This window comes from Paenibacillus glufosinatiresistens (assembly GCF_031470375.1).
Taxonomy (GTDB): domain Bacteria; phylum Bacillota; class Bacilli; order Paenibacillales; family Paenibacillaceae; genus Paenibacillus_AQ; species Paenibacillus_AQ glufosinatiresistens.
This window is the reverse complement of record NZ_JAVFHT010000016.1, coordinates 1-57,671: the sequence shown is the minus strand read 5'-3', so window position 1 is coordinate 57,671 and position 57,671 is coordinate 1. Positions and strand designations below refer to the sequence as shown.

Genomic DNA, 57,671 nt, shown 5'->3' with positions numbered 1-57,671 from the left:
ATCTTCCCGCCGGGGGATCGACAACTACAGCAAAAAGCCGCCCCTCGGGCGGCTTTTTGCTGTTCCCAAATTTAATATTCGCCCTTAATGACAAAGAACGATCCCCGGATTGTTCCGGCGAGCTTGGATTTCTGCCTGGCGAACTTGAACCGGCCTTCCAGCTCGGCAGGCACTTCCATGCCTTCGGACAGCTTGAAGCCGACCGCCCGTTTCTTGGGATCATCCAGCGTATACATTACGTTAAGGGCTAGACCGTCTTCATAGAAGACGTAGGCAAACCGGATATTCTCCACCTGAAAAGACGACGTCTCCAGCGGTCTGGCGGCGAACTCGAGCTGCCGCTCTTCTCGGAGAATCCGGTTCACATACTCCAGCGTCTCCCGGCTCTCCTGCGCGGGCACGACCGTGAAGGCGTGCTTGTACTTGTTCATGAAGTAGCGCGCTTCGTTGGCGCGCAGTCCGGCCAGCGCTTCGGCCACCGGGGAGGACTCCAATCCGGCAGCGGATACATTTTTGAAATCGACAAGATGAGCCATTGCGCACTCCTCGCTCTCCTTAAATGAGATGCTCCTTCACCGTCTCTCCTTCAATCAGCACCGGCTGGTAATACGTGCGGTTCCGCAAATCCTTCTTGCCCTGAAGCTTTCGAATAATCCAGTCGGCCGCGTCTCGGCCCATCTGCTCCTGCGGATGGGTGAGGGTCGTCAGCTTAATGCCCGCATTCTTGGCCATATAGGAGTTGTCCTGCCCGATGACCGACAGATCGCCGGGAACGGCAAGGCCCAGCCGCTTGCAGGCATGGATCACTTCAAGGCCGACCTCGTCGTTGTAGCAGACCAGCGCGGTCAGGCTGTCCCGGTTCACGGTCAGGAACTCCGTCAGTCTGGCGGCGAGATCGGGCTTCGTCTCGGTATCGAACGACAGCACCTGCTCCGGCTGGAAGTTCAGCCTGGCTTCGGCGAGCGCCTTGATATAGCCCTTCATCCGGTATTTGCCCTGAAGGTCGTCCATCTTGGCGACAATTCCGATCCGGGTATGTCCCTTCGCGATCAGCTCCCGGGTCGCCAGATAGCTGGACTGCACATCGTCGAGGCAGAGAAAAGGAACTTCCAGCTCCTCATAGTAAGCATTGATCATGATGAGGGGCACCTCCTGCTCCTTAAACGACAGGTAGTAGGCGATATTGGGATTATACAAGTTGCTCTTCGTCGGTTCAATAATCAGGCCGTCCACGCCGTAGGAGAGCATCATCTCCAGCGCCTTCTTCTCCTGGGCGACATCGTTGTTCGTACTGGCCAGTAGCAGAGAATAATTGTCCTCGTTCAGACGGCTCTCGATTCCGCGGATGATGGAGGGGAAAATATAATCCGAGATATACGTTGTTATCACGCCGATGGTCCGGGTCCCGGCACTGCCGGCGGCTTTGGTCCGGTATTGATGGCTGACATAGGTGCCGGACCCTTTCTCGCTTCGCAGGAAGCCGTCGTTCGCCAGCTCCAGAATGGCCTTGCGGACCGTCTGCCGGCTGACGCCGTACTTCTCCTGCAGCGCGGATTCCGTCGGAATCTGCTGGCCTGAGGCATAGACCCCCGACAGAATGTCGCTCTTAATTTCTTCCAGAATGACCTGGTATTTTGGCTTCATGGAATACCCACTCTTTCGCAAAAGTTCACTCATAAAGAGAATCACGAGTCAAAGTTGTATGTACATATTTCAGGAAAAGCGAACCTATCGCTATAACGGCAGCATGCGCTCTGTATACCGATTATACCTGAAGCCTTGCGGAAGGCAAGAACCAGGCTCAATTCCGCAGCTGCGGGGAGCGGATATGCCGTGCGAACCAAGTGAGGCTATTAATTGTATGTATATATTTATTTAATTATTGACAAATGTACGTACAAAAAATATACTGGGGCTGTCATTGAGGAAAGCGCCTTCTTAAGTGGGGGCGCGAACACGGCAAGGCACAGAGGGGAGCGGCATGAATATGGATCAGGACATCAGGCAGGCGATTGCCGGAGGCGAGACGGCGCTGGGAATCGAGCTCGGGTCCACGCGGATCAAGGCGGTGCTGATTGACCGTCACTTCCGGACGATCGCGTCGGGCAGCTATGAATGGGAGAATCTTCTGGAGGACGGGTACTGGACGTACCATTTGACGGACATTATGACAGGCCTGCAGGAGGCCTACGCGGAACTGAAGCGGGAAGCGGAACAGAAATACGGAACGGTTCTCCGGACTGTCGGTTCGATCGGTTTCTCGGCCATGATGCACGGCTATATGGCGTTTGACGCCGCGGGCGGGCTGCTGGTGCCGTTCCGGACCTGGCGCAACTCCACGACGGGCCAGGCGGCGAAGGCGCTGACCGGAGAGTTCGGATTCAACATCCCGGAGCGCTGGAGCATTGCGCATCTGTATCAGGCGATTCTGAACGAAGAACCGCATGTGCCGCAGATCTCGTATGTGACGACTCTGGCGGGCTACATCCACTGGCAGCTGACCGGAAGCAAGACGCTCGGCGTCGGCGATGCCTCGGGCATGTTCCCGATCGACGAAGCGTCGCGGGACTACGATGCCGCGATGGCTGCGCGGTTCGACGAGCTGACGGCCGGCAGAGGCTATGCCTGGAAGCTGAAGGAGGTGCTGCCGAAGGTGTGCGGCGCAGGCGAGCAGGCGGGCGTTCTCAGCGAAGCGGGAGCGAAGCTGCTGGACCCGGCGGGCGACCTGCAGCCGGGAATTCCGCTCTGTCCGCCGGAGGGCGACGCCGGAACCGGTATGGTCGCTACGAACAGCGTGCGGAAGCGGACGGGGAATATCTCCGTCGGCACCTCGGTTTTTGCCATGATTGTACTGGATCGGAAGCTGACGGACGTCTACCCCGAGATCGACATCGTCACGACCCCGGTCGGCAGCCCGGTCGGGATGGTGCATGCCAACAACTGCTCCAGCGACATCAATGCCTGGGTGGGCCTGTTCCGCGAGTTCTATGAAGCGATGGGGCAGCGAGCCGACGCCGGCGAATTGTTCTCTGTCCTGTTCAACAAGGCGCTAGAAGGAGACGCCGACGGGGGCGGGCTGCTGAGCTACGGGTATTTGTCGGGCGAGAACATCACCGGCATTGAGCAGGGCCGGCCGCTGTTCATCCGTTCGCCGGAGAGCCGGTTCAATCTGGCCAACTTCATGCGGGTCCATCTGTTCACCGCCTTCGGAGCGCTGAAGATCGGCATGGATATTCTGACGCAGCGGGAGAAGGTTGCGATCGACAGCATCCTGGCCCACGGCGGATTGTTCAAGACGCCGGTAGTGGGACAGCGGATCGTGGCGGCCGCGCTGAACGTGCCGGTCTCCGTGATGGCGAACGCCGGCGAGGGCGGCGCCTGGGGCATGGCGGTCCTGGCCGCTTATCAGAAGGATCGCGAAGAGGGCGAAGAACTGGCCGACTTCCTGGAACGCAAGGTGTTCAAGGACGCCCAGGCGCAGGAGGTCGCTCCTGTAGAGTCGGATGTGCAGGGCTTTGAAGCCTTTATGGAGCGCTACCGGCAAGGGCTGGCAATCGAGGCGGCAGCGGCGGAGCATCTTACGGAGAAAGGAAGGGGATAACATGCTGGAACAACTGAAGGAAGAAGTGTATGAGGCCAATCTGGATCTGCCCAAGCACGGGCTGGTCAAATATACCTGGGGCAATGTAAGCGCGGTGGACCGGGCGAGCGGCCTGTTCGTCATCAAGCCGAGCGGCGTCGGCTACGACCGGATGAAGCCGTCCGATATGGTGGTCGTTGATTTCGACGGCAACGTGGTGGAAGGAGACCTCCGCCCCTCCTCGGACACGCCGACCCATGCCGTACTGTATAAGCACTATTCCCAGATCGGCGGAATCGTGCACACCCATTCCACCTGGGCGACCGTGTGGGCCCAGGCCGGGCTCGATGTACCGGTCATGGGAACGACCCATGCCGATACCTTCTACGGGTCCGTACCCTGCGCCCGGTTCCTGACGCAGGAGGAGATCGACCGCGGCTATGAAGCCGAGACCGGCCGCGTGATTATCGAGACCTTCGAGCAGCGGGGCCTGGATGTCATGGCAGTGCCCGGCGTTCTGCTGAAAGGCCATGCGCCGTTCACCTGGGGCAAGGATGCCAAGTCGGCGGTCATGAACAGCGTCGTGCTGGAAGAGGTATCGAAGATGAACCTGTTCGCCCGGGAGCTGAACCATTTAGCCGAGGAGCTGCCGCAGCGGATACTCGATAAGCACTATCTGCGCAAGCACGGCAAGGATGCGTATTACGGGCAGAAATAGGAAGCGGGGCAGCCGCTTCGCGAGGGAAGGCCAATACGGCTTCCGGACATTCGCTGACTGGAGACTGCAATCTTTATTTAAATGGAATGGGCAACTGGAGGAGCGGCAGCGTTCGTCTTTGTCTTTCGGATTTCAACCGCCGCCAGCGGCTAATCGAGAAATCCGGAGACAATCATTCCATTCATTTCGTTCTGCCAAACCAACCGTAAAGGATGATACTCATGTCAACAGCCATTGCCAAGGAATTCTGGTTCGTCGTAGGTTCGCAGCATTTGTACGGGGAAGAGGCGCTGTCGGAGGTCAAGGCGCATGCCCAGGAAATGACCGATGCCCTCAACAAAAGCGGAGTTCTGCCTTACCCGCTTGTGCTGCAGGATCTGGCCGTCAGCGCCGATAAGATTACTTCGATTATGAAGGAAGTCAACTACCGCGACGAAGTCGCCGGCGTCATCACCTGGATGCACACCTTCTCTCCGGCCAAAATGTGGATCCGCGGCACGAAGCTGCTTCAGAAGCCGCTTCTTCATCTGGCTACGCAGTACAACGAGAGCATTCCGTGGGCGACCATCGACATGGACTTCATGAACCTGAATCAGGCCGCTCACGGCGACCGGGAATACGGCTTCATCAACGCCCGCCTGAAGAAGCAGAACAAAGTCGTCGTCGGCTACTGGGAGCGCCCGGAAGTGCAGAAGCAGATCGCGGAATGGATGGATGTGGCGGTTGCCTACAACGAGAGCTTCAATATTAAGGTAGCCCGGTTCGGCGACAACATGCGCAACGTCGGCGTGACGGAAGGGGACAAGGTAGAGGCCCAGATCCAGTTCGGCTGGACCGTGGATTATTTCGGCATCGGCGATCTGGTGGCGTACGTGAACGCCGTTACGGAGGAAGAGATCAACGGGCTGTTCGCGGAATATGCGGAGCTGTATGACTTCGATTACGGCAGCTACAGCAAGGAAGACTGGGAAGCCAGCGTCAAGGTGCAGGTCTCCTACGAAATCGCCCTCAAGCGCTTCCTGGACAACGGCGGTTATAATGCGTTCACCACCAATTTTGAAGACCTGCACGGGATGAAGCAGCTTCCGGGGCTGGCCGTTCAGCGGCTGATGGCGCAGGGCTATGGCTTCGCCGGCGAAGGCGACTGGAAGACGGCCGCGCTGGACCGTCTGCTGAAGGTGATGGCGCACAACCGGAACACAGGCTTCATGGAGGATTATACGTATGAGCTGGCCGCCGGCCAGGAAGCCATCCTCCAGTCCCATATGCTGGAGGTAGACCCGAGCCTTGCGTCAGGCAAGCCGAAGGTTCTCGTCTCCCCGCTGGGAATCGGCGACCGCGAAGATCCGGCCCGGCTTGTCTTCGACGGCTCAGCGGGAGAGGGCGTCGTCGTGTCGATGGCCGACTTCGGCACGCATTACAAGCTGCTCATCAATGAAGTAACGGCGTTCGAGCCGACGGTTCCGGCACCGAACCTGCCGGTGGCCCGCGTGCTGTGGACCGTCAAGCCGAACTTCCAGGACGGCGTCAAAGCCTGGATTGAGAACGGCGGAGGCCACCACACCGTCGTCTCCCTGAATCTGACGACCGACCAGATCGTGTCCTACGCGAAGCTGGTTGGATTGGAATACGTCGTCATCAAGTAACGGCAGAGCAGAGCGGACGGGTCAGCCCGTCCGCTCTATTTTCAATTATGCGACTTATGTCACTGTATGGCAGGTTTAATAAAAAGTATGATAATAGCCATCCGGAGCGCGCCGCCGCCTCCATAACTTCATATTATTCACAAGCTATGATTGCTATGGATCGTACTATAGCAGGAGCAGCTTCTGGAGAGACTGCGGATATCCGCAGCGCCGAAGGGTTCACCATCTCAGGCAAAAGGACAGAAGAGTACTGAATACCAGCCATCCATACCGGCTATGCCGGAGCGGAGGAGGGTATTTATTATTCTTGCAGCAGGAGACTGGAGTAGATCCGGTCTCTTTTTTTTTGGCTTCACAAAGACTCATAGGAATTTGAAAGGGGAACAGAGCATGGCACAACAGGAATTGAAGCGGGAGCTGGCCAACCGGCATGTTCAGCTGATCGCGATCGGGGGGACAATCGGCACAGGGCTGTTTCTGGGCTCGGGCCGAGCGATCGAAAAGGCCGGCCCGTCCATCATGCTGACGTATATCCTCGTGGGCGTCGCCGTATTTTTTGTCATGAGAGCGCTGGGAGAGCTGCTGCTGTCCAATAAAGGCTATCAATCGTTCACGGACATTGCGGAGGATTATCTGGGTCCCCGGGCCGCCTATGTGACCGGCTGGACGTACTGGTTCTGCTGGATTATGACGGCGATGGCCGATGTGATAGCGGTGGGCGTGTATGTGCAGTACTGGTTCGACATCCCGCAGTGGGTTCCGGCGGTCGTCTGTCTGATCATTCTGCTGGGATTGAATCTAATGACCGTCAAAAACTTCGGGGAACTGGAATTCTGGTTTGCCTTAATTAAAGTGGTTACCATTCTGGCGCTGATCGGGCTTGGCGTGGTACTCCTGATCACGGGTTTGAAGACGGACGCAGGCTCAGTGACGGTACGCAATCTGTGGATGCACGGCGGGGTATTTCCGAACGGCATTTCGGGATTTCTGTATTCGTTCCAGATGGTGGTATTCGCCTATGTCGGCGTTGAACTGGTGGGTGTATCGGCGGCGGAAACGTCGAATCCGGAGAAAAATATCCCTTCGGCGATCAACAAAATTCCGCTGCGGATTCTGTTCTTCTATGTGGGAGCGCTCTTCGTGCTGCTCTGCATCAACCCTTGGACCCAGCTCAGTCCGGCGGAAAGTCCGTTTGTCCGGACCTTCACCTTGGTCGGGATTCCGGTTGCCGCAGGAATTATCAACTTCGTCGTCCTGACGTCGGCCGCATCCGCCTGCAACAGCGGAATGTTCTCGACCAGCCGGATTCTGTACAACTTAAGCCGGAACCGCCAGGCTTCCGCCCGCTTCGGCGCTCTGAACCGCAATCATGTGCCGGGCAACTCGCTGCTGGTGTCCACGCTCGTCATTTCCGCAGGGGCCCTGCTGAGCAAGCTGGTTCCGGAGCAGGCGTTCGGCATCGTAACGACGGTGAGCGCGATTTGTTTCCTGTGGGTGTGGGCCGTCGTGCTTGTCTGCCATATCCGTTACAAGAAACAGCGTCCGGATTTACATGCGGCGTCCGCATTCCGAGCGCCGCTGACACCATTTGTCAATTATGCGGTCCTGGGGCTGTTTGCGGCGATTCTCCTCATTATGCTGGTTGCCGATGAGACGCGGCCGGCACTGCTGTTCACGCCGCTCTGGTTCGTGCTTCTGTACACGCTGTATGCCTTGCGCAGCCGCAAAGGGGAGAGCAGCCCGGCAATTGGCGGAGCGCTGCCTGAAGGTCCGGCAGAACTGCCCCGCTAAGAACCGGAACCGTCCGGCGGCGGGGCCGTGCTCTCCTCTGCCTGTCTGCGGAATTCGCTTGGAGAGCAGCCCATGGCCCGGCGGAAAACCTTAATAAAATAACTGACGTTATCGAATCCGGCATCCAGCGCGATGTCGGATATTTTGCGTTCGCCCCCCCGCAGCGCCTCGGCCGCGCGGGCGACCCGGTAGTCGTTGATATACTCCACCGGCGTCTTGCGGGTCATCGCTTTGAAGAACCGGCTGAACTGGCCCTCGCTCATATGCACGAGCCCGGCCAGCTCGGCGACGCGAAGCGGTTCGGCATACCGCTCCTGAATATGGAGCAGCACCGTCTTCAGCCGGTTCAGCTTAGCGCTGTCGGCTTCGCCGGTCTCGCTGCGGTTGTCGGCGCGGCCATCGGGAGCCAGCAGCGCCAGCAGCTCCAGCAGGGCGGCCTTCAGCCGGATGCGGAAGCCGGACGGCTGTTCCCCGTAGAGCGCGGCGATCCGGCCCAGCGTGTCCAGCAGCTCCCGCTGCCAAGGGACGGCGGGACGCAGCACCCGCGGGAAGGTGCGCCGCTTCTCCCGGAGCGGCAGCACCGCCGACTGCTGCACGGCGTCGTACTGGGCGCTCGCGATCAGATCGGGGTGGAACACAATCGCGCAGAACCGGCAGGGCCGGTCATCCGCCGGGTAGGCGGCATGAATGTCGCCGGGGTCAATGAAGGCGGCCTCCCCGGCGCGCAGGGGAAAGACCTCGGTTCCGGTCTGGAACAGAATGTCGCCTTCCAGCAGCATGAAGAATTCGGCCTCTTCATGCCAGTGGGTGTCCAGCACATGGGCCCCGCCCGGCAGTGCGATCTCGTACACGCCGAGCGGGAACATGGCGTCGCCGTGCCGGCGCGTCTCCTTCAGGCCTGTCTGCAAGCCGCGGTCCAACGGCAGTCCCTCCCTGTAAATGGAATACAAATTCGATGAATATCAGAATTGTGTTATTTTTTGCGCTGAATATTGCAAGTATCGCGCTTTCATACACATTATAATGCAAGTATACATGCAGAACCAATCCAGATCATTCTCAACCGAAAGGTGGAACCCATACAATGAAATTCTCCAATGGTTATTGGCTTGTCCGCGACGGATACGCGCTCGACAGTGCGGTTCAGTTCTATACGGCTGAACGCAGCGGCGACGAACTGACGGTCGTGGCGGCTACCGCTCCGATTCTCACCCGCGCCAACATGCTGGATACGGCGCTTCTGACGCTGAAGCTGCATTCCCCGCTGCCGGGCGTCATCGGCGTGAAGGTCACGCATTTCATGGGCGCTGTGGAACGCGGACCGAAGTTCGAACTGAATGAAGGAGCTACCGGCCACGTAACGGTAACCGAAGACGAGGAGCGCCTCGTCTATACCAGCGGCAATCTGTCTGCGGTAATCAGCAAGGGTGCGGCATGGAGCCTCGACTTCGTGCGGGACGGCAAGCGTCTGACCGGCAGCTCCTTCAAGGCCATGGCCCATGTCCGCGGTCCGGAAGGCGCAACCTACATGCGCGAAGAGCTGGATCTTGGCGTAGGCGAATGGGTATACGGCCTCGGCGAGCGCTTCACGTCGTTCGTCAAGAACAGCCAGGTGGTGGATATTTGGAATGAAGACGGCGGCACCAGCTCGGAGCAGGCCTACAAGAACATTCCGTTCTATCTGACCAACAAAGGATACGGGGTCTTCATCAACCAGCCGGAGAAGGTCTCCCTGGAAGTAGCCTCCGAGAAGGTCAAACGCGTTCAGTTCAGCGTGCCGGGCCAGAATCTGCACTATTTTGTGATCGACGGACCGACTCCGAAGGAAGTGCTGACCCGCTATACCGATCTCACGGGCAGACCGGCGCTGCCTCCGGCCTGGACGTTCGGCCTGTGGCTGACGACGTCCTTCACGACGGATTACGATGAAGCGACGGTAAATTCCTTCGTCGACGGCATGGCCGAGCGCGACCTGCCGCTGCATGTGTTCCACTTCGACTGCTTCTGGATGCGCGAGTTCCAGTGGACGGATTTTGAATGGGATAAGAGAGTATTCCCGGACCCGACCGGCATGCTGAAGCGCCTGAAGGACAAGGGACTGAAGATCTGCGTCTGGATCAATCCGTACATCGCCCAGCGTTCGCGGCTGTTCGCCGAGGGGATGGAGCGCGGCTATCTGGTGAAGAAGCCGAACGGGGATGTGTGGCAGTGGAACCGCTGGCAGCCGGGCATGGGTCTCGTGGACTTCACGAATCCGGAAGCGTGCGAATGGTTCGCCGGCTACCTGCGCGACCTTGTGGACATGGGCGTAGACAGCTTCAAGACCGACTTCGGCGAGCGCATTCCGACCGACGTCGTCTATCATGACGGCTCCGACCCCGACAAAATGCACAACTACTATACCCAGCTCTACAACCAGGTAGTCTTCAACGTGCTGAAAGAGAAGCTCGGCGAAGGCGAAGCGGCCGTGTTCGCCCGTTCGGCAACCGCCGGCGGCCAGAAGTTCCCGGTTCACTGGGGCGGCGACTGCTACGCCAACTACGAGTCGATGGCCGAGTCGCTGCGCGGCGGCCTCTCGCTCGGCCTGTCGGGCTTCGGCTTCTGGAGCCATGACATCGGCGGCTTCGAGAACACGGCTCCGGCCCATGTCTACAAACGCTGGCTGGCCTTCGGCCTGCTCTCCAGCCACAGCCGCCTGCACGGCAGCCAGTCGTACCGGGTGCCGTGGGTCTACGACGACGAGGCGGTGGATGTGACCCGCTTCTTCACGAAGCTGAAGTGCAGCCTGATGCCGTATCTGTACGACGTGGCCGGCGAAGCCGCCGAGAACGGCTGGGCCTCCATGCGGGCCATGCTGATGGAATTCCCGGACGATCCCGGCTGCGAGACGCTGGACCGCCAGTACATGCTGGGCTCCTCGCTGCTGGTTGCTCCGGTCTTCGACGAAGGCGGCGAAGTGACGTATTACCTGCCGGAAGGCCGCTGGACGCAGTTCCTGACGGGCGAGACCGTGCAGGGCGGCTTCTGGCGCAAAGAGCAGCATGACTTCTTCAGCCTGCCGCTGTTCGTCCGGGAAGGCTCCCTGCTGGCCGTCGGCGCGAACGACACCCGTCCGGATTATGATTTTGCCGACGGCGTGCAGTTGGGCCTCTACTCGCTGCAGGACGGTGCGGAGACCTCCGCGGTCGTACGCGATCTCAAGGGCGCGCCGGAGCTTACGGTATCGGCGAGCCGCGAAGGCAAGATCGTGAACGTCACAGCCGAAGGCAGCGGCAAAGCCTTCTCGCTGAAGCTGTACGACATGGGCGCAGCCGCTTCCGTCAAGGGCGGAGAGCTGAACGCGGACGGCACGGTCAGCGTGGCAGCCGGCAGCGCGAGCGTAACGCTGGTCATCGAGCTGGCCTAGTTCACAGGCCCGATACAGATTGCAGTTCCCGCAGCCTCTTGCGCCGGCGGCAGCCCTTCCGGGGAAGCCGCCCAGACGCAAGAGGCTGCTGTTCGATAAGAAGTGTCCAATCATGAAGAGCAGGAGGAGATTTGCGATGGAGACGGCGATGGAGACGGCGATGAACAAGGAAGAGCGGTCTGCCCCGCCGGGAGCGGAGGGCGACCCGGCCTACGCCTCGGCAACCGTGCTGTCGGCGGCGGCCAATTTCATCATGGACCGGCCCGAGCCTTTTACCCATACATTCGTAACGTATATCCGGACACGGGAGCAAGGGGCGCTTCGTCTGAAGCTGTGGCACAGCAATGCCGTCGATTCAACCTGGGACCAAGGCCAGGACTCCCGGGCCGGCATCCCCGGCGGCGAATGGCAGATTGAGTCTGCCTGGTTCGCCGCCGGCGGCCGGAAGGACGGACAAATTGCTTATGAAGACCGTATTCCGGTGACGTTCGGGGGCAGCCGCGGGAAACGGGTTCTGCCGGGCGAGTGCTTTTGGAGCGATGAAGCATCGGTGGAGCTGCCCGAAGGGCAGGATCTCGTATTCGGCTGGACCCTCCGCACTGTCAGCGGCGGCAAGACGATTCCGTTCAATGTCGAAGATATGCTGGCGACCGCCTATGACGGTCCGGGAACGGGGGAGCAGCCGGGAGCGCTGACGCTGTCCGAGAAGCTGCTGGTGCTGCCCGCCTACATCGGCTACCGGAAGCAGGTGCGGCGCAAGCTGGCTTTCTTCGGAGATTCCATTACCCAGGGCGTGCGGACGGCACGGGACGGCTATGAATACTGGGCGGCGAAAATTGCGGACGGCCTTGGACCCGAGACCAGCGTCTACAATCTCGGCTCGGGCTGGGCGCGGGCCTATGACGCTTCCGGGGGCGGACCTTGGCTTGGCAAAATGTCCGGCTGCGACGAAGCGCTGCTCGTGCTCGGCGTGAACGATCTGGATATCGGCCGCCGCACCGCCGAGGAACTCCTGGGCGATCTCGGCGAGCTGGTCGCCAGGCTGAAGAGCGGCCGCCCCGACCTGCGGATCATGCTCGGCACCGTTCCGCCGTTCAATATGGAGGACGAGCGGGAGAGGGAATGGCGCGAAGTCAATCGCCGCCTTCGGGAGAACCCGCCCCGGGGAACCGATGCGGTATTCGACATCGCCGCTGTGCTGTCGGAGCCTGCCCCGCGGGAGCACCGCATCCGGTCCGAGTACATGAGCGGGGAATATGACCCGCATCCGAACGGGCTGGCCGGGACGGCCGTGGCGGAGGCATTTCTCGCGTGGTACCGGCAGCCGTAGACAGGCGAACCGCAAGCAGGCCTGATTCCAAGCAGGGGCGTTCAAGCGGAACTCACCGGAGCGGAACCACTCAAGTAGGACCCGTCAAGCGGAACCCGGCAAACGGAACCCGTCAAGCGGAACCCGGCCAGCGGAACCCAGCAAGCGCAAACCAGCAAGCGGAACCCAGCAAGCACAACCCGTCAAGAAGAGTCCCTTAGGCAGACCCCTTTATTGCAGAGGTACACAGATAGCCCCGCCATCGCTGGCGGGGCTTTGTCTGATGTGACGGGGCCGCTGGTGCAACTGGGCCGCATGTGAAGCCGGAGCCGGACTGAAGGCGCAGCCGGAGAGAGCCGTGCTTTCTGGGTCCGGCCCGGGCGGCTTATTCCGGCGGCTCAAGTCGGCTTAAGGTTCCGCAAGGAGACCTTCAAAAGCCGCCTTCACCAGCCGCTCGACGTAAGCGTCATCCGGCTGCGCGCCGAAGATCAGCAGGTTGTAGAAGATCGGGCCATAGATGAGGTCAATGGCCAGGTCGATGTCGGCGTCCGGCCGAAGCTCGCCGCGCGAGCGCCCGCGCTCCAGAAGCTGGCGCGCTTCCAGGCGGCGGGGAGCGAAATACCGGCTCCGGTACGCTTCGGCCAACCCGGAGTCGAACTGCCCTTCTCCTATGAGGTCGGTGATAATCTTGCCGTCAGGGCTCGTCATGAAGCTTGCGACCCGGGCGGCATGAAGCCGCACATCCTGCATCAGCCCGCCGGTGTCCGGTACCGGCAGCCGGGCGGAAGCGGCGGACAGGAAACCGTCCATGACGACGAACGCCTTGTTCGGCCACCATTTATAAATCGTCGCCTTGCTTACTCCGGCGCGTTCGGCGATTTTCTCTACCGTAACCGCGGCGAAGCCTTCCTCCAGCAGCAGTTCATAAGCATTTGTCAGGATGGACTGCTGCGTCTCCGCGCTGCGGGGACGCCCTCTCTTGCCTGTCACATGAATCTCTCCTTTGCAACCGTTCACCTTCATATATTCAGTATACTCGAAGCTCTCCCTATTTACAAAACGATGCGTTCAGTATATAATTCGAATCATCGAATTAATGAACTGAACGTTCAGTATTTAAATTAAGGCGCGGCGGACATCCGATGCGCCCCAAGGAGGATGCGCTTATATTCAAGCGTGAACCGGAAGCAAATGAGGAGCGGAAAGAGCAGCAAGAGCAGCAAGAGCGGAAAGGGCAGGAGGCCCGGGCGCCGCTTACGCGGGGGCTGATGCTTCTGCTGGCCGCAGCCTGCGGGCTGATCGTGGCCAATCTGTATTATTCCCAGACCCTGGCCGGTCCGATCGGGGAGGCGACCGGCCTGTCCCCCCAGGCGACCGGCCTTATTGTCACCTTGACGCAGGTCGGTTATGTGCTCGGCTTGCTGTTCGTCGTGCCGCTCAGCGATCTCGCCGAGAACCGGCGGCTCGCGGTAATCTCGCTGGCCGTTCTGGTCGCAGCGCTGGCAGCCGCCATGCTGGCGGACAGCGCGGCCCTGTTCCTTACCGCTTCGCTTGTCATCGGAATCGGCGCGGTCGTGGCCCAGATCCTGGTTCCCTATGCCGCCTTTCTCTCCTCCGAGGAGCAGCGCGGGCAGGCAGTCGGCAACGTCATGAGCGGCTTGCTGCTCGGAATTATGCTGGCCCGCCCGGCCGCAAGCTTCATTGCCGGGTTCTGGAACTGGCATGCCGTCTTCGGACTCTCGGCGGTGCTCATGGTCGTGCTCGCGGCGCTGCTGGCCCGCGTTCTGCCCAAGCGGCGGCCGGAGCCCGCGCTGACCTACGGCGGACTTCTGCTCTCGCTCGGCGGGCTGCTGCGCCATACGCCGGTACTCCGGCGCAGAGCGCTGTACCAGGCGAGCCTGTTCGGCGTCTTCAGTCTCTTCTGGACGACGGTGCCGCTCTACCTGGCCGACCGGTTCCAGCTCTCCCAGCAGGGCATCGCCTGGTTCGCGCTGGCCGGCGTCGGCGGCGCGGCTGCCGCCCCGGTCGCCGGCCGGCTGGCGGACCGCGGGCTGACCCGCCCGCTGACGGCCGCCGCGCTGGGGACGGCCGCCGCCTCCTTTGCGGCGGCGCATTGGATCCGCGGCGATTCAGTTCTGTCGCTGATCGGTCTGGCGCTTATCGCAATCGTGCTCGATATGGCGGTCTCCGGCAATTTGGTGCTGGGCCAGCGGGCGATCTATGCCCTGGGCAGCGAGACGCGGGGCCGGCTGAACGGTCTGTTCATGGCGATCTTCTTCATCGGCGGCGCAGCCGGCTCTTCGATAGGCGGCTGGGCCTACGCCACCGGCGGCTGGGAACTGGCGACGCTGATCGGCGCGGTGCCGCCGCTGCTGGCGCTGGCCTACTCGCTGACCGACCGTTCCCGGACCTAATGCAGCCGCCGGAACTGCTCTGGCGTCGTTCCGGTCAGCCGCCGGAAGGTGGCGACGAAGTGGCTGACGTCGCGGAAGCCGGCCCGGGCGGCGACGGCGGTCACGGTATCGCCCGGCCGCTGCAGCAGCAGCTCCTTGCTCTTGCGGACGCGCAGGCGCAGAAAATAGGCGTACGGCGACAGGCCGAACGTCTGCAGGAACATCCGGCTCAGGTAACGGCCGGATACCCCGAGCACCCCGGCAAGGTCGTCGAGACCGACGCCGGGGTTGCCGTATTCCTCCTCCATCCAGCGAAGGAGCGGCTGCAGCCGGGCGGCGTGGCTGGACAGGGCGGCTCTCTCGGAGGTGCCGCCATAGCGGCTTAGCGTCAACAGGAAGCGGTAGGCAGCGGCGGAGGCCTCCAGCCCGAACAGATCGCGGTCCCGCTCCCGTTCCCGGCGGGTAAGCATGTCCTCCAGCAGACCGGAGAGCGGGGAATCCTTGTCCCAGCGGCAGATGTAAATGCCGCCAAGCTCCAGCGTCTCCAGAAGATTCGCGGCGGCGTCGCCCGCAAAGGTCAGGTAGTAAGTGCCCCAGTTCCCGCTGCCGACCGAACCGTAGCGGTGGGGCGTATGGGGCGGCAGCAGCACACCGCTGCCTGCGGGCAGCGCCACGGTCTGCGCTCCGCTCCGCAGTTCTCCGATCGCAATCCCGCCTTCCCCCTCGGCGGTCTGAAGCCAGTGCCAGGCGGGATAGCCTTCCGGCCGAACGAAGGTCTCCTGCGCGGGATTATAGCCGATGCTCTCCAGTCTTACCGGCAGCCCGCGGGCGTCGGCGTCCGGAAAGAACAGGCGCCGGTGTCCCGGAACCATCATGGACATAGACCCACATCCTTGTTCCATATTCTTATATACAGGGTCGCAGATATTATATATATCGCGAAGTGATTAGCGCTTACAATAAATATATATTTATATGCACCCTGAATTCAAACTCTAATTTACCAAGAGGATGTGTCTGCAGATGATTAACGACAAACTGCCCAAGATCTGGTACGGCGGCGACTATAACCCCGAGCAGTGGGAGGCGCCCGATTGGGCTGAGGACGAGCGGATGTTCAAGCTGGCGGGGATCGACATCGCTACGATTAATGTCTTCTCCTGGGCGCTGATCCAGCCGGACGAGGATACCTACGATTTCAGCGGACTGGATGCCATGATGGACCGGCTCTATAAGAACGGAACCTATGTCTGCCTGGCGACGGCGACCGGCGCCCATCCGGCCTGGATGGCCCGCAAGTACCCGGAAGTGACCCGCGTGGACGTTCAGGGCCGCAAGCGCAAATTCGGCGGACGCCATAACTCCAACCCGAACAGCCCGGTCTACCGCAAGTTCGCGGCTGCAATTGCCGGCAAGCTGGCGGAGCGGTACAAGGATCATCCGGCGCTTCTGGCCTGGCATATTTCCAATGAATACGGCGGCTATGACTACTCCGAGCAGTCCGAAGCGGCGTTCCGCCTCTGGCTGAAGGAGCGCTATGGCACGCTGGATGCGCTGAACAAGGCGTGGAATACGCGGTTCTGGGGCCATACGTTCTACGATTGGGACGAGATCGTTGTGCCGAATGAGCTGAGCGAGGAATGGAACGGCAACCGGACGAACTTCCAGGGCATCTCGCTCGATTACCGCCGCTTCATGTCCCACAGCCTGCTGGAATGCTACCGGATTGAATACGACGCGATCCGCGAGCACAGCAAGGATGTGCCGATCACGACGAATCTTATGGGACTGTACCAGGAGCTGGATTATTTTGAGTGGGCCAAGCACCTCGACGTCGTCTCCTGGGACAATTACCCGGCGCTGGACACGCCGGTCAGCCTTACGGCCATGACGCATGACCTGATGCGCGGTCTCAAGCAGGGCCAACCGTTCATGCTGATGGAGCAGACGCCGAGCCAGCAGAACTGGCAGCCGTACAACTCACTGAAGCGTCCGGGCGTCATGCGGCTGTGGAGCTACCAGGCGGTAGCCCGGGGAGCGGATACGGTCATGTTCTTCCAGCTGCGCCGTTCCATCGGAGCCTGCGAGAAATACCACGGCGCCGTGATCGAGCACGTCGGCCATGAACATACCCGCGTCTTCCGCGAATCCGCGGAGCTCGGCCGCGAACTGCAGCAGCTCGGAGACAAGCTGCTGGATGCGCGGAGTGCGGCCAAGGTCGGCATTCTGTTCGACTGGGAGAACCGCTGGGCCCTTGATTTGTCCAGCGGGCCGTCGGTGGCGCTGGACTATGTCGGAGAAGTGCATAAATACTATGACGCCCTGTACCGGCAGCATATTGAAACCGATATGATCGGCGTCGAAGAGGATTTCGGCAAATACGAGATTATCATTGCCCCGGTTATGTACATGGTGAAGCCGGGCTTCGCGAAGAAGGCCGAAGCTTTTGTCCGGGCGGGAGGCACTTTCGTCACGACCTTCTTCAGCGGCATTGTCAACGAGAACGATCTCGTAACCGTCGGCGGCTATCCGGGCGAGCTTCGCAGCCTGCTGGGCATCTGGGCGGAAGAGATCGACGCGCTGCTGCCGGACATGAAGAACGAGATCGTCATGAAAGAGAGCTGGAATGCGCTGAAGGGCTCTTATGATTGCGGGATTCTGTGCGATCTGATCCACAGCGAGGGGGCCGAAGTGCTGGCGTCGTACGGCTCCGACTTCTATGCGGGCATGCCTGCGCTGACGGTGAACGCCTTCGGCGAAGGCAAGGCGTACTATATCGCCTCCAGTCCGGATGCGGACTTCCTGCGTGCTTTTGTCGGCAATCTGTGTGAGGAGAAGGGGATCGCGCCGCTGGTAACGGCAGCCGGAGAAGTGGAATCCGTACAGCGCGTCAAGGACGGCAAGTCCTTCCTGTTCCTGCTGAACCACGCTGCAAGCGAGCTTCCGGCCGACATCGGCGCGGCAGAGCGCACGGATCTGCTCACCGGCCGCGCCGTCAGCGGTCAGGTGATGGTTCCGGCGCGGGGCGTGATGATTCTGGAGGGCGCGCTCCAGTAGCACAAGAGGCGAATTCCGGCAGAGAATACGCGAAGAAATCAAGGGGGCCGGCCGATAATGGCCGGGCCTCTTTTTGCGCGAATCCGGTTGACAAGCCGCACCGTACCCCCTATAGTGAGTAACTAGGTGAGAGTGAGAATCATTATCATACTAGTTCAGAGAATGAAAGGGGATCTATTCGAATGAAAAAATGGCTGACACCGTTGGCCCTGGTGCTGCTGCTTGTGACGGCTGCCTGCGGCAACAATAACGGATCGGGCAATACCAATACGGCGGCAGGCACCGCTGCGCCTTCACAGGCTCCGGAAGCTTCCGCTTCCGCCGCTGCTTCGGCCGCTCCGGCCGCAAGCGGAACGATTACATACGAATCGCAGACAGGTCCGGTCGAGGTACCGGCCAATCCGCAGCGCATTGTGGCGCTGAGCTTCGCTCCGAACGTCATCTCGCTGGGCGGGACCCTGGTAGGGGTGGACGAGTGGACCGGTAAGAATCCGCTGTTCACCGATAAGCTGAAGGACATCAAGGTTGTATCCGACGAGAGTCTCGAGGACATCATCGAACTGAATCCCGATCTGATCATTGCGGGCGACTATATGAAGAATCTCGACAAGCTGTCCAAGATTGCGCCGACGGTGGTCTACACCTGGGGCAAGCTCGATTACCTGAACCAGCAGATCGAGATCGGCAAGCTGCTGAACAAGGCCGATCAGGCTCAGGCCTGGGCGGATGATTTCAAATCCCGCGCCAAGGCGGCCGGCAAGGACATCAAAGCCAAGATCGGAGAGAACGCCACGGTCTCGGTCTTTGAGTACGATGCCAAGAGCTTCTATGTCTTCGGCAGCAACTGGGCGCGCGGCACGGAAGTGCTGTACCAGGCGATGGGTCTGAAGATGCCGGAAGCCGTCAAGAAGGATGCGCTCGGACCGGGTTACTACACGTTGTCCAACGAGACGGTTCCGCAGTATGCGGGGGATTATATTGTCCTCAGCCGTCCGGCGGGGACGGACAACGCCTTCCTTGGCACCGACACGTGGAAGAACATCCCGGCCGTCAAGAACGGCCATGTCATCGAGATTGAGACGGAAGCTTCGTCCTACAGCGATCCGATTACGCTGGATCATCTGCTGAAGCTGTTCACGGATGCTTTTCTTGCCATGAAATAGGTTCATGAAGAAGACAAGGCCGGGGGGAACGGGAACGTTCCTTCCGGCCTTTTTTTGCGGCCCGGGAGCCGGCGGGAAGTGCCCGAAGGAATAGCGGGGCGGTCTCCGGTGTACTATACTGGAATTTCAAGGGAGGGTCCATCGAATGAAGACACTGCTGGCAACCGGCTACCGGGCGCATGAACTGGGCATCTACAACGACAAGCACCCCGCCATTCCCTATATCAAAAAAGCAGCGGAGACCCGGATTCTTCCGCTTCTCGATGAGGGACTGGAATGGGTCATTACGCCGGGCCAATACGGCTTCGATCTCTGGGTATGCGAAGTCGTGCTGGCGCTGCGGGCGGACTATCCCGAACTGAAGCTCGGGATCGTGACCGCCCACGCCGCGCCGGAAGAGCGCTGGAAGGAAGAGAAGCAGGAGGAGTACCGCCGGATTACTTCGGCAGCGGATTATTGCGCCGCCGTAAGCAATCGACCTTACGAAGGGCCTTGGCAGTTCCGCGCGCGGGACGAGCTGCTGCTGCGCAAGAGCGACGGCATCCTGCTCTTCTATGATGAGGAGGCCGCGGAGGGCAGCCCGAAGTTCTTCCGGGAACGGGCGATGAAGCGGTATGAAGAGAACGGATATGAAATGCTGGTCATCACAGCGGACGAGGTTCAGGGCATTGCCGATGAGGAGAGCCGTCAGCGCTACGAATAAGAAGCGCCCAGCATTTCTACCGGAAGCTTGGGTACCGCGATGCAGGCTGCCTGCTGCAGGAGGAGGACCCGCCGGAGCTGATTCTGGTCAAGAAACTGGACCGGTAGACGGAGAGTTTTCACTTTTAATTATTTTTTAATAAAACAGCCCAAAGATGTGTTAACCGTGTAGGTAGGGGGTAATGGAACTCTAGCCCAATATTCTACAGGAGGAATTCTACTTGATGTCTTTCTTTCGCACACTGAACAAGAAACAGACTTTTGCAGTTATGGGAACCGCTGCGCTGCTGCTGGCAGGCTGCGGGAACAACGGCGGCGCGAACAACGAAGCCGATGCGTCGGCAGCAACCCCTTCGGCCCAAGTTACGGCATCCGCTCCGGCCGGAAGCGCGTCCCCGTCGGCCAGCCCGGCAGGACAGGTCGAGGCCGGCATCTCCGCCGATGAGCTGATCGCCAAAGTAACCGAAGCGACAGCCGGCCTGAAGAGCTATGCCATGGAGACCTCGACGATTCAGAACATGGATTTCTCGCAGAACGGCGAGAGCCAGCAGCAGGAGATCGAGATGGATACGCAGACCGAATTCACCCGCAGTCCGATGCGGATGCACCAGACGGTTACCAGCAACATGACCGGCCAGGAGCAGACATTCGAACAATATATTACCGATAAAGAGATGTACATCCAGGCCAACGGACAATGGCAGAAGATGCCGCTCGACGAGACGCTGAAGACCGCCATGACGCAGTCCGTCAATCCCGAGCAGCAGCTGAACCAGTTCAAGTCCTTCGCCAAGGAGATCAAAGTCTTCGAGAAAGACGGCGCGTACACGATGGACGTCCAGGTCAGCGGCGACAAGGTGAAAGACATCGCCAAAGGCTATCTGGGACAGTCGAATCAGCAGCAGGCCCAGATGCTGGACCAGATGAACATCAAGAGCATGACGCTGTCGTACACGGTGGATAAGAAGACCTACTATCCGGTCGCGACCGACATGATTATGGCGATGGACATGGATGCCGAAGGCCAGACGGTGAAGCTGGATATGACGGTGAGCGCCCAGTTGTCGGATCATAACGGGATCGACGAGATCAAGGTTCCGCAGGAAGCGCTCAATGCCCAAGAGGTGCAGAGCGGCACCGGACAGTAAGTCTATTCCGATCAGCCTGCTCCGCCAAAAAGAACGCTCCCGGAGCCCTCCCGCCTGAATTATGGCGGAAGGGCTCTTTCGTATGCGTTGCCCTGGGGCCGCGCCTTGACGCGGCCGGAGTCCGGGGGACAGCCGCCGCTTCCGCCGGCCGGGAAGCTTCATATCCTATCCCATAGCGCTGATGAAGGTGGGGGAGCTTCATGAGAATCGAGCTGGGCACGGCTTGCAGGGATTACGCGTCGCCTTCGTCCCGGAGTCTGCCCTGGACCGGGGAGGGACGGCTCCCGTTCGGCGACGGAACGGTCGATGCGGTTCTTCTTGAAGGCTGCCTGGAATATGCCCGGGACCTGCCGGCAGCTCTTCGGGAGCTGTTCCGGGTCTGCCGGCATAAGGCGCTCGTCTGTCTGCTTGCCCCCTATGCGCACGCGGCCGTCCATATGGCCAATCCTTATCTGCGCCAGCGGTTCAATGAGCACTCCCCGCGCTTCTGGTCGCCCTATCCGCCTGCGGAGTCGGCGGGATGGGAGGACGCTTTTCCGCTTCCCGAGGATTGGTCGCTGGTCAAGGGAGCGGCGCAGCCGGCCGGAACCGACTTTCGGCTGCTGCGGATGGAAGTCTTCCACTTCCCGCAGTATGCCGGTCTCTACGACCGGTTCGAACTGTCGCTGCTCCGGCAATCGCAGCTTAACGTCGCGCACCGGATCATGTACCATCTGCTGGCGGTCAAAGAGCCGGTGCCGGAGGAGGAGCTGGACCGGATCGCCCGCTGCCCGCTGGAGGAGCCGCCGGGCGCGGCGGCGCTCCGATTCGTTCCGGCAGAGGAACCTTCGGCCGGGGAGCGTCCATTCGCCATGGATGTCAGACAGGCGGGCCGTGCGGCAAGCGCCGGGAAGACATCTTCTCCCGCGGCAGTCCGGCGGCGCGCGCGGTCCCTGTCCGGGCGCGCCTGGTCCGGCCGCAGAAGGGGAAGCCAAGCCAGAGGCAGAGGCAAACGGAGAGGCCGGGGCGGGCCTTCCCGGGAGCGGAACCGCCGGCGCTGAAGACGTAAAGGCGCGGAAGGCTTGTTGCATTTGCGGCAGGATGGTAAGCTGGATGCAAGATGCGCACGAAGGAGCCCCGAACCCGCCATGTGGATGAACCTGTAACCTAGTCTTCAAGTCTTGCCGGGATGCCGCCGCGCAGCAATTATGCTGCCGGATTTGACATGCCTGCCTGCAAGGAAACGGAAGAGGGACAGGGGCTGTGCGAACCGGCCTGCGGATACCTGTGGTATCCGCTCTTTGGCTTGGGATAAGGCGCATCCCGCGAGGCACGCTGTCCCCTCCGGGGTTCAACTGCGAAAGGGGAAATGACCATGACCGCCCAATTGATCTTGATTGAAGGGCTGCCCGGTTCGGGCAAAACGACCACCGCCGCCTTCGTGCATGAGACGCTGACACAGATGGGCTTGAGTTCCCGGCTGTATGCGGAAGGGGACTTGAATCATCCCGCCGATTACGACGGGGTGTCCGGCTTCACCGAAGCGGAATACGCCGCCTGGAAGAAGGCCTATAACCCGCCGGAAGAGAAAATCGAAGACCGGCTTGTCCGGCAGGACGGCCATTATCTGCTGGAATACCGCCGAATCCGGGAAGAGCGCGCAGGGGCGGGCGAGGGAGGCAGCGGGCAGGAAGCGGAGAACGCCTGGCTTCAAGCCGCACAGAAATATGATATCTATGAGCTTCCGCTTGCGCGCAACCGGGAGCTGATCGCCGCCAAATGGAGAAGATTCGCGGAGGCGGCCCGCAGGGAATCCGGAGTGTACGTGTTCGAATGCTGCTTCATTCAGAATCCGGTTACCGTGGGGATGATTAAGTACGGGGCGGCGGATGCGGAGACGCAGGCCTATGTGGCGGAGCTGGCTTCGCTGATCGAGCCTCTGAAGCCGATGCTGATCTACGTGGAGCAGGAGGATCTGGATTTCTCATTCCGCAAGGCGGTAGCGGACCGGCCGAGGGAATGGTCGGAAGGCTTCATGGCGTATTACACCGGCCAGGGGTACGGGCTGCGCCGGGGACTCCGGGGGCTGGAAGGGACTGTGCAGGTGCTGGAAGCCCGCCGAGCCCTGGAGCGGAAGATCCTGGGCCAACTGAACATGCCGGTCCATACCGTGAATAATTCCGCTTACGATCCGCATGCTCACAGGGAGGAGCTGACCGGTCTGCTGCGCCGGCATTTCCGCCAGGCTTGAGGCCGGTGAGATACCGCGAAGCCGCGAAAGCGGGAGGACGCTGACGAATAAGCAGATAGACTGGGATGCAATGCAAAAGAGCCGAGCGCCGATACCCTTCCGGGTGCCGGCGCTCGGCCTTTTGTGATCTCCGAGAGGCCGGAGTGAAGCGGAAGCGGCCCGCTCGCGGCTATTCTACTCCGGCTTCTCCGTGAAGCCTTCCTCCGCGAGATACTCCTCGGCCTCGGCGCGCGTCTCGAACGCCATGTCGAGATTGGGACCGGAGTAGAGATACCAGAGCCCTTCTTCGGCTTTCAGTTCCAGGATGCTGCCGTCCGCGTCCAGCCAGACCGAATTGTTCTTGGCTTTTTTCGGCTTGCGGGGGGCGGAGGTGCCGGCGTCAGCCGGCGCCTGGGACAAGGAAGCGATGGAGGCCTCCACCAGCTCGCGCAGCTCGGCTTCTTCAAATTCGCGGATGTTGACGAGACCCTTGGCGTCCGTCTCGCGGCCGCGCAGAAGGCCGGCATAGACATAGCCGTTGCCGTTCGGATGCAGATGGTAGGCGACGGTTTTTTTGTCATGAAGACTGGTCTCCAGACTGTAATTTACCCGGCCGAGCGAGACGTCTCTGCGCGTCAGTTCGGGATAGGAATCCAGAATGCGAAGCTTCTGTTCAAAAGTGAGCATGATTAATAACCTCCGGTTCGTTCGGTCGTTCGTTTCATTATAACATGACGGCGCACCGGACGCTGAAACGATGGTATAATGACAAGGTATGGATAAGAAAGGCCTTACATTCGGAGCGCCGCGCATACGGGAGAAGTACAGCTTGCGAGAGACAGGGCGATGACGGTGAGGCCGAATGGAACCGACGAAGGAGCGCTGACCGTGGCCCGGACCAAACGATGGATAATCGCAAGCGTGCTGATTGGAATCATCCCTTTTGCCGTATATCTTCTGCTCTACCCGCGAATGCCCGATATGGTTCCGATTCATTATGACGGAGGAGGCGCGGCGGACCGGTTCGTCCCGAAGACCAGTTGGGAACTGCTGCTGCTGGCAGGGCTTGGCGAACTCGGGCTGCTGTTCATGCTGGGTCTGCGCCAGATGCTCGGCAGTGCGGCGTCCTTCGGCGACATGTTGCCGAAGACCCGTGCCGCCCTATGGAATGTGTCCAGCGCCGTCGTTGTTCTGCTCTTCTCGGGTATCGGGATTTCCGCGCTGGCGGCAATGGTGTAAATTCACGAAGGGAGCAATTGACCAACGATGCCTAATGAAGCTGACAAGAAGGTTCCCCTGCGTTGGGGGATTATCAGTACGGGAGTAATCGCCGACAAGTTTGTGCGCGATCTGGCCTACAGCCGGGAGGGGGCTGCCTTTGCAGTCGGTTCGCGGAGTCTGGAGGGCGCGGAACAATTTGCCGGCAAGCACGGCATTCCGAAGGCCTACGGCAGCTACGAGGAACTGGTAGCCGATCCCGAGGTAGAGGCCGTCTACATCGGAACGCCGCATCCCTTCCACAAGGAGAACGCCATGCTGGCGCTGCGCGCGGGCAAAGCGGTGCTCTGCGAGAAGCCGTTCACGCTTAACCGCAGCGAACTGGAGGAGGTCGTTGCCTGTGCCCGGAAACACGGCGTGTTCCTGATGGAAGCAATGTGGAGTCGGTTCATTCCGGCTATGGTGCAGGTCAGGGAATGGATTGCCGCCGGAAAGATCGGCGAAGTGAAGCTGGTCAAGGCAGAGCTTGGCTTCCGGTCCGACTGGAATCCGCAGGGGCGGCTCTTGAACCGGGAGCTTGGCGGAGGCGCGCTGCTGGATGTCGGGATTTATCCGGTTGCCCTGGCATCCATGATTCTGGGTCCGTCTCCGAAGGACGTACAGAGCGCGGTACATATCGGGGAGACGGGCGTCGACGAGCAGTTCTCGCTGCTGCTGGGCTATGAAGGCGGCAAGGCGGCCCAGCTGGCCGGAGCCATCCGGCTCGGGATGGCCAACGATGTGCACATCTACGGGACAGAAGGCCGTATCTATATCCCGCTGACCCCGGTTAATCCGTATGCGGCCGAGCTGTACGCGGGAGACGAGAGAGTCGAGCGGTTCGAGGACGACCGCGTCTGCGAGGGCTATGCGCTGGAGGCCGACGAAGTGGCCCGCTGCCTTCGGGCAGGTCTGAAGGAGAGCCCGGTAATGCCGCTGGATGAATCCTTGGAGATCATGGGGCTGCTGGATCGTGTACGCAAGCAGTGGGGGCTTGTCTACCCGGGCGAATAACGCATGGCTTCTAAGCAGTACCCATATGGATAAACGTCAAAAAACCAGCGTTCCTTCCTTGGCGGAGGGAACGCTGGTTTTTTGGGTCTTGGGCCCCGGTTATCCGGACTGCCCGGCGGCGCCGCAGCGCAGAGTGCAGGGAAGGGGACGCCCGGCGGCGTCCAATAACCGAACCCTTGCCGCGCCTATCCCGGCAGGGTCAATGGCAGGGGCCATCAATGAGACCGTGCCTCCGGGATGCCCCGGTTCCCGGCGATGTCCCGGACAATGGCGTCCAGTCCGTTCCAGGCCTCCCGGGGATCGGCCTGCACCAGCCGGAGCAGGCGGAGGAACCGGTCGCTTGGAAGACCGTCGGCATATCGGCCGATGAAGCCGGAGTACAGCAGGCAGTAGCGCTTCATCCGGACGGCGGCAGCAGCGACGGCGGTCAGAATGGCCGGGCCCTCCCTCATTTCCAGAATCTGCGCTTCATGAAGCTGGCAGTAGCGGAGCGTCCGGTCTTTGATAAGCTCCGGCTTCAGCTTCGCGACTTCGCCGATGTACTCGGCGAGCAGCGGCTCGAAGTCCCGCAGAATCAGGGACTCCATCTCCAGATCCATGTCCTTGCGGAGCTGGAAGCCGTGCAGCAGCGCAACGCGCTGGCGGGAGACCCGGTCGCCCCGGAGCAGAACGGAGACCTCCCGCAGCTTCTCATAGGCAAGCACATCGTCTTCACGCAGCACCGATACCGCCTCCTGGCGGTCGCCCTCCAGCCCTTCCCGGATGAGGCCGATATCCCGGCGGAACAGCTCGTCCAGCGAGCGGATGTCTTCGGTCAGGCGGGCGCGGAGCTGCAGCCAGGACAGCAGTACGGTCAGCAGCAGGCCGGCTGCAAGGGCGATGAACCGCTGCGATCCGTCGGCAGCGAAATAGACGGCCGCAGCGGACAGAACGAGAACGGCCGCCAGCCGGACCGTACGCCGCTTGGAAGCCAGGGAGGCTGCCTTGGCTTCCACCGGAAGAAGCGACGATCTGCCGCAGGCCGGACAGCGCTCCCCGGCGAGAGCCGTATAGCGGGAACAGCGCGTACAGACGCGAAGCGCGTCGAACGAATAGCGGGGATAGCGGAACGGGCGCAGCACGACGGGTCTCTTGGCAGTCTTCATGACGGTCGGTTCCCCCCGTTCAGCGAAGCGAGCAGCCGCTCGTCGATCTCTTCCCGGCTGACGGGCTTGCGGCGGCGCAGCAGCAGCAGAATGGCCTGGATCGCCGTATAGAGAAACGCAAGTCCCAATATTGCGTATGTAATCATAATTTGGTCCTTTCCTTACCGGGCCGCGGACTTCAGCTTCCTTTAATGTACATCCGCTACAATGGCAGCAGAGCCGTCGGCGTTCGATGCGCCGGCCGCTGTCAAGGCGCTCCTGCCGCCTTGTCCGGCCTGGCCTCGGTTGAAGTTTGAAGGGTTTAATTATATCATAATGGCAGGCTGTTTACAGATTTTAGCTGCCCCGACCAGCGGGCGCTCGCCTGGCCGAACACCTAATGATTAGAGGAGTTGTGCCATGTTTCGACATTTGACGATTGATAACATCCGAACCCGGATTTCCGCTGCGTTCCTGAGCGTGCTGCTCCTGCTCGCGCTTGTCTGCGAGCCGTCCGCCGCGCATGCGGCAGCCGCTTCGGCCAAGACGCCGGCAGGGGCGGCGTCTCGGATCGACGCCGTGCTGCTGCTGGACGTCAGCAATTCCATGAAGACGAGCGATCCCGGCGGAATCGCCGCGGAGGCCATGAAGCTGTTCGTCGATATGCTGTCCGTGCAGGGGGACAAAGTCGGCATCGTGGCGTACACCGACAAGGTACAGCGCGAGAAGGCGCTGATGGAAGTGAAATCCGCTTCCGACAAGCAGGATCTGAAAGATTTCATCGACGGCCTGGACCGCGGGGCCTATACCGATATCGCCGTCGGCGTCGAGGAAGCGGTGAAAGTGCTGCAGAACGGCAGCGACGCTTCGCATGAGCCGATGATCGTTATGCTCGCCGACGGCAACAACGATTTCAACGAAGCGACCGGCCGGACAGAGAGCGAGTCCGACCGGGAACTGGCCGACGCCGTAGCGGCGGCCAAGAAGAACGGCTATCCGATCTATACCATCGGGCTGAACGCCGACGGGAAGCTGAACAAGGCCAAGCTGGCGCAGCTCTCGCAGGACAGCGGCGGCAAGGCGTTCGCGACGAATACGGCGGACGATCTGCCGGAGATTCTGAGCGAAATTTTTGCCGACCATCTGAAGCTGAAGGTCGTGCCGGTGCAGTCGCTGACGGCGAACGGAGACTACCAGGATGTGACGGTATCCGTGCCGAACGCAAGCGTGCTGGAAGCCAATATTTCCATTATCTCGGATCAACCGGTCACCGCGAAGCTGACCGATCCCAAGGGAAAGGACGTCGCCATCCCTTCAAGCGGCGTGCTGCTCTCCAAATCCAAGACCTACAGTCTTATCAAGCTCCAGTCCCCTCAGGAGGGAGATTGGAAGCTCTCGGTCAAGGGCGTGCCGAAGGACAAGATCGACATTAACCTGATCTTCAATTATGATCTGACGCTGGCTGTCGATTCGCCGGCTTCGGGAGTGTACAAGAAGGGCGACAAGCTCGATATCTCCGCCCATCTGATGAGCAGCGGCTCACAGGTGAAGGAAGCGGGGCTCTATGCCGGAATGAAGGCGGTCCTTCTGGCGACGGATCTGGACACCGGCAAGACCGAGAAGCTTCCGCTCGACAATACGCAGGGCGTCTTCAAGGGAACCTTCCAGGTCCAAGCAAGCCATAACTACGAGCTGAAGGTCCGGGCCGAAGAGAGCAGCTTCTACCGGGAGAGCCCCGCCGTCAAGATCAACGCAGGCGGCCAAGCGGTCCCGGCGGCCTCTCCGGCCGGCGGAGCGGGCAGCGGCAGCGAGTCCGGCAGCGGCCATACGCTCCGCAATATCCTGATCGCGCTGGGAGCGCTGGCGGTGCTGGCCGCTGCGGCCGCCGCGTGGCTGTTCTACAAGAAGGCGAACCGCGGCTTCGTCGGCCAGATGGTCGTCGAAGTGGTAGACGGCAACACCGGCGAGAAGACGTACCCGCAGTACAAGAAGCTGAGCGGGTTCCGCGGCAAGTTCACGCTGCATCAGCTTCTCCAGCTCGCCCCGGAGCTGAAAGAGACGGAGAACCTGGTGTTCCGTCCGGGGACCGGCGACCGGATCGTGCTGAAGGGCGGGCCGGATACCGCAGTCGAGAAATCGGGCCGGGCGGTCGATACCGTCCGGGGGCTGGAACTGAAGAGCGGCGACCGCATTGCCGTGCAGCTGCATACCGTGGACAAGAGCATTTTGCTGGAATATTTGAAGTAAGAGACGCACGAACGAGAGGAGAACACCACTTATGAAACCGGTCGTTAGAGAGCATATCCAGCAGTTGGACGTATCGCTCGGAGGAGGTATCGTCAGCGACAAAATCCGGGTCGATACCATCGACAACCCGATTCTGATCATCGGCCTCGGCGGTACGGGCATCGACGCCCTGCTGCGGCTGAAATATCAGATCAACCGGCGGTTCAAGCTGCCGGAGGACCCGATTACGAAGAAGAAGCGGGACAAACCGGACAATGTGGAATTCTTAGCTTTTGAGACGAACGAGCAGGACCGCGGCAAGCGCTACCGGGGCGTCGGCCTCGATTCCCAGAACGAATTCGTGCTGCTGGCCAACGCCGAGATCGGCGGCCTGCTGCAGAACCGCAGCATTCTCGATCCCTATATCACGGAATGGCTCTCGCCCGAGCTCAGCATCACCGACGGGATGAACGGCGCCGCCGGCGTCCGCCAGGCGGGACGGCTGCTGCTGTTCACGAAGATTAACCAGGTCGTCGGCGCCATCGACAAGAAGATCAAGACGCTGTCGGTTGGCACGAACAAGAAGCTGATGGTCTTCCTGCTGACGGGCCTATCGGGCGGTACGGGCAGCGGAACGTTCCTCGACATCGCCTACATCGTCCGGGGCCTGATTGAACGGGACTACGGTTCGGCGGGCATCGACCGGGTCAACACGCTCGGCTATCTGTTCACGCCCGACGTCAACCTGGCCAATAAAAGTCTGAGCGAACACACGCGCGAGTATGTCCGCAAGAACGGCTATGCCGCGCTCAAGGAACTGGATTACTGGATGAACGTGGACAGCCGGGGCGAACGCTTCCGCCAGCAGTACGGCAACATCCTGACGGTCAATTCACCGCTGCCGCCGTTCAATCTCTGCCACCTGATCTCGGCGACGAACACCGAGGGCAAGCTGCTGGAGAACGCCTATGACTACTGCATGAACGTGACGGCCGAGAACATTACGAACTTCATGGCGAGCGAAGAGAAGCAGTCGGGCGAGGAGTTCGCGATTCACGACTATATCAGCAATATCCGGACGAACATCGCGCAGATGAACAAGTCCTATCCGGCCAACTATGAATACAACATCATCGGGGCGTCTTCCGCCGTGCTGCCGATTGAGGAAATGACGACCTATCTGGCTTACCGGCTGTTCGACAAGATGGACAAAGTGTTCCATCAGGCTCCCGGCCAGGAGGATGTGGAGAAGACCGCCCGCAAGCTCGGCATCGACCTCGACACCATGGTCAAGACCTTCGAGTCCCGGGTGCCGGAGCCGCTGCCGGGCTTCGAGAACAGCGAGCGGCTGAGCCACGCCAACGTCATCAAGAACCAGGTCGTCGATATGGATACCGAACTGGAGCAGGGCTTCCTGGCCCGCGCCCGGGAGGAGTACATCAAGACCCGCAAGCAGCTTCCCGGCGAGATTGTGGCCAAATTCGGCGAAGAGATGGAGCGGACGTTCCTTCATCCCGAGCAGGGCCCCTTCTATGTCTCCCGGCTGATCTATACCGAAAAAGGCTTCTGTCTCCTGAAGCTGATCCAGTCCTATGTTGAGACGCTGCGCGAAGGACTGCTGCGCCTGCCGCGCGACATCGAGGCGGCCCGGGATGCGGCCGACGACAAGCTGGGCGACGCGCGGAGCGCTTTTGTCTCCAAGGAGAAGAAGAAGAACGCCTATATCGAAGCCAAGATCAACGAATACTGGCTGCACGCCGATGTCGAGCGGACCGAGCGGATGATCGAGTTCTACGAAGACCTGTTCGAGCTGCTGAATGAAGAGAACAGCCGAATCTACGGCGTATTTACGGAGATTCTGAACGCGCTGAGCGCAATCTTCGAGAAGAACGGCGACATTCTGACGAGCGGCGAGGAGCAGACCGACCATAAGGGGAACAAGACGTACTACTGGAACATTGTCAGCGTACCCGACATTGCCGGGACGATCTCGAAGCTGATGGACCAAAAGGACGGCGACGACCTGATCCGCGACTTCTCGCGCGAAATGCTGCGCCATTCCAGCCGCTGGGTGCAGGAGCAGGATATCGACATCGTCGCTTCGATCTCGGAGTTCCTGAGCGACAAGTTCGGCGATCTCATCACCCGCTCCATGGAAGACTTCCTGGTTATGAAGTTCGGCAAGGACGAGCCGCTCGACAAGCTGGTGGAGCGGACGATAGCCGGCAAGCTGGATGATGAAGCCGTGCCGGTGTTCCACCTGAGCAACAGCTCGGGCAGCCTGCATTTTCCGTCCTGGGGCTTCGTCTCGGTGCCGGTCAAGGCGCCGGGCATCCTGAAGGGAATCAAAGCGTATCAGGACAATGCGCTCGGGAAGTCGCATTTTACGATCAAGGAGAGCGAAGTCAAGAACCGGATCTTCTGGCTCAACACGCGCAACGGAGTGCCGCTGTTCGTCTATACGCCGCTGAAGGTCTACGAAGAGAACTACGAGCGTACGATTCTCGATAAGGAAGGCATCGGACGCCATTTGGTCATGACGGAGAGGGAGAACTGGACCTACCTGCCGTCGCCGATTCCGGAGCAATCCTGGGGCGATACGTACAGCAACTTCCGCGTCAAGGCGTACAATTCCGGCGTCCGCGCCGACTTTGACCGGGCGCTGGAGCTGGGCGTCATCGCCGAGAAGAGCGCGGCGGAACAGACGAGCAGCCGCTATTCGGTCATTCTGACGGGGCCGCTTGATGTGGAGGCGGTGCTTCGGGCGTTCGATCTGCGGCTGGATTCCGGCCGCCCGAACCTCGGTGAAGTGAGAAAGGCGGCCGACGAGCTGAAGCGCCTGCGGGACGGCGGACTCGTGCGGGAAGGCGCCCGGGATATCTTCGGCAGCGTAACCCGCGAGCTGGCGCGGGAGAATCTGATCCGCACACCGCTGCTGATCGCCCGTGTCCGGGAGGAGCTGGCGAAGTACGACGCGCTCGCGGCCAAATCGGCGGAGCTGGAGTCGCTTCTGGGCCGCCACCGGGACGAAGAGAAGTGGCTGGATCAGTTCCTCGAGGCGCTCTACACCGATACGATCGCGAAGAAAGGCGCGCTGTTCGTCTACGACAAGGATGAGGACGAAGAGAGCTGGGAGCCGTTCGCCAACCTGATGAAGGAACGCAACTATGTGGAATACGCGGTGTACCGCCACTATCGCAGCCTGGACGAGAAGAGCCGGGCGGCGCTGCAGCGCAAAGCCGCGAAGCGCGCAGCCGAAATGACGGCTTCCGAGGACGTGGCGCCGCTGCTCTACCGATTGGAGAATCTGTACGTCACCTTCCTGGAAGCGCGCGACTCGCTGGAGTATGAACGTGCGGAGCATGCCGACGGAGACGAGATGTACGCGTTCTACCAGACGATGACCGGCAAGCTAAGCGCGATCCGCAAAAGGCTGAAATAAGATGGGCCGCGCGATGCTTGAGCAGTTCGCGGACGGCTATGCGCTCCGGGAGGAGGCGCAGCAGGGCAGCGGCGACGGCCGCACCAGCATTCATTACCCGGCGCTCTTCCTGTTCCTCGGAGCCCGGTGCGAGCCGGCGATCTCGCCGGTCGTGCAGAGCTGCCGCCGCAAATGGGATAATGCCGGCGGCGTGCTGGCGCTGCATGCCGCGCCGGAGGAGGCCTCCGATGCGGGAGAGCCGTCCCCGGGAGCAGCCCCGAAGCCGGGGCTGCCGGACCTGGCCGTCCGGAAGATGACGCTCCCCGCTGTCCGGGGCAGAGACCCCCGAACGGTCCGCCGGGACGTCTGGCGGGCGTTTCAGGAGCAATCCGCTTATCTCGCCGGGATGAACACCGCGCTGCGGCGGATCAGCAATGAAATTGCGGATTACGGACGTCTCTATTCGTCGTTTGACGTGATTCATCTGTCGATCGTGACGATGGTCGATGATCCCGCGAACATTCTGCTGCCCCAGATTGCGCTGCTGGCGCGCACCGTGCTGGCCCAGTCGTTCAAGTCGGTGCGCACCGATCTGTTCGTTCTGATCTCCGAGCGGGAGCAGGCGGAGCATTTCGGCTATGCCAGCTCCGCCGGACTCGCCTTTCTGCGGGAGCTGGACGGCATGCAGGCGTCAGACTATGCTCTGACCGCACCGCTGCTGGTGACGGAGGATGGGCTGTCGATTGCGGTCAGCCACGGCCCGGCGCCGCTGTTCGATCTGGTCTACTGCCTGTCCGACAAGAATGAGCGGGGCATTGTCTCGCCCCGCGGCATGGAAGACAACTACGAGATGATCTCGCATATCAGCTTGCTGAAGAATGCCGTGCGTCCGGGGGGCGGGGACGCTTCGGCCGGAAGCGGCCCGGGCGGATACGGCGGTCAGGGCGGCTATAACAACGCCGCCTTCAAGAGCGGCATCCGCGGGGTGTCGGGCCGGGAGACCTACGCCTCGGCGGGCTTCGCCGAGGTGACCCGGCCGAACCGGCAGATCGCGCTGGCTGTGCTGTATCATCTGCTCCGCCTGCTGGCCGGTCAGCTTCGGCAGAGCAGCGGCCTCAGCCCGCGCGAACGGCTCGGGCTGATGGGAATGGACGAGGCGAGCCTCCGGGAGCGGGCCCGCAGGTTGCTGCCGGAGCCGGAAGAGCTGGCCGAAATGAACGGCCTGATGGCGCATACGCAGCCGTCCTTTGCAGAGCTTCGGCGGCTGTCGCTCCGGGAGGCGGAGGAGCTGCTGTTCGGCGAGGGCGCAGAGAGCTATTTTCGCGCGAACTTTGAGAATCCGGCAGGCCGGAAACTGGAGGAAGCCGATCCGGAGCGCGAGCTGCTGCGTTCGCTGGCGGCGATGCCCGCGCCGCCGAACTTCATGCAGCTGGCCCGCTGGACCGCCGACCGCGACGAGGCCGGAAGCGTGCGGCACAGCCTCCGCCAGCATATGGCCGGGCTGCGCTCGGCGATAGCGACCGCGCGGGAGGAGCTGGCCGGGCTGTATGCAGCGGAGGTCGGCCGCCTGCCGATTCCGCGCGTGCCTCTGCTGGATAAGCGGACGGTCCGCAACGCCGTCCGCTATCTGTTCGAGGAAGCGTATGGCCGCAGATATGGCATTCTTCGCCTGGAGACCGAGCTTGCGCTCTGCCGCAGGCTGGAGGATGCGCTGGACCGGCTGAATGCGGAGAACGGCCGCCGGGCGCGGCTGATGGAAGAGCTGGAAGAGGAACTGAGAGCTGCCGCGATGGAAGCCATCGGCCGGAACGACTCTGATACGGGCCGCAACATTATGGAGTACTACGCGGGCGTGACGGAGCAGGTCTTGGCGGAGGCCGAATCCAGACGCGGACCCGGCGTGTGGTTCACGGAACGGATGCTGGGCGATCCCGCGGCTCTGCTGGACCGGGGCGGCGAGGCTTTCCTCCGGGAGCTGGTCGCGCTGTGTGAACGGGAGGTGCTGGCATCGCCGGCTTTTGGACTGCCGTTCGAGGAAGAATTGCTGCGGCGGGCCAATGTCGCGGCGGCGTACGAGAACCGGGAGGTACTGCCGAAGGAAGAATTGTTCCGTCGGCTGTACCGGAATCTGGAGGAGGGAGCGGCGATCAATGTCCGCCTGCTCCAGTACACCCAGGAGCACCGGCACGAGGAGAAGTATTTCTTCGGGGATTCGGGCTCCGAGTTCCTGCGCTATGCGCTGGCCCAGGGAGAGACGACCCGCAATTACCGGGTCGGCTTCGTCCATGAGGAACGGCGCAGCGGGGTCTCCAAGCTGAACCTGATGGGCGGCTTCCATCTGGAGGATCTGCTCTATTACCGCAACGGCCGGATCTATTATGAGACGTACCTTCAGAACGGATACGAATTGCATGCGGATGAGAGCGGGGACCTGCCGCCGCTGCGCGGGTAAGGCGGGCGGCGAAGAATGCGGGCAGCGGCACAGTCCGGCCGGCCCGCGCACAACAAGAGCGGACTCTCGGTCCGCTCGATGGGGGAAAGGATGTTGAAGCATGCAGCGTAAAATCAATGCACTCCTGCTGTTGTTCAGCCTTGCCGGAGGCGCGGCGGCTTTTGCCGCAGGCGAGCTGCTGCTTGGCGCGAAGCTGGAGGAATGGCCGCCGATACTCGTCGTCGGCCTCTATTTTGCCCTGGTCGCGCTGGGCGTCGGAGCCGGTTGTCTGCTGGCGGAAATGATATCGCCGAGACTGAACGGCGCGTCCTGGCGGCAGCGTTACCTGGGACTGTCGTGGAAGCTGCTGCCGCTGGCCGTCGCGCTGCTGCTGGGAGTCGGTTCCCTGACGGAATTCATCTATGAGCTGAATTTCGGAGGCTCGAAGCCGGTGAAGGATATTGTGCTGGTGATCGACGACTCCGGCAGCATGTCCCAGAGCGACCCGTCCAACCGCCGCTACGAAGCGGCGCGGGAGCTGATCGCCTCGATGGACGGCGACAACCGGGTCGCCGTCGTCTCGTTCAGCGACGAGGCGGCTGTAGCCCAGCCGCTGATCCGGCTGAAGGGAAACAACCGGGAACGGGTGCTGGCGGCGATAGGCGGCCTGTCCACGACCGACGGAGGAACCAATCTGCGCGGCGCTCTTGCGGAGGCAATGAACGTCATTACCGGCGCTTCCGGCAAGGAGCGGGGCGCGATGGTCATCCTGCTCTCGGACGGAGTCAGCTCGCTGGATCTGGAGAGCGATCTGGCCGCATACCGGGAGCGGGAGGTTGCGGTCAATACGATCGGCCTTGCGCTGACGGAAGCCTCCGGTACGAGCCTGCTCCGGGATATGGCTGCGTCTACCGGCGGCGCGTACTACGATGTGGAGGACGCGGAACGGCTGGGAGCCGTATTCCGGGAAATCTATGACCGGCTCGGCGACCGCACGCTGCTGACGGAGCGCACGGACGACACGGCGGACAGCCCGTATTATGCGGCGGTGCGAGTTCTTGCGCTGCTGCTGGCAGGAACGGCGCTCGGCATCGGTCTGGGCATCATCTTCGACAACCGCTATCTGGCGCGGAGCTTCGGCACCGGCGGAGCGGTGTCCGGCCTGCTGGCCGGACTGACGCTGGAATTCGGCCTCGGAAGCAACGGCTTCCTGAACGGCGTAATCCGGCTGATCGCCGTGCTGCTGCTCGCAGGAGTGATGGCGCTGTTCACGGCGGTCATCCCCATCGGCGAGGGACGGATGGTCCGGCGCGGAAGACGGGACCCGGTTCCGCAGGGTCCGTCTTCCGGCTACCGCCGGCCGGGCGGCCGGAGCAGCAAAGGGTTTTGACCCCGTACAGCAGGGAGGAACGACAGCATGGAATTTATTGAACCGGGAGAAGGACGGCCGGCGGTCTCCGATCTGAAGGCCAGCGTCGAAGACCGGGTCTGCACGCTCCGCTGGCACTGGCCGAAAGGCGCCCAGGCGGTCTGCATCGCCAAAATGCCGGAGGGTGCCGGGCCGGATGAGCCGCCGGGCGGCTACAAGCTCTACACCCGCGAAGAATACAAGGCCGCCGGCGGGTACCGCGACCGGATGGAGGAGATCGGACCGGTCCGCTACGCGGTCTACGTCCGGCTCTCCGATGAGGAAGGAACGCGGCTGGTCCGCCGCCCGGACGGCGGGGACCAGGTAACGGTCGGCGCGGGCAAAGCCCGCATCGGCTACTCGGTTCATCGCAGACGCGGGCTGCTGCGCAAGTCGGGAACGGCGCAGATTACAGTCACGGCCGAGACGCCCGTCGATAAGGATGTGCTGTGCTACGTCAAGAAGCGGGGCGGATACCCGCAGGACAAGGAAGACGGCATCCGCTATCCGTTCGTCCGCGATTTCGCCCCCGGCGTGAACGCGCTGCCGCCGATCGAAATCGGGCCGGATGATTATATCCGGCTGTTCTTTACCGACGGACCGCGCCAGGCCCGTTATTACGAGCTGGTGCCGGAGTAGAAGACACAGGCCGAAAGACCGGATACCGAAAGACCGGATGCCCAGAGATCCGGATACCGAATGACCGGACGCCCGGAACCGCAGCGCGCTGTATCCCGAGGGATGCAGGTCCCGCGCTGCGGCCGGGCCCGGCGGGACGGCGGCCGGGAGTCTGGCGCACAGCGTTGAGAACTCCCGGCGCGGTCCGGCCGCGGGGACAAGCGGTCCCGCCGACTGTTTTGGAGGAGGAGAATTCATGTCATTTTTCAGCCGATTCTTGAAGAAGAACCAGCCGCAGCCGCGGCCGCTGTTCTACGATATTGTCTGTCCGTACTGTTTTGCCAAATTTGAACCGGATGAAGTGGTCTTCCGCGCGGCGCACAGCCGGGAGGACGACGAGAACTACGCGCCTTCGGAGGATGCGGTGCTCAACCGCTACCGGGAGCGTTTTGGCCTGGACGGGGTGGATGATCTGGAAGCGATTCTGGACCCCGCCGATATTCCCGAGGAATACCGCCACTACAGCGACCATGTGCTGACGGGACTGACCGACCGCTACGGGGTGCTGACCCGGCGGCGGCTGTGCCCGCACTGCCACAACGAGCTTCCGGTGACCGCCGGCAAGGTGCCGAGCAACATTATTTCGATTATCGGCGCGTCGCAGGTCGGCAAATCCGTCTATATGACCTCCTTGATCCATACGCTCCAGCATACGACGGCCGGGCATTTCGACGCAGCCTGCATGCCGCTGAACGCCGAGATCAGCCGCAAGTTCCGGTCGCTCTACGAAGATCCGCTGTTCGAGCGGGGCGATCTGCTGGCTTCGACGCAGAAGGAGAAGATGCAGGAGCCGTTCATCTTCCAGTTCGTATTCAAGGACGAGAGCAAGCCTCCGCTGACGCTGGTCTTCTTCGATGTGGCCGGCGAGGGCATGGTGGATCAGGATTATCTGGGCCTGCACGGCCAGCATATCAAGAACTCGGCGGGCATTCTGTTCATGGTTGATCCGCTGCAGATCCGTTCCATCCGCGAGAAGATCCGGATCAATCTCGGCGATCATCCGGGTGCGTTCGTCTCCCAGTACGATGAACCGCGCGACGTGGTCCTGACCATGTTCGGCGACTTCATCGCCTACCAGGAGAAGAGCCGGACGGAGATTCCGACCGCCATCGTGCTGGCGAAGAGCGACATGCTCCATTCCCTGAAAGACGAGGACGGCGACTATATCAAGGCGAACAGCAATGTCTTCAATAATTACGTGCACCGGGGGACGCTGAATCTCGGCGAGGTGGACAACATCGACGGCGAAATCCGGCGGTTCATCGGCAAGGTGGACCGGCCGTTCAAGGATACGATGGACGTGTATTTTGCCAATACGGCCTATTTCGCGGTGTCGGCCCTCGGCAGCAACCCGGTCGGCCAGCGCATAGAGGGCGTCGTCAGCCCGATCCGGGTCGATGAGCCGTTCCTCTGGCTGCTCTATAAGCTGAATTTCATTGAGGGGAGCGACCGCGCGTGATCGATTCGGGCATTCTGCAGCAGATGTACACCCGCGAGCGGCGCGGCGTGTTCCGCACGACCGAAGGCTTCGATACGGTGGCCAAGTCGGACAAGCTGGACGGCAATTTTGTCAAAAAAGTGCTGCATCCCTTCTGTCTCTACGACGCCCCGGCGGAGCTCTCCGCAGCGGGAGAGAAGGAGGAATCGAAGTATCCGGCGGCGGTCCATCTGTTCCATACGGACAGCGGAGAGACGGTGATCGGCCGCAGCCTCTACAAGGCCGCGGATTTCACGGGGCTGCGCAGCGCATTCTTCACGCATAACTATATCGTTCCGGCCCTCCGGTCCGAGGATATTGTAACGGAGTACGGCGCGTGGCTGCATGCGGACTTCGCCGACCGTTACGAAGGCGAACCGGGCGGAACGCTGCCTGAGCTGCCGGCAGTGCCGTCTTCCCGCGGAAGGGCGGCTCTCTCCGCAGCGGAGCTGGCCAAGCTCGGCATTGACCGGGCTACCTTCCAGGCGCTGCTGCAGGCGGCGATGAACGCCGTCTCCGGCAAGAAGAAGATGTATGTGACCCTGGACGTTCCGGTCGGAGAACTGCCGAACCGGGCGGCGGATGTGACCGAGCTGCTGATGTCGGCGCTCCCGCAGGAGTTCCGCCGCCGGCTGGGCGTGCTGACCTATGCCAGTGAACCGCAGAGCCGCAAATACATTCATCTGACCTTTGTCGAGAGCGGCAGCCTGCGTCCGGGAGACCGGAATATCGAGAAGGATTACGGGTTCGATCTGGCAGGCGGCCGGACCTGGAACGCGGACTTCGGAGATGGCCCGCAGCCGTATGCCGAGCTCATCTGGGAGCTGCTTCAGCGGAACCGGGAAGAGGCCGAAGCGTTCGCGGACTGGGCGGACCGGCTGCTGCGCGGCGAGAAGGCCGAGCGTCGTCTGTCAGTATCCGCCTATAATGAACTGGCCGTCTATTACCGGCTTGCGGGGGGAGAGGAGGCGCTCTACGAACAGGACCGCGGAGCTGTGCTGAACAGCCTGCTGGACTGGCTGCCGGACGCCGCGTCTGTGGAAGCCAGAGCGCCACTGCATGATCTGCTGCTGGGGCTTCTGGACCGGGAGTATGCCGCGGTGCGGAGCAAGAGCATGCCGCTGCCCGCCGTTATGGGCGCTTACCGGCGCCATTTCGGCCTGGAGGGGCACAGCAACCGGGGCCGGGCGGTCGATTACTTCATCCATGGTCTGCTGAATGCGGAGATTGCGGGGCGCACCGATCTGCTGGAGGAAGGCTACCGGCTGGTCGAGAGCGACGGCGAGCTGGCCGCCGCCTTCTTCCGGCGGGTGCTGGCGATGCCGGACTTCACCCGCCTGCTGTTCCAGCCCTATATGGAGCGCCGCCTGACGGAGGCCTCCGGCGCGGGCGAGGTGATGGCGTTCGCCGTCCATTGGGGACGGTTCATGCCGGAGGCGGCCCGGCTTCAAGCCTTCCGGGGCGCTGTCCTGGACTTTCTGATCGAGAAGCTGCAGACGGAGGAGGACCCGGTCCGCGCCGTCGCCGATATGCATGACGAGGCCGAGAAGGCGGAGAAGGCGCGGCGGCGGGGGGGCTATCCGGCGGAAGCGCTGGCGTTTCAGCAGGAGCTGCTCACGGCGTCCGACCGCTATCTGCTGCATTGCCTGACGCTGGAGACGCTGACGCCGGATCAGCTGCTCGACATTCCGTTCGTCCGCTATCCGGCGGACATGACGGAGTGGAAGCCGGCGCTGAGCCACCACGACCGCTCCAAGGCCAAGGTACTGCGGGCGGCTTACCGGTGGTTCGGGGAAGAGGAGCCGGACGAGCATATCTTCGACGAACTGACGCCCAAGGAGCTGGATGAGGTCCAGCTCCTTGGCCGCCGGTGGCTGCAGGAGTCGCCCGGAGCGGAGCCCTTTGCGCTGCTGCCGCTGGCGTATTACCACAGCCGGGCCGACCGTGAAGGAGGCCAGCTGGAATATGCGGCGCTGCTCGCCGAGGTGCGGCGCAAGTCCGGCGGCAGCCGGGAGACGATGTACCGGTTCCTGGAATGGTCGCAGGACCGGCCGCTCTTCCTGAAGGAGCCGGGCCGGCTGGAGCCGGGCTACCGGCAGGCGATTGTGAAAGACTTGGTGACCCATGACCGGGAAGCCTTCAAGTCGCGCGAGTTCCGCAAAAACCATGAAGCCGCCGCCGGGCCCGCTCTGCTCAAAGCCTATGCGGAGGCCCGCAGCCGTCTGGCGACGCCTGTGGAGCAGTGGGTCCGCCGCTGGCGTCGGCCGCTGCTGATTCTGGTTCCGGCGATCCTGGTGCTGGCCGGAGGGATCGCGGCGCTGGCCGGCCTTCTGGGCAAGGACGACCCGAAGACAGCGCCCGCCGGAGAAGCGGGAACCCCGGCTGCGGCGTATATCCTTCCCGCCGATCCGGGGGAAGACGGAGGAACGGCGCGTCAGGTGCTCCTGACCTTCCGCACCGCCGCTGACTGCGGCTCGTTCACGGCGGGCGGGGAAATATCAGTGCAGCCAGGCGGCAAGGGCGAGTGGAAGGGGCCCTTCCCGCTGATCTCGGCGGTGCACTCCTGCGGGAACGCAGGCGCGTCCGCCCGTGCCGATTCTTCCGCCGGGCCGGAGACGGTGCTGAACGAAGGGCAGGAGGCTGGCGCGGAGAGCGCCGCACCGCCGCCTGACGGCGCCAGCCCGGCGCCTGCCGCCGGCACGGATACGGCGGAGAACGCCGGCGGATCGCCGTCGCCCGCTGCGGCAGTCTCGCCGATGCCGGCCGCTTCCCCGGCGCTGCCGGGAGCGGACGCATCTGCGGGCGCAGCCGAAGGAACAGCCGCCCCGGCGTCCGGCCCGGCCGCTGTGCAGGCGGTTCCTTTTGTATCCGGCTTGTCGTCCTCCTATCAAGTGCTGCTGACGTTCAATGCGGCGATAGACCTGAAGCCCGGGGATAAATTCAGTATGGACCTTGCTTCTGAACCGGCGGAAGCTACAGCCTCGCCCCAAGATCCCGGCACCGTGGGAACGATGGTCTACCGCAGCATGACCGGAGAGCTGGAAGAGCTGCCCGCATCGGCGGAGCTGTCCGCCAGCACCGGGCCGGCCGCAGCGCCGGCGGCTTCTCCGGCGGGTTCCCTGAGCCCGGCCGGAACGGCTTCGGCGCCGTCCGCTTCCCCCGCGGGGGAGTAAGCGGGAAGAAGATTTCTATCCGGCAGGGAAATGCCGGGTGTGGACAGCGGGACCTTTTACCGATATGATAAGGAATGTTCAAATTGAATACGGGATTCATTCAAAGGTGCGATCTGTCCGCCAAGACGGCCAGTCGCTTAATAGGGAAGCCGGTGAAAGACCGGCGCGGTCCCGCCACTGTAAATGCTTAGCCCCCCTCCAAGCAAGTAGGCCACTGTTCGCCCAGCGAACGGGAAGGCGGAGGGCCGGCGTCTGAGGCATGAGCCAGGAGACCTGCCTTTTGATGTATATTCGCCGCTCTTCGGGGTGTGAGCGCGGCGAAGAAGTGCGGAGCCCGGGCAGTCATGCGGACAGCATGCGCGCCAGATTCCGACGATGGAAATGAAGCAGACGGACCCGTCAACGCCGCCCCTTAAGGGGCGGCGTTATTTGTTTCGCGGGGAGAGGAGCCGTCTGCGGAAGAGGCAAGCGCGAACGCGCCAGCATCCGGACTAATAACCGGCCGAAGCAATCGGCCAAGGGGAGGAAGAACAGATGAAACAACGCATGATCCAATCGTGGAGCGCCTGTATGGCGGTTCTGATGCTGACGGTCCTGCTGCTGGGAGGCTGGGGGACTGCCGGGACGGCGTCCGCCGCGAGCGGCAGCGAGGCTGCGCAGGCGGCCAAAAGCGCGGCAGCCTATTTACTGAAGGGAGGAATCTCCTCCGACTGGCAGGCCATCGGCCTGATCCGGAGCGGACAAGCCCTGCCGGAACGTTATAAAACGGATCTCGTTCAGGAGATCAAGGCCTCCAAGGGAACGTATTCCAAGGTGACCGAATATTCGCGGCGGGTGCTGGCTGCAGCGGCAGCCGGACTGGATGCCACCAATATCGGCGGCTATAACCTGGTCCAAGGCATTTATAATCATGCGAAAATGACTTCCCAGGGACTCAACGGCCCGATCTACGGGCTGCTTGCGCTTGATGCGGGCGGGTATGCCGTACCGGCATCGGCGCCGTGGAATGCGGACAAGCTGATTGCCGAGATTGTGTCCAAGCAGCTTCCGGACGGCGGATTCGCTCTGATGGGAGATAAGAGCGATCCGGACCTTACGGCCATGGCGCTGACTGCGCTGTCTGCCCACCGCGATCAGACGGCGGCCGCTGCGGCGGTGGACAAGGCAGCCGATTGGCTGTCCGTCCAGCAGCAGGCCGGCGGCGGCTACGGCGACAGCAGCGAGAGTGTGGCGCAGGCCATCATCGCCCTGACCTCGGCGGGCATTGATCCGACCGAAGCCCGGTTCACCAAATCGGGCGTCAGCCTCGTGGACCGGCTGCTGAGCTACCGGAATGGAGACGGCGGCTTCGGCCATACGCTGAAGGCCAAGTCGGATGAATTGGCGACCGAGCAGGCTCTGCTTGCCCTGGATGCCTATACGATGCTGAAGGAAGGCAAGGGAGCGTTGTATCGGTTCCCGGTATCCCCGGCCGCTTCGGCGGCGGACACAGCCGGGAAGCCGCGCGTCCAAATCGTCATTGAAGGACCGGAGAAGCCGGTTCTGGAATCGGAGCTTGCAGCCGCGAACGTCCTGGATGCCCTGAAGGTGCTGAATCAAGCGCCCGGAATTGGGCTGGAGATCTCCCACGCTTCGTTTGGGGACTACGTCTCGGGTGTGAAGGGGGTCCAGAACGGACTGTACGGCGGCTATGACGGCTGGAGCTACGCGGTTCAGCGGGCCGGAGAATGGATCTTCCCGTCGGTCGGAATGGATAAGTTCGAACTGAAGACAGGCGACCGCGCGGTGGTCTATTACGGCGGCGGAGATACGCAGGTGGTCGATGCGGTATATGCCGAGCCGGCGCTGCCGGAGCACGGCAAGCCGTTCCGGGTGCATGTGACCAAGGCGGCGATGGATTGGGAGAGCGGGAAGGCGAAGACCGCTCCGGCCGCCGGCGTTACGGTCAAGGTCGGAAGTGCTGCGGCGGTAACGGACGCAGACGGCAATGCCGCTTTTGCCGCTATCCCGTCGGGCGGACAATATGCGCTTGAAGTGAACGGTTACCGGAAGGGCCAGGCGCCGGATGTAGTTCGATATACGGGAACTCTGGCCGTGCTGCCGCTCTATGCGGACAGCGCGCAGATAGCCGACTGGGCCGCAGCTTCGGTGAACAAGGTGTACGCAAGCAAGCTGATGGACGGCATTTCGGACGGCGGGAAGGTACGCTTCGCGCCGAAGGCTTCCCTGACGCGGGCCCAGTTCGCCGCGCTGCTGGTGCGGCTGTCGGGCGTGTCCGCTGAAGGCGCGGCCCAACCGGGCTTCACGGATGTGAAGCCGGGAGCCTGGTATTACAGCTATGTCGCCAAAGCCAAGGAGCTGGGCTTCGTGGGCGGCGTTACGGCCACGAGCTTCCAGCCGAACGCTCCGATCAGCCGCCAGGATATGGCGGTTATGCTCGCCCGCTCTTACGGTCTCAAGGCTTCGGCGTCTGCGCCAAGCTTCAGCGACCAGAAGCAGATCGCCGCTTACGCGCGCGATGCCGTTCGGGCCGCCGCCGAGAAGGGCTATCTCTCGGGCGCGTACGGCAAGTTCTTGCCGGATGCGCCGGTGACGCGGGAAATGGCGGCTGTCGTGGCCGACCGTCTTCAGCAGGATGCCGATTAACCGGATAACGGAAGCGGGGCATGAACCCGGTTCAGACTGAACAGGAGGAGGAGGAGGACGCTATGCGGCTTGAGAAGACATACCCTGGACATCGCCGGGGCGCGGCGCGCCTGCGTCCCCGCCGGGCGCTTGCGGCCCTGCCGCTTGCGCTTGCACTGCTGGCCGGCTGCTCGTCGCCGGCGGACGAGCCGTCCGCAGCTGGACAATCGGCTGCGGCCTCTGCCCTGCCGGCTTCGCCGGCAGGGACGTCCGCCGCGTCGCCATCGTCCGCCGCCTCGCCTGCGGCGGCGCCCGCCGCGTCAGCCGCGGTTGGCGCGGCCGGAAAGGCGCCGGCAGGCAGCGGCGCCGGGAAGGCGGCCGCAGGCGCTGCACCGGCGGCCCGCCCGTCCGGCGCGCCAGCGGCCGCGCCGGCTGCTTCCGGCGTCTCGGCGAAGCCGGACGCCGCCAAGCCGCGGGCGTCGGCGAAGCCCGCGCAGAAGCCCGTCGCCGGACCGAAGGCGGCGGAGAAGACGGCTGCGCCGGCCGGCGGGGCGGATAGTCCGCGTGCGGCGGCCAGCCCGAGACCGGCTGCCGCGTCGCCGGCAGCCCGCAGCGTTACGCTGTCGGTCACGGGCGGTAGCGGCCGGGGCGTGATTCTGCCGCCGACCGAAGTGGAGATCAAGGAGGGCGACAGCGTTCTTGAAGTTCTGAAGAAGCTGACTCGCAAGAAGAAGATTCAGATGGAGTTCCGGGGAAGCGGGGCGCTCGGGTACGTCGAAGGCATCGACAATCTGTATGAGCTGGACGAGGGTCCCGAGAGCGGCTGGCTGTTCAGCGTCAACGGAGAATTCCCGGATAAGAGCGCCGGGGCGTACACACTGAAGCCGGGAGATAGCGTGGAGTGGCGGTATACCCTGGACGGAGGCAAGGACGTTGGCAAGACCCGCTAGAGCGGCAACTGGAACCGGCGCGCCGAAGCGGACGGCTCCAACCTGACAGAGACCGGCGGATTCGCAGCGGATGCGAATTCGCCGGTCTTTTGTTTATTTCAAAGGAACCTTCCCGGGATTTTGTCAGTTGATTCAATTAATTGGAATGAAATTAGTGATTGAAAAAACTAAAATATTTCATGAAACGACCGATAATGAGAGGGGATTTGTAATTTACGCAGCAGGAGAGTGAGTAGCAGTTTGAAGAACCTGAAGATTACCTACAAGCTTGCCATCATGGTGATGATCATCTTGTATGCGCTGATCAGCGTCGGTGTATACGGGACTACCTCCGGCCAGCAGTTGGCCAGCCGTGCTACAAGTATGTACAATCAGAATTTGCTTCCGGGACGATGGGTCGACCGCATTCAGCTTAATACTCAAGTGATGGAGTCGGATTTACTGTCGCTCATGCTCAATTCCGACTCTTCCAAGGAGAATGAGCTGCTGAGCGACATTGAGAGCCGAAGCAAGGATAATGAGACCGTAGTAGGCAGGCTCGCCGGAATCCGGTCGGACTCGCTGGATGTCGAGGGAAGCATGAAGCAGTTCCAGACGATTGTCGGCCGCTATCAGGCCAAGCGGGATGAAATTATCAGTCTGGTCAAGAGCGACCGGAACGAGGACGCCTACAAAACGTACATCAGCGAGTTCACCACGCTTAAGGAACAGATGCACAGCTTCCTCGACGGGATCTCTCTGAAGCTTGAACAGATTGCCGTTGCCAATTATAAAGATGCGAACGAGAAGGCGGACCAGGTGCGCAGCATCAGCATTGCCCTCATTGTTGTTTTTACGCTGCTGAGTGTGCTGGCGGTGTGGTATACCTCGCGTCTGATTACGAAGCCGCTGTCGATTCTGAAGAAATCCATTCAGGAAGCCCAATCCGGCGATCTTACGGCTTCGGTTCCGTATCGCTCCCGGGATGAGATCGGACAGATCAGCAGCTCTTTCAATGCAATGCTGGAGAGCCTGCGCAGCATGATGCGGAGAGTTACCGAAACGGCGATGACGCTGTCGTCCTCCTCGGAGCAGATGACAGCCAGCGCCGAGCAGACCTCGCTGGCCTCCCGGCTGATCGCGGAAGCGGCATCCGAGATGGCCGAGGGCTTCGTCACGCAGAAGAGCGGCATTGCCGAGACGAATGCTTCAGTGCGGACGATGGCCGAAGACCTGCAATCTGTCGAGCAGGGCAGCGTGAAGATGTACGAGCTGATGAATCTGGCGGCGCAATCGGCCGACCAGGGCAGCGGCAAGGTGGGACAGGTCAGCTCGCAGATGAGCGAGATCAATGCCAACGTGTCTTCGACCCGGGAGGTCATCAGCACGCTGGCCCGGCTGTCGGACGAGATCGGGGTCATCAGTACGACGATCAACGACATTGCCGGACAGACGAATCTGCTCTCGCTGAATGCCTCCATCGAGGCGGCACGGGCCGGAGAGGCCGGGCGCGGCTTCGCCGTGGTGGCCGGAGAGATCCGCAAGCTTGCCGACGAGACGGCCCAGAGTTCGCTGCATATCGCCGATATCATCGGCAAGATTCAGACCCAGACCGGGCAAGCCGTAGAAGCGATGGCGGTCGGCGCCGAGCTGGCGCTGGAAGGGGTTGAAGGCAGCCGCGAGATTTCGGGCGCTTTTCAGGAGATTGTCGCGGCGATCGGAGATGCCATCCAGCAGACGGAAGCCATCGCCCGCTCGGTAGGACAGATCAGCGGCGAGAGCGGCGATCTGGTGGATGTGATGGAAGTCTTGGCCGATGTCTCCTCCAAGGGCGCAGCCAGCGTCGAAGACGTCAGCGCCTCCAGCGAGGAGCAGACTTCCGCCATGGAGGAAATGACGGTCTCCGCCAAGTATCTGGCAACCTTAGCGGAGGAGCTGCAGCAGCAGTTGGAACGCTTCAAGCTGTAAGCGGGCGGACTGCCCGGCAATTCAAAAGAGGACGTCTCAAACGTCCGAATTTTAATACTTTGCAGGAAGTCCTTCTTTAAAAAGTAAGCAAAAGCTCCAGCCCATGGATATCCTTGGACTGGAGCTTTCTTGTTTGGTCTAACGCATGTTTCTTTGGGTTTTGAACATTTCGCCGACGCCTGCCGAGAGACGAACGATTGCGGACAAGCGGCAGCGGCCGCCTTTAGAACACAAGTTGAACTCCTAGACAAAAGAAAGGGGCCGTCTTTTGGGACGACCCCTTTTGCGTGCAGGAATGAACTTAGCTGTACCAGCCCCAGATGAAGATGAACAGCGTACCGAAGATGGTGCCAAGACCGACGAACAGCGCATAGGCGATGTTGACGTACAGTTCCTTCTTGGAGTTCGCATCTTCGCCGATATGCATGAACAGGAAGAGCTGCAGAGCGGCCTGGATGATGGCCGTTACGCTCAGCACGATCACATTGCCGGTGTGTGACAAATCGCCGTAGATGACAACCAGCGCAGCCGCCGAAAGGACGAGGGAGGCGATATATCCCAGCACATGACGAATCGGAAATAACTGTTTCAGCATGCTACATCAGTCCTTTCAGGTAGACGAAGCTGAATATGAAGATCCAGACCACGTCCAGGAAGTGCCAGTACAGCGAGAAGATGAACGACTTGTTGGCTGTCGCCGGGTTGATGCCTTCCCGCAGAAGCTGGATAAAGATTGCCGAACCCCAGAGGAAACCGAAGGTTACGTGCGCTCCGTGCGTTCCAAGCAGAACGAACAGGCTGGAGAGGAAGCCGCTGGTCTGCAGCGTTGCCCCTTCATCCACGTAAGTGAAGAACTCGGTAATTTCGATTCCAAGGAAGCCGAGGCCCATCAGCAGCGTGAGGCCGAGAAACACCATCATCGCTTTCTTGTAGTTGTGGCGCATGGCATGGACCGCCAGGCCAATGGTGAAAGAACTGGTCAGGAGCAGGAAGGTCTCCCAGAGCACCGGACCGATCTCGAACAGCTCCTCCCCGCTTGGCCCGGAGGCAAAGCGGTTCACGAGCACGAAGAAGACGGTGAACAGGGTGGCGAACAGAACGATTTCCGCTCCAAGGAACACCCAGAAGCCAAAGATTTTGTTGCTGTTCTCATGTGTTGAATATTCCAGCGGTTTGGAGGTGTCTACCTTCATATCTGCTTACCCCCCAGTTTCTTTTCGGTGGCGGCAATTTCATCCGCCGAGATATAGAAGCCGTGATCCCGGTCAAACGACATGGCTGCCATGACAATCAGGATGCCGACGCCTGCCACAATGGCCGATTTCCACATGCTGAATACCATGAAGAAGCCAAAGAAGAAGAAGATAACGCCGAGAATGAACGGCTTGCCGGTATTGCTCGGCATGTGAATTTTGGCCAACGGTTTCTTGAAAATCGGCTTGTTGCCGTATTTCGATTCCCAGAACGGGTCGAGCGTCTCGACTTCCGGTTCAATGGCAAAATTGTAAGCCGGGATCGGACTGTGCGTTGCCCATTCCAGCGTTCTCGCGTTCCACGGATCTCCCGTCTTGTCGCGCGGCTGGTAGCGGGTGCTCCAGTAAATGTTGTACACCAGAATCACAAAGCCGATAGCCAGACCCACTGCGCCTGCGAAGGACAGCATGTTGAGCGGCCCGAAGCCGGTCTCTTCCGAGTACGTGTACATCCGGCGCGTCATTCCCTTCAGACCGAGAATGAACAGCGGGAAGAACGTAACGTTGAAGGAGATAATGATCCACCAGAACGCATGCTTGCCGAGACGTTCGTTAAGCCGGAAGCCGAACACTTTCGGGAACCAGTAGTGGAAGCCCGCGATGACGGCGAAGACGGCGCCCGGAATCAGCACGTAGTGGAAGTGAGCGACCAGGAACATCGTGTTGTGGTACTGGTAGTCCGCACTAGCCATCGCCAGCATAACGCCGGTAACGCCCCCGATTGTAAAGATCGGAATAAAGGCCAGCGAGTAGAGCATCGGTGTCGTAAATTCAATTCGCCCTTTGCGCAGAGTGAACAGCCAGTTGAAGATCTTGACGCCGGTCGGAACGGCGATGGCCATCGTCGAGATGGAGAAGAAGCTGTTGACCATAACGCCCTGGCCCATCGTATAGAAGTGATGCGCCCATACGAGGAAGGACAGCAGGGAGATAACGACCATACTGGCGACCATGGATTTGTAGCCGTACAGATTCTTTCTCGCGAAGGTCGCGATAATTTCACTGTAGATACCGAAGGCCGGGAGAATAACGATATAGACTTCCGGATGGCCCCAGACCCAGAACAGGTTCGCCCAGAGCATATCCATGCCGCCGTTGGCCATGGTGAAGAACTGGGAGCCGAACAGGCGGTCGAACATCATCAGCGCCAGAGCGACGGTCAGAACCGGGAAGGCGAAGACGATAATGACGTTGGTGATCAGCACGGACCAGGTGAACATCGGCATCTTCATCAGCTTCATGCCCGGTGCGCGCATCTTCAGAATCGTGACGATGAAGTTGACCCCGGTCATCAGGGTACCGATACCGGAGATCTGCAGCGCCAAGGAATAATAGTTGTTGCCTACCGTCGGGCTGAATTCCAGACTCGCCAGCGGGAAGTAAGCCGACCAGCCGGCGTCAGGCGAACCGCCGACGACGAAGGAGATATTGAGAAGCATCGCCCCGAAGAAGAACAGCCAGAAGCTGACGGCGTTCAGCCGGGGGAAGGCGACGTCGCGCGCGCCGATCTGCAGCGGTACCACGACGTTCATAAGGCCGATAATAAACGGCATCGCCATGAAGAGAATCATGATGAGGCCGTGGGTCGTGAAGACCTCGTTGTAATGCTGGGCGTCCAGGAACTTCATTTCCGGGGCAGCGGTCTGCAGACGCATCATCATGGCATCGACGCCGCCGCGGAACAGCATGAGCAGCGCGGCGAGGATGTACATAACGCCGATCCGCTTGTGGTCCACGGTCGTCAGCCATTCGCGCCAGAGATAGCCCCATTTTTTGAAATAGGTCAGGCCGACGAGGATGCCGATCGATACGAGCACGATGCTGACCATAGCGCCGTAGATCAGAGGTTCGCCGTGAACCTTGAATTTATCCAAATCCATTGGGATGACTCCTTTCAGGGAATGTTCAGCAGCAATTTGTTTAATGATTGTGTGCGGATTCATCCGCCGGAGAACTTGGAAGCGGCGAGTTCACAACCGGAGCGGGCTTGTCATCAAACTCCGTTTCTTCCTCCGGAGCGGGAGAAGGATGGATATCCTTGTTCTCCTGATGATCCATGTTGCCGTTGTCCATATCGTCGTCCTTATCCATATCCATGTGCTCGCTGTGTTCGCCCGGAGGCGGGCTGAATTCGAGATGGTTGGTGGAGAAGGTCTCGCGTCCGACATGGGCGGTCTCCAGCAGCGATTTGAACTTCTCTTCGGTCAGAGGAGAAGCGGTATCCTTGACATCCTTGACCCATTCGTCGTAATCCTTGCTGCTCATCGAAGTCGCGGTGAATTCCATTTGGGCGAAGCCCTTGCCGCTGAAGTTGGAGTTGCGTCCCAAGAAGTCTCCCTGGGTCTCCGCCACCAGATTCAGATAAGTGGTCATGTCGCTCATGGCATACTTCTGGCCGGCAAGCTGCGGAATCCAGAAGCTGCTGATCGGTCCGAACGAGTACAGACGGAATTCAATCGGACGGTTGACCGGGAAATTGACGTAGTTGACGGTCTCGATGCCTTCCTCCGGGTAGCTGAAATGCCATTTCCAGTTGGACGAGGAGGCGTAAATGACGAGCGGTTTCTGGTCTTTATAGTCGCTCGCTACGTTCTCTACGGCACTCGTTGTTCTGACGGTTACGACGGACAGGAACGCCACGATAATAATCGGAATGGCGATCCAGGTCGCTTCCAGCCATTTGTTCCCCGGTTCGTGAGGCGGAATGTAGCCCTCATTGGTCTTCTTGGCGCGGTATTTGACCAGCACGAAGATGTAGAGGATGTAGACGACGGCAAGAACGCCGAGCATCACGAGAATCGAGAGGATAATCGTGTCGGAGAGCGTCTTGGCCGCTGGCCCCTTCGGATTCAGCACGGTGAGCGAGCTGCAACCCGGAAGCAGCAGGAAAAGGCTGAAAAACAATGCGTATAACGGCCCTCTTTTGTTCATGTCGAACTCCTTTCCTTCATTACTGTGCTTATTAAACAAGTTAACCGAAAATCAATGACCTGTATCTATATTAAAAATTTGGATGGGATAATGCAAAAGACATATTATAGAAAATAGCATATTAAATGCTATAAAATTGTACAATGTATGAACTTTATGTGAACTTAATGTTACTAATAGAGGAACGATATGATAAAGATCACTGTAACAGCGCTGTTTTGTGGATTTTTTGAGCAGTTCATAATTCGTTCACGAATTAAAAAAATTACCCAGTTTGTCACAATTAAAATTCCCTGAAGTACCCGATTTCATGCGTCAAAGACGGCTTTCAGCCCGATTCGCCCGAAAGACTCTCTCTTTTGAAGCAGCTGCGCATGTATGGACCCTTATACAGCCGGGTAACAGTTTTTTAACTGCCGGTTACAAACTATCCAATACTGGAAGCGGGCATCTATGTTATGGTGATAGAAACCACATCAGGAGAAGGAGATTCGAGAGAGGATGAGAATGGGAAGAGGATGTCTCGCGCTGCTGGTATTTGTGGCGGCATGGGGCTGTTGGAACATGGGGGAAGCCTCGGCTGCGGGGAAGGCGGCGTGGCGGCTGGGGATTAACGACAAGCTGAGCGGAATCCCGGCGGAGCAGAAGAATGGAAGTTTCTTTGTGCCTGTAAAAGAGTTGGCAGAGCAGCTGGAGCTGACTCTGACGGGGAGTGCGTCTGATCTGACGCTGGCCGGCCGCGGCGGCGAGCTGAGGCTGCTGCCGGGCAGCGGCTTTGCCGTCAACATGACGGCCACAAGCGCGGGCACGCTGCCGATGTATACGGCGAACGGCCGCCTCATGCTGCCGGTCAAGGTGGCAACGCAGTTCGGATATTCGGTCTCCTACCGGCCCGAACTGGGGCTCCTGCGGGTGAGGGACAGAGAAGCCAAGCTGAGCGACGCCGAGTTCGCGGCCAAATATGACACGAAGAAGCTGGCAAGCGCTGCCCCGGCGGCATCTCCCGCTCCGTCTGCCGGAGGCGCGAAGCCTGGCGCTGCGTCTTCCGCCGCAAACGGAGGAACCAAGCCGGCTTCCTCCGGCAAGGTCGTCTATCTGACCTTTGACGACGGGCCCTCGGCGACAACGGACAGGCTGCTTGATTTGTTGGACGAACATGGGGCGAAGGCGACCTTCTTCATGCTGGGGCCGCATATCGCTGCCCATACCGGCGAGGTCAAGCGGATGGTGAAGGCAGGCAACGCTGTCGGTCTGCACGGCATGTCCCATGTCAAAAGCAAGTTCTACGCCTCGCCGGCCTCGGCACTGAACGAAATGAACCGCGACAACGCGGCGCTTCAGTCGGCGGCGGGAATCACGACTCCGCTGATCCGCACGCCTTACGGCAGCAAGCCGTATTTGACCAAGGCCTACCGCGATGCGCTGCTGGAGCAGGGCTTTCTGCTGTGGGATTGGAACGTCGACTCCCTGGATTGGAAGTACAAGACCGACAGCGACCGGATCTACAACCGGATTATGACCCAGATCGCTGGCCTCGGCGCCAAGACGCCGCCCGTTATTCTGATGCACGATCAGGCGGCGACGCTGAAGGTGCTGCCGCGGGTACTGAACACCCTGGACCGGAAGGGATATACATACGGAATTATCACCCGGGATATGGCGCCGCTGAATTTCTGGAAGGATGTCCGGTAGACGTTACGGGTACAGATAGCGGACCAGCATGTCCGCCAGCTCTTCCTTGAGGGAATGGACATCAACAGATTCGGGGGCAAAAGCCATCCGGTCTACGACTACGTCAAAGGTCTCGTAAATAAGGGCGGCGGCGGCTTCGAGATTGCGGACGAGCAGCTTCTCCGGCATTTGCTGCAGGTATTTCAGCGTAATCGCCTGTCCTGCGCTGCGTTGCCGTTCAATCATCTGCTGCAGCTCTTCGTCGCTCAGAGCGAGAACAGCCAGTTCTTTGTGGAACCGGATGAAGACGTCGTGCGATTGGACGAGATTGTCGATCAGCAGGAGCATTTGCGTTCTGCGGTTCAGGGCCGAGCGGTTCAGCTCAAGCAGCGTCGCCTCCATCTTGCCGACCAGCTCTTCGCTGTATATCTGGAGCACTTCCAGGAATACGGCTTTTTTATCCGCAAAATAGGAATAGAAGCTGCCGGTGCTTACGCCGGCGTGGGCGGCGATGTGTTTGCTGTTCGTCTGAAGGTAGCCCTTCTCTGCGAACAACTCCATCGCTGCCCGGATAATGGCTTCTCTTGTACGAACTCCCCGGTCCTGCTGGGGGGTTCTTGGTTTGTCTGCGGCAGTGCTCTGCGCTCTGCGCGGCATGCCATCCATGGAATCAGTCAAGGTCTGACGCCTCCTCATCATACTATATTGTAAAAAAAGAAAACGCATCGTGTCAACGAATATGAACTCCAGTTCAGATTTGTCGTTGACAAAACTGAACTGGAGTTCATATAATCCAAAAGTGAACTAAAGTTCAATTTTGGAGGGAGATTATTTATGAACCTGAAATCTGCTTTATCGTTTACAGCAATCGTTCTCGGCTTCTTCATGGCTCTTCTCGACGGTACGATCGTCAACATTGCGCTGCCGGAAATGACCCGCTATTTCGACGGCGGAGTGGACCGCATCTCATGGGTGGTCAACGCTTATAATCTGGCGTTCGCAGTCTTTATCCTGAGCGCGTCGCGTCTGGCGGACCAGTTCGGACGGAAGAAGGTCTTCCTGCTTGGAACGGCGGTCTTCGGCCTGGCCTCTCTGCTGTCGGGACTTGCGCCGAATCTGGAATTCCTGATTGGAGCCCGTTTTGTTCAAGGATTGGCCGGAGCCATTATCGTCCCGGTGTCCATTCCGCTTGTCACTCAGGCATTTCCCAAGGAGAAGCATGGTCTTATCATCGGATTATGGGGCGCTCTGTCGGGTCTGGCTGCCGCCAGCGGACCGGCGCTGGGCGGGGTGATTACGGACAAGCTGAACTGGGAATGGATTTTCTATGTCAATGTGCCGCTTGCCGCGCTCAGCCTTGTCCTGACCTGGATCTTCATCGGCGAATCCAAGGACCCGACCGCGGGCACTGCCCTCGACTGGCCGGGGATGCTTGCGATCTCCGGAGCTATGTTCAGTATGACGTACGGGCTGATCCGGGTAAGCGACGAGGGCTGGCATTCCCGGTCCGTACTGCTCCTGCTGTTGGGCGCCGCCCTGCTGCTCGCGGTATTCGCCGTCTCGCAGCTTCGGGGGAAGGCGCCGATGCTCTCCATGTCCCTGTTCCGGAGCGGGCCGTTCAGCGCCTCTTCTCTGGCGCTTCTGATTGTCGGAGCAGGGCTGACGAACGTCGCGATTCTCACTTCCTTCTTTCTTACCCGGGTTATGGGAGTATCCGAACTGCGGGCCGGACTGATTCTGTCGGTCATGGCGCTTGGAACCATCGTCACCTCCGCCTTATCCTCTCCGGTTGCGGTTCGATGGGGCTCGCATCTTCCGGCAACCGCAGGCATTGCTCTGCTGATGCTGATGACCTGGTCGCTGTCCGGTCTCGGTGCGGATGCCTCAACCGGAGACGTGGCGCTGCGACTGTTCGCGGCCGGTCTTGGCATCGGAATGACGATGGCGCCGGTGATGACGTCGGCGGTCAACCATGTCCCGGAAGCCAAGATCGGAATGGCGTCAGGCATAGTGAACATGGCCAAAGCGATAGGCAGCGTGCTCGGTGTGGCGATTATCGTGACGATGCTTCAGCAGAATCTGACCGACAGGCTCTCGGATGTTCAGGCGAAGAACGGGAAGGCTGCGGGTACCGGCATGGCAGCGGGCGCGGCCAAGACGGCAACGTACGACGCCTACAGCGATACGTTCGCGGCAGCCGCCTGGCTGCTGCTTCCCGGGATTCCCGCTGCGCTGCTGTGCGATCGCAGTCCGCGCCGCAAGCAGGCGTCAGCGACAGGAAGAGCGGCTGCCGAAGGTTCCCCGCCGGCCGAATAGAGGATTCGGCAATTCCCGCGCTTAACGGCGCGGTTTTTTTGTCTGCTGCCGGCAACCTGGATACTATTGACAAAACCGTCTGGCTGACCACGCTGGCCGCCGGGCTCGCACAGAATACAGGCGGCGGCCTGTACCTCTACGGATGGGCCGAGGTATGGAAATGGGGAGCAGCCCTTACGATCCTCACGGTCTTTCTGTTCAGCTTCACGGTGTTCGCAGGCATGTGCGTGGGCCAGACCCTGCTTCAGGGCCTGGTGGTCTATGCCCTGCTCATTCTGCCCGATGCGCTCGCGGAACTGCTCGGTTCGCTGCTGTCCAATTATCTCTACGGCTTCGGATACGATTGGTGGTGGCGGGAACGGAGTCTCTGGTCTCCCGTCCTTCATATGGTTAATAATTCCTCTTCACCGTTCGGTTGGAGAGAGCTGACGGTATACCTGGCGCTTGCCGTCTGTTGTATCATCCTGGCGGGAGCGCTGTACCGGAAGCGTCCGGTGGAGCGGGCCGGGCAAGCCATTGTCTTCGCCGCTCTCCGGCCGCCCTTCAGGGCCAGCGTGATGCTGTGCTCTATGATGCTGGCGGGCTCCTATATGGGAGATCAGCGCCAGGGAGGAGCGGGATGGACGATCGCCGGATTCGGCATCGGCGCCGCACTCGGCTGCATCGCGGCAGAAATGCTGCTTCAGCGGTCCTTTCAGGTTTTTGGCCGGAAGCTTCTGCTGCGTTTTGCCGGGTATACCGCCGTCATCGGCGGGCTATTATACTTCTGTGTGTCTCCGCTGAACGGCTATGAGAACCGCATCCCGGATATGAACCGGATCGAAGCCGTCTATGCGGGCAGTTATTATGAAGATTACCTCACGGACGGACGGAGCAATTATCATGCCGCTTCCGGCACGGAGATGGGGAGTCCCTTCGAGGACGTAAGTCCGTTCTCGGACGACCCGGCCTACATCGAAGCCGTTCGCCGCCTGCATACGGCCCTCGTCAATACGCGGCCGGACAGAGAACAGAACGGGACTTATTCGGCGGGAGACCGCAATTTCAATTATAAGATTGCCTACAAGCTCAAGAACGGCAGAACGCTCGTCCGCAGCTACTGGATTCCGCTGAAGGGCTTTGAGCCGGAGCTTGCCGCTGTTATGGAAGCCGTGCCGTTCAAAACACGGGAATATATGCTTCCCGAGCTGGACAAGAAGCTGGCCAGCGTTCAATTGTCGGCGAACCAGAAGACCGTATCGATCTGGAACCCGCAGGATATCCGGGAGTTCACTGCCCTGCTGAAGGAAGAAGTCCTGGAGATGAGTCTGGCGGAAGAGACCGACGACCGTGTGGACAGGGCGCTAATTCAACTTATTCCCGAAGAATCGGTCGGCAAGCCGTACCAGTTCTTCTCCAATGTGGCTTGGAAGCCGTCTTACGGGAAGCTGGAAGCCTGGCTGAAGCAGAAGGGCTATGGCGACCGGGTCCGCATTCAGCCTGCGGACATCGAATCGGTGGAGCTGGTCCGGCAGTCTGATTCGTCCGCTCTTCCGGCCGGGAACGCCTACAACCCGGCTGCCTACTTCGGGCAGGCCCGAAGCCAGGGCAAGACCGTCACCAGCCAGAGCGAGGCGGTGTTCAGCGATATTCTGGATCATTACCGCGATTATAAGCCCGAAGCCGGCTCCTGCCTCGTGCTGATGAAGCTGAAGAACGGCGACAGCAATTATTATCGTCTGAAGGCCGGCGATCTGACTTCCCGCGTCAAAGCGCTGCTTCCCTAGGAACGGCGGCCTGCCGTCAGCGGGACCCGCTTGAAGGATCAGGCGCCATAAGCGCGGATGAATCGCCTCCCGGCCGCTCCGGGGGGCGATTTACGATGGTTGGCCCGCTTAATCGCCGGTTAAGGAAGAGAGAGGACAGGCTTGAGAGAGAAGAACAGCAGATCGAAAGGAGGAAGCGGCATGGCAGAGGTAACCGGAAGAGCGGAGAAGGAGCGGCAGGCGGAGCTTCCGCCGGTTCCCGACCATCTGGAGCGGGGGCTCCAGGTCGTCTTCATCGGCTTCAATCCGAGCCTTCGGTCCGGCGAACTCGGGCATCACTATGCCAATCCGCGGAATCGCTTCTGGCGGATTCTGCACCGGGCCGGTCTGACGCCCCGGCTCTACGAGGCTTCGGAGGACGGCGAACTCTTGAAGCTGGGGTACGGCTTCACGAATATTGTGGCGCGCCCGACGCGCGGAATCGAGGATATCGCCCGGCCGGAGTACGCCGAAGGCCGGCGGGCGCTGAAGGAGAAGCTGGAGCGGTACCGGCCGCAGGTGGCCTGTTTTGTCGGCAAGGGCGTCTATACGGAGTTTACCCGCAAGCCGAAGGCGGAGTGGGGATTCCAGGACGGCTTCGAGCCGGCGGTCGACGGCGTCCGGGAGTTCGTCGCGCCATCGTCCAGCGGGCTGGTCCGGATGCCGATGGAAGAGATTGTCGGCATCTACCGGCAGCTCCGCGAGGGGCTGGAAGCGGATTGAACCGGCGCGCAGCTTGCGTGAAGCGCCCGTCCGGGGCCTAAAGGGGCCCCGAATCAAAAAAAAGGGGCTGTCTCAAAAGGGTCATAAAATGACCTGAGAGACAGCCCCGTTTTTTTGCTGGTGGAATACAAAAAGAAACC

43 protein-coding genes, 1 pseudogene and 2 riboswitches (1 of these 46 running past the window's edge) are annotated in these 57,671 nt (G+C 60.8%); of the genes and pseudogenes, 31 read left to right on the top strand and 13 right to left on the bottom strand.

From position 1 onward, the window contains the following. Window position 1, top strand: a 1-nt sliver of a protein-coding gene (locus tag RBI05_RS15320) for a 3-ketoacyl-ACP reductase (RefSeq protein ID WP_150458200.1). Its footprint begins 725 nt before the window's first position; only 1 of the gene's 726 nt is visible here; its start codon lies off the left edge, out of view; only part of the stop codon is in view: it crosses the left edge, with 1 base visible at window position 1. Window positions 2-71: 70 nt separating this feature from the next. Here RBI05_RS15320 and RBI05_RS15315 read toward each other — a convergent pair whose 3' ends face one another. Beyond that, on the bottom strand, window positions 72-536 hold the full coding sequence (locus tag RBI05_RS15315) for a phage tail protein (protein WP_150458199.1): 465 nt from the start codon (window positions 534-536) through the stop codon (window positions 72-74). A 19-nt stretch (window positions 537-555) separates the two neighbouring features. Further along, a complete protein-coding gene (locus RBI05_RS15310) occupies window positions 556-1,644 on the bottom strand; it encodes a GntR family transcriptional regulator (RefSeq protein WP_310551747.1) in 1,089 nt (362 codons plus the stop codon). A gap of 343 nt (window positions 1,645-1,987) precedes the next feature. On the opposite strand from RBI05_RS15310, the gene RBI05_RS15305 reads away from it, so the two are divergent. The 4 genes from RBI05_RS15305 (at window position 1,988) to RBI05_RS15290 (ending at window position 7,735) form a co-directional block, all read left to right on the top strand. After that, entirely contained in the window at window positions 1,988-3,601 is a 1,614-nt protein-coding gene (locus tag RBI05_RS15305; protein ID WP_310551763.1) for a xylulokinase, read from the top strand. 1 nt (window position 3,602) lies between these two features. Beyond that, complete coding sequence (locus RBI05_RS15300; RefSeq protein WP_150458196.1) at window positions 3,603-4,298, top strand: L-ribulose-5-phosphate 4-epimerase; 696 nt, start codon at window positions 3,603-3,605, stop codon at window positions 4,296-4,298. Between the two features lie 221 nt (window positions 4,299-4,519). Continuing rightward, window positions 4,520-5,944, top strand: coding sequence for an L-arabinose isomerase (araA, locus tag RBI05_RS15295; RefSeq protein ID WP_310551746.1), 1,425 nt, complete (start codon window positions 4,520-4,522; stop codon window positions 5,942-5,944). Window positions 5,945-6,117: 173 nt separating this feature from the next. After that, a riboswitch (glycine riboswitch) is annotated at window positions 6,118-6,197 on the top strand. A 137-nt stretch (window positions 6,198-6,334) separates the two neighbouring features. Beyond that, window positions 6,335-7,735: an amino acid permease gene (locus RBI05_RS15290; RefSeq protein WP_310551745.1), complete on the top strand. Its 1,401-nt coding sequence runs from the start codon at window positions 6,335-6,337 to the stop codon at window positions 7,733-7,735. Here RBI05_RS15290 and RBI05_RS15285 read toward each other — a convergent pair. Beyond that, window positions 7,732-8,655: a helix-turn-helix transcriptional regulator gene (locus RBI05_RS15285; protein ID WP_310551744.1), complete on the bottom strand. Its 924-nt coding sequence runs from the start codon at window positions 8,653-8,655 to the stop codon at window positions 7,732-7,734. The genes RBI05_RS15290 and RBI05_RS15285 overlap by 4 nt on opposite strands. A 164-nt stretch (window positions 8,656-8,819) precedes the next feature. Between RBI05_RS15285 and yicI the strand changes: the two genes are divergently transcribed. Beyond that, window positions 8,820-11,141 (top strand): alpha-xylosidase, encoded by a 2,322-nt coding sequence (gene yicI / locus RBI05_RS15280; RefSeq protein WP_310551743.1) that lies wholly within the window; start codon window positions 8,820-8,822, stop codon window positions 11,139-11,141. Between the two features lie 136 nt (window positions 11,142-11,277). After that, window positions 11,278-12,471, top strand: coding sequence for an SGNH/GDSL hydrolase family protein (locus RBI05_RS15275; protein ID WP_310551742.1), 1,194 nt, complete (start codon window positions 11,278-11,280; stop codon window positions 12,469-12,471). 387 nt (window positions 12,472-12,858) lie between these two features. Here the strand turns inward: RBI05_RS15275 and RBI05_RS15270 are convergent, their stop codons facing one another. Further along, window positions 12,859-13,440 carry a TetR/AcrR family transcriptional regulator gene (locus tag RBI05_RS15270; RefSeq protein ID WP_310551741.1) on the bottom strand — a complete coding sequence of 194 codons (582 nt, stop codon included), beginning with the start codon at window positions 13,438-13,440 and terminating at the stop codon, window positions 12,859-12,861. 278 nt (window positions 13,441-13,718) lie between these two features. On the opposite strand from RBI05_RS15270, the gene RBI05_RS15265 reads away from it, so the two are divergent. Next, window positions 13,719-14,864 carry an MFS transporter gene (locus RBI05_RS15265; protein ID WP_310551762.1) on the top strand — a complete coding sequence of 382 codons (1,146 nt, stop codon included), beginning with the start codon at window positions 13,719-13,721 and terminating at the stop codon, window positions 14,862-14,864. Here the strand turns inward: RBI05_RS15265 and RBI05_RS15260 are convergent. Further along, entirely contained in the window at window positions 14,861-15,724 is an 864-nt protein-coding gene (locus RBI05_RS15260; protein ID WP_310551740.1) for an AraC family transcriptional regulator, read from the bottom strand. The genes RBI05_RS15265 and RBI05_RS15260 overlap by 4 nt on opposite strands. 142 nt (window positions 15,725-15,866) lie before the next feature. On the opposite strand from RBI05_RS15260, the gene RBI05_RS15255 reads away from it, so the two are divergent. From RBI05_RS15255 to RBI05_RS15225, 7 genes and pseudogenes are all read left to right on the top strand, one after another. Continuing rightward, the gene (locus RBI05_RS15255) at window positions 15,867-17,900 is read left to right on the top strand and encodes a beta-galactosidase (RefSeq protein ID WP_310551739.1); all 2,034 of its coding nucleotides are present in this window, start codon (window positions 15,867-15,869) and stop codon (window positions 17,898-17,900) included. Between the two features lie 182 nt (window positions 17,901-18,082). Then, window positions 18,083-19,063 (top strand): iron-hydroxamate ABC transporter substrate-binding protein, encoded by a 981-nt coding sequence (locus tag RBI05_RS15250; protein ID WP_310551738.1) that lies wholly within the window; start codon window positions 18,083-18,085, stop codon window positions 19,061-19,063. 145 nt (window positions 19,064-19,208) lie between these two features. Further along, entirely contained in the window at window positions 19,209-19,766 is a 558-nt protein-coding gene (locus tag RBI05_RS15245; RefSeq protein WP_310551737.1) for a DUF1273 domain-containing protein, read from the top strand. 5 nt (window positions 19,767-19,771) lie between these two features. Further along, window positions 19,772-19,873 (top strand): annotated as a pseudogene (locus tag RBI05_RS15240) (GNAT family N-acetyltransferase); the annotation flags it as partial. Between the two features lie 116 nt (window positions 19,874-19,989). Beyond that, a complete protein-coding gene (locus RBI05_RS15235; RefSeq protein WP_310551761.1) occupies window positions 19,990-20,913 on the top strand; it encodes a DUF6612 family protein in 924 nt (307 codons plus the stop codon). 200 nt (window positions 20,914-21,113) lie between these two features. Continuing rightward, window positions 21,114-21,953: a methyltransferase domain-containing protein gene (locus RBI05_RS15230; RefSeq protein WP_310551736.1), complete on the top strand. Its 840-nt coding sequence runs from the start codon at window positions 21,114-21,116 to the stop codon at window positions 21,951-21,953. 314 nt (window positions 21,954-22,267) lie between these two features. Continuing rightward, the gene (locus RBI05_RS15225; RefSeq protein ID WP_310551735.1) at window positions 22,268-23,143 is read left to right on the top strand and encodes a P-loop NTPase family protein; all 876 of its coding nucleotides are present in this window, start codon (window positions 22,268-22,270) and stop codon (window positions 23,141-23,143) included. A 174-nt stretch (window positions 23,144-23,317) separates the two neighbouring features. Here the strand turns inward: RBI05_RS15225 and RBI05_RS15220 are convergent, their stop codons facing one another. After that, complete coding sequence (locus tag RBI05_RS15220) at window positions 23,318-23,809, bottom strand: hypothetical protein (protein ID WP_310551734.1); 492 nt, start codon at window positions 23,807-23,809, stop codon at window positions 23,318-23,320. Between the two features lie 159 nt (window positions 23,810-23,968). Here RBI05_RS15220 and RBI05_RS15215 point away from each other — a divergent pair, with 159 nt between their 5' ends. Together RBI05_RS15215 and RBI05_RS15210 are read left to right on the top strand one after the other, a co-directional pair. Further along, entirely contained in the window at window positions 23,969-24,361 is a 393-nt protein-coding gene (locus RBI05_RS15215) for a DUF1648 domain-containing protein (RefSeq protein ID WP_150458183.1), read from the top strand. Window positions 24,362-24,388: 27 nt separating this feature from the next. Further along, window positions 24,389-25,393 (top strand): Gfo/Idh/MocA family protein, encoded by a 1,005-nt coding sequence (locus tag RBI05_RS15210; protein ID WP_310551733.1) that lies wholly within the window; start codon window positions 24,389-24,391, stop codon window positions 25,391-25,393. A gap of 215 nt (window positions 25,394-25,608) precedes the next feature. Here the strand turns inward: RBI05_RS15210 and RBI05_RS15205 are convergent, their stop codons facing one another. Further along, complete coding sequence (locus tag RBI05_RS15205) at window positions 25,609-26,538, bottom strand: hypothetical protein (RefSeq protein WP_310551732.1); 930 nt, start codon at window positions 26,536-26,538, stop codon at window positions 25,609-25,611. Then, on the bottom strand, window positions 26,535-26,684 hold the full coding sequence (locus tag RBI05_RS15200) for a hypothetical protein (protein WP_191089553.1): 150 nt from the start codon (window positions 26,682-26,684) through the stop codon (window positions 26,535-26,537). The genes RBI05_RS15205 and RBI05_RS15200 overlap by 4 nt, the downstream gene beginning before the upstream one ends. Window positions 26,685-26,937: 253 nt before the next feature. Between RBI05_RS15200 and RBI05_RS15195 the strand changes: the two genes are divergently transcribed. The 10 genes from RBI05_RS15195 to RBI05_RS15150 all read left to right on the top strand — a co-directional run bounded on the left by RBI05_RS15195 (window position 26,938) and on the right by RBI05_RS15150 (window position 46,853). After that, window positions 26,938-28,764: a VWA domain-containing protein gene (locus RBI05_RS15195; protein WP_310551731.1), complete on the top strand. Its 1,827-nt coding sequence runs from the start codon at window positions 26,938-26,940 to the stop codon at window positions 28,762-28,764. Between the two features lie 31 nt (window positions 28,765-28,795). After that, entirely contained in the window at window positions 28,796-32,185 is a 3,390-nt protein-coding gene (locus tag RBI05_RS15190; RefSeq protein WP_310551730.1) for a tubulin-like doman-containing protein, read from the top strand. A gap of 1 nt (window position 32,186) precedes the next feature. Beyond that, the gene (locus RBI05_RS15185) at window positions 32,187-34,616 is read left to right on the top strand and encodes a transcription initiation factor TFIID (protein WP_310551729.1); all 2,430 of its coding nucleotides are present in this window, start codon (window positions 32,187-32,189) and stop codon (window positions 34,614-34,616) included. A gap of 100 nt (window positions 34,617-34,716) precedes the next feature. Beyond that, window positions 34,717-35,985, top strand: a complete 1,269-nt coding sequence (locus tag RBI05_RS15180) for a vWA domain-containing protein (RefSeq protein ID WP_150458177.1) — start codon at window positions 34,717-34,719, stop codon at window positions 35,983-35,985. Between the two features lie 27 nt (window positions 35,986-36,012). Further along, window positions 36,013-36,642 carry a beta-mannanase gene (locus RBI05_RS15175; RefSeq protein ID WP_310551728.1) on the top strand — a complete coding sequence of 210 codons (630 nt, stop codon included), beginning with the start codon at window positions 36,013-36,015 and terminating at the stop codon, window positions 36,640-36,642. 235 nt (window positions 36,643-36,877) lie between these two features. Then, window positions 36,878-38,140, top strand: coding sequence for a hypothetical protein (locus RBI05_RS15170; protein ID WP_310551727.1), 1,263 nt, complete (start codon window positions 36,878-36,880; stop codon window positions 38,138-38,140). Then, window positions 38,137-41,331 carry a GAP1-N2 domain-containing protein gene (locus tag RBI05_RS15165; RefSeq protein ID WP_310551726.1) on the top strand — a complete coding sequence of 1,065 codons (3,195 nt, stop codon included), beginning with the start codon at window positions 38,137-38,139 and terminating at the stop codon, window positions 41,329-41,331. Before RBI05_RS15170 ends, RBI05_RS15165 begins: the two co-directional genes overlap by 4 nt. An 87-nt stretch (window positions 41,332-41,418) precedes the next feature. Beyond that, a riboswitch (cobalamin riboswitch) is annotated at window positions 41,419-41,626 on the top strand. 239 nt (window positions 41,627-41,865) lie between these two features. Further along, window positions 41,866-43,977, top strand: a complete 2,112-nt coding sequence (locus RBI05_RS15160) for an S-layer homology domain-containing protein (RefSeq protein ID WP_310551725.1) — start codon at window positions 41,866-41,868, stop codon at window positions 43,975-43,977. Window positions 43,978-44,039: 62 nt separating this feature from the next. Then, window positions 44,040-44,906 carry a DUF4430 domain-containing protein gene (locus RBI05_RS15155; protein ID WP_310551724.1) on the top strand — a complete coding sequence of 289 codons (867 nt, stop codon included), beginning with the start codon at window positions 44,040-44,042 and terminating at the stop codon, window positions 44,904-44,906. A gap of 240 nt (window positions 44,907-45,146) precedes the next feature. After that, entirely contained in the window at window positions 45,147-46,853 is a 1,707-nt protein-coding gene (locus tag RBI05_RS15150; protein WP_310551723.1) for a methyl-accepting chemotaxis protein, read from the top strand. A 301-nt stretch (window positions 46,854-47,154) separates the two neighbouring features. Here RBI05_RS15150 and qoxD read toward each other — a convergent pair whose 3' ends face one another. Genes qoxD through qoxA form a run of 4 tightly spaced genes read right to left on the bottom strand, consistent with a single transcriptional unit; the run spans window position 47,155 to window position 51,037 of the window. Further along, window positions 47,155-47,448: a cytochrome aa3 quinol oxidase subunit IV gene (gene qoxD / locus RBI05_RS15145; RefSeq protein WP_150458170.1), complete on the bottom strand. Its 294-nt coding sequence runs from the start codon at window positions 47,446-47,448 to the stop codon at window positions 47,155-47,157. A 1-nt stretch (window position 47,449) separates the two neighbouring features. Further along, window positions 47,450-48,046: a cytochrome c oxidase subunit 3 gene (locus RBI05_RS15140; RefSeq protein ID WP_310551722.1), complete on the bottom strand. Its 597-nt coding sequence runs from the start codon at window positions 48,044-48,046 to the stop codon at window positions 47,450-47,452. Then, on the bottom strand, window positions 48,043-49,986 hold the full coding sequence (qoxB, locus tag RBI05_RS15135; RefSeq protein WP_310551721.1) for a cytochrome aa3 quinol oxidase subunit I: 1,944 nt from the start codon (window positions 49,984-49,986) through the stop codon (window positions 48,043-48,045). The genes RBI05_RS15140 and qoxB overlap by 4 nt, the downstream gene beginning before the upstream one ends. A gap of 40 nt (window positions 49,987-50,026) precedes the next feature. Then, window positions 50,027-51,037 (bottom strand): cytochrome aa3 quinol oxidase subunit II, encoded by a 1,011-nt coding sequence (qoxA, locus tag RBI05_RS15130; protein ID WP_150458167.1) that lies wholly within the window; start codon window positions 51,035-51,037, stop codon window positions 50,027-50,029. Between the two features lie 501 nt (window positions 51,038-51,538). On the opposite strand from qoxA, the gene RBI05_RS15125 reads away from it, so the two are divergent. Continuing rightward, window positions 51,539-52,729 (top strand): polysaccharide deacetylase, encoded by a 1,191-nt coding sequence (locus tag RBI05_RS15125; protein WP_310551720.1) that lies wholly within the window; start codon window positions 51,539-51,541, stop codon window positions 52,727-52,729. Window positions 52,730-52,732: 3 nt separating this feature from the next. Here RBI05_RS15125 and RBI05_RS15120 read toward each other — a convergent pair whose 3' ends face one another. Continuing rightward, window positions 52,733-53,386 carry a TetR/AcrR family transcriptional regulator gene (locus RBI05_RS15120; RefSeq protein ID WP_310551719.1) on the bottom strand — a complete coding sequence of 218 codons (654 nt, stop codon included), beginning with the start codon at window positions 53,384-53,386 and terminating at the stop codon, window positions 52,733-52,735. A gap of 156 nt (window positions 53,387-53,542) precedes the next feature. On the opposite strand from RBI05_RS15120, the gene RBI05_RS15115 reads away from it, so the two are divergent. The 3 genes from RBI05_RS15115 (at window position 53,543) to RBI05_RS15105 (ending at window position 57,531) form a co-directional block, all read left to right on the top strand. Next, window positions 53,543-55,024: an MFS transporter gene (locus RBI05_RS15115; RefSeq protein ID WP_310551718.1), complete on the top strand. Its 1,482-nt coding sequence runs from the start codon at window positions 53,543-53,545 to the stop codon at window positions 55,022-55,024. Window positions 55,025-55,062: 38 nt separating this feature from the next. Further along, the gene (locus tag RBI05_RS15110) at window positions 55,063-56,790 is read left to right on the top strand and encodes a hypothetical protein (RefSeq protein ID WP_310551717.1); all 1,728 of its coding nucleotides are present in this window, start codon (window positions 55,063-55,065) and stop codon (window positions 56,788-56,790) included. Between the two features lie 180 nt (window positions 56,791-56,970). Next, window positions 56,971-57,531: a mismatch-specific DNA-glycosylase gene (locus RBI05_RS15105; protein ID WP_150458162.1), complete on the top strand. Its 561-nt coding sequence runs from the start codon at window positions 56,971-56,973 to the stop codon at window positions 57,529-57,531. Window positions 57,532-57,671: the final 140 nt, after the last annotated feature.

Coding starts and splice junctions, on each gene's coding strand:
- RBI05_RS15315 (WP_150458199.1), bottom strand. CDS start 536: ATGGCTCATCTTGTCGATTTCAAAAATGTATCCGCTGCCGGATTGGAG.
- RBI05_RS15310 (WP_310551747.1), bottom strand. CDS start 1,644: ATGAAGCCAAAATACCAGGTCATTCTGGAAGAAATTAAGAGCGACATT.
- RBI05_RS15305 (WP_310551763.1), top strand. CDS start 1,988: ATGGATCAGGACATCAGGCAGGCGATTGCCGGAGGCGAGACGGCGCTG.
- RBI05_RS15300 (WP_150458196.1), top strand. CDS start 3,603: ATGCTGGAACAACTGAAGGAAGAAGTGTATGAGGCCAATCTGGATCTG.
- araA (WP_310551746.1), top strand. CDS start 4,520: ATGTCAACAGCCATTGCCAAGGAATTCTGGTTCGTCGTAGGTTCGCAG.
- RBI05_RS15290 (WP_310551745.1), top strand. CDS start 6,335: ATGGCACAACAGGAATTGAAGCGGGAGCTGGCCAACCGGCATGTTCAG.
- yicI (WP_310551743.1), top strand. CDS start 8,820: ATGAAATTCTCCAATGGTTATTGGCTTGTCCGCGACGGATACGCGCTC.
- RBI05_RS15275 (WP_310551742.1), top strand. CDS start 11,278: ATGGAGACGGCGATGGAGACGGCGATGAACAAGGAAGAGCGGTCTGCC.
- RBI05_RS15265 (WP_310551762.1), top strand. CDS start 13,719: ATGCTTCTGCTGGCCGCAGCCTGCGGGCTGATCGTGGCCAATCTGTAT.
- RBI05_RS15260 (WP_310551740.1), bottom strand. CDS start 15,724: ATGTCCATGATGGTTCCGGGACACCGGCGCCTGTTCTTTCCGGACGCC.
- RBI05_RS15255 (WP_310551739.1), top strand. CDS start 15,867: ATGATTAACGACAAACTGCCCAAGATCTGGTACGGCGGCGACTATAAC.
- RBI05_RS15250 (WP_310551738.1), top strand. CDS start 18,083: ATGAAAAAATGGCTGACACCGTTGGCCCTGGTGCTGCTGCTTGTGACG.
- RBI05_RS15245 (WP_310551737.1), top strand. CDS start 19,209: ATGAAGACACTGCTGGCAACCGGCTACCGGGCGCATGAACTGGGCATC.
- RBI05_RS15235 (WP_310551761.1), top strand. CDS start 19,990: ATGTCTTTCTTTCGCACACTGAACAAGAAACAGACTTTTGCAGTTATG.
- RBI05_RS15230 (WP_310551736.1), top strand. CDS start 21,114: ATGAGAATCGAGCTGGGCACGGCTTGCAGGGATTACGCGTCGCCTTCG.
- RBI05_RS15225 (WP_310551735.1), top strand. CDS start 22,268: ATGACCGCCCAATTGATCTTGATTGAAGGGCTGCCCGGTTCGGGCAAA.
- RBI05_RS15220 (WP_310551734.1), bottom strand. CDS start 23,809: ATGCTCACTTTTGAACAGAAGCTTCGCATTCTGGATTCCTATCCCGAA.
- RBI05_RS15215 (WP_150458183.1), top strand. CDS start 23,969: ATGACGGTGAGGCCGAATGGAACCGACGAAGGAGCGCTGACCGTGGCC.
- RBI05_RS15210 (WP_310551733.1), top strand. CDS start 24,389: ATGCCTAATGAAGCTGACAAGAAGGTTCCCCTGCGTTGGGGGATTATC.
- RBI05_RS15205 (WP_310551732.1), bottom strand. CDS start 26,538: ATGAAGACTGCCAAGAGACCCGTCGTGCTGCGCCCGTTCCGCTATCCC.
- RBI05_RS15200 (WP_191089553.1), bottom strand. CDS start 26,684: ATGATTACATACGCAATATTGGGACTTGCGTTTCTCTATACGGCGATC.
- RBI05_RS15195 (WP_310551731.1), top strand. CDS start 26,938: ATGTTTCGACATTTGACGATTGATAACATCCGAACCCGGATTTCCGCT.
- RBI05_RS15190 (WP_310551730.1), top strand. CDS start 28,796: ATGAAACCGGTCGTTAGAGAGCATATCCAGCAGTTGGACGTATCGCTC.
- RBI05_RS15185 (WP_310551729.1), top strand. CDS start 32,187: ATGGGCCGCGCGATGCTTGAGCAGTTCGCGGACGGCTATGCGCTCCGG.
- RBI05_RS15180 (WP_150458177.1), top strand. CDS start 34,717: ATGCAGCGTAAAATCAATGCACTCCTGCTGTTGTTCAGCCTTGCCGGA.
- RBI05_RS15175 (WP_310551728.1), top strand. CDS start 36,013: ATGGAATTTATTGAACCGGGAGAAGGACGGCCGGCGGTCTCCGATCTG.
- RBI05_RS15170 (WP_310551727.1), top strand. CDS start 36,878: ATGTCATTTTTCAGCCGATTCTTGAAGAAGAACCAGCCGCAGCCGCGG.
- RBI05_RS15160 (WP_310551725.1), top strand. CDS start 41,866: ATGAAACAACGCATGATCCAATCGTGGAGCGCCTGTATGGCGGTTCTG.
- RBI05_RS15155 (WP_310551724.1), top strand. CDS start 44,040: ATGCGGCTTGAGAAGACATACCCTGGACATCGCCGGGGCGCGGCGCGC.
- qoxD (WP_150458170.1), bottom strand. CDS start 47,448: ATGCTGAAACAGTTATTTCCGATTCGTCATGTGCTGGGATATATCGCC.
- RBI05_RS15140 (WP_310551722.1), bottom strand. CDS start 48,046: ATGAAGGTAGACACCTCCAAACCGCTGGAATATTCAACACATGAGAAC.
- qoxB (WP_310551721.1), bottom strand. CDS start 49,986: ATGGATTTGGATAAATTCAAGGTTCACGGCGAACCTCTGATCTACGGC.
- qoxA (WP_150458167.1), bottom strand. CDS start 51,037: ATGAACAAAAGAGGGCCGTTATACGCATTGTTTTTCAGCCTTTTCCTG.
- RBI05_RS15125 (WP_310551720.1), top strand. CDS start 51,539: ATGAGAATGGGAAGAGGATGTCTCGCGCTGCTGGTATTTGTGGCGGCA.
- RBI05_RS15115 (WP_310551718.1), top strand. CDS start 53,543: ATGAACCTGAAATCTGCTTTATCGTTTACAGCAATCGTTCTCGGCTTC.
- RBI05_RS15105 (WP_150458162.1), top strand. CDS start 56,971: ATGGCAGAGGTAACCGGAAGAGCGGAGAAGGAGCGGCAGGCGGAGCTT.